52 protein-coding genes (1 of these 52 running past the window's edge) are annotated in these 57,671 nt (G+C 56.2%); 27 read left to right on the top strand and 25 right to left on the bottom strand.

What is annotated here, in order from left to right; all coding sequences use genetic code 11:
- On the bottom strand, positions 1-340 hold the 5' portion of the coding sequence (locus V2P20_RS12200) for an EAL domain-containing protein (protein WP_331818678.1). 2,210 nt of this gene lie to the left of the window's left edge; 340 of the gene's 2,550 nt are visible here — the first part of the coding sequence; the start codon lies at positions 338-340; the stop codon falls past the left edge of the window.
- A gap of 393 nt (positions 341-733) precedes the next feature.
- Between V2P20_RS12200 and V2P20_RS12195 the strand changes: the two genes are divergently transcribed.
- On the top strand, positions 734-2,536 hold the full coding sequence (locus V2P20_RS12195) for a glycosyl hydrolase family 17 protein (protein ID WP_331818676.1): 1,803 nt from the start codon (positions 734-736) through the stop codon (positions 2,534-2,536).
- A 454-nt stretch (positions 2,537-2,990) separates the two neighbouring features.
- Here the strand turns inward: V2P20_RS12195 and V2P20_RS12190 are convergent, their stop codons facing one another.
- The 7 genes from V2P20_RS12190 to V2P20_RS12160 all read right to left on the bottom strand — a co-directional run bounded on the left by V2P20_RS12190 (position 2,991) and on the right by V2P20_RS12160 (position 7,505).
- Entirely contained in the window at positions 2,991-3,632 is a 642-nt protein-coding gene (locus V2P20_RS12190) for a hypothetical protein (RefSeq protein ID WP_331818674.1), read from the bottom strand.
- A 208-nt stretch (positions 3,633-3,840) separates the two neighbouring features.
- Positions 3,841-4,308 carry an SRPBCC family protein gene (locus tag V2P20_RS12185; protein ID WP_331818672.1) on the bottom strand — a complete coding sequence of 156 codons (468 nt, stop codon included), beginning with the start codon at positions 4,306-4,308 and terminating at the stop codon, positions 3,841-3,843.
- 130 nt (positions 4,309-4,438) lie between these two features.
- Positions 4,439-4,825 carry a DUF4440 domain-containing protein gene (locus tag V2P20_RS12180; protein ID WP_331818670.1) on the bottom strand — a complete coding sequence of 129 codons (387 nt, stop codon included), beginning with the start codon at positions 4,823-4,825 and terminating at the stop codon, positions 4,439-4,441.
- A 47-nt stretch (positions 4,826-4,872) separates the two neighbouring features.
- Positions 4,873-5,433, bottom strand: coding sequence for a hypothetical protein (locus V2P20_RS12175; protein WP_331818668.1), 561 nt, complete (start codon positions 5,431-5,433; stop codon positions 4,873-4,875).
- A gap of 65 nt (positions 5,434-5,498) precedes the next feature.
- Positions 5,499-5,912, bottom strand: coding sequence for a hypothetical protein (locus V2P20_RS12170; RefSeq protein ID WP_331818667.1), 414 nt, complete (start codon positions 5,910-5,912; stop codon positions 5,499-5,501).
- A 40-nt stretch (positions 5,913-5,952) separates the two neighbouring features.
- Positions 5,953-6,462 carry a YkgJ family cysteine cluster protein gene (locus V2P20_RS12165; RefSeq protein ID WP_331818666.1) on the bottom strand — a complete coding sequence of 170 codons (510 nt, stop codon included), beginning with the start codon at positions 6,460-6,462 and terminating at the stop codon, positions 5,953-5,955.
- Complete coding sequence (locus V2P20_RS12160) at positions 6,459-7,505, bottom strand: methyltransferase domain-containing protein (protein WP_331818664.1); 1,047 nt, start codon at positions 7,503-7,505, stop codon at positions 6,459-6,461. The genes V2P20_RS12165 and V2P20_RS12160 overlap by 4 nt, the downstream gene beginning before the upstream one ends.
- A 209-nt stretch (positions 7,506-7,714) precedes the next feature.
- Here V2P20_RS12160 and V2P20_RS12155 point away from each other — a divergent pair, with 209 nt between their 5' ends.
- From V2P20_RS12155 to V2P20_RS12145, 3 genes are all read left to right on the top strand, one after another.
- Complete coding sequence (locus V2P20_RS12155) at positions 7,715-10,360, top strand: cation-translocating P-type ATPase (RefSeq protein ID WP_331818662.1); 2,646 nt, start codon at positions 7,715-7,717, stop codon at positions 10,358-10,360.
- 31 nt (positions 10,361-10,391) lie between these two features.
- Complete coding sequence (locus V2P20_RS12150) at positions 10,392-10,553, top strand: hypothetical protein (protein ID WP_331818660.1); 162 nt, start codon at positions 10,392-10,394, stop codon at positions 10,551-10,553.
- A 99-nt stretch (positions 10,554-10,652) separates the two neighbouring features.
- A complete protein-coding gene (locus V2P20_RS12145) occupies positions 10,653-13,217 on the top strand; it encodes an NAD-dependent epimerase/dehydratase family protein (RefSeq protein ID WP_331818658.1) in 2,565 nt (854 codons plus the stop codon).
- A gap of 149 nt (positions 13,218-13,366) precedes the next feature.
- Here the strand turns inward: V2P20_RS12145 and V2P20_RS12140 are convergent, their stop codons facing one another.
- From V2P20_RS12140 to V2P20_RS12125, 4 genes are all read right to left on the bottom strand, one after another.
- Positions 13,367-13,696 (bottom strand): exosortase system-associated protein, TIGR04073 family, encoded by a 330-nt coding sequence (locus V2P20_RS12140; protein WP_331818656.1) that lies wholly within the window; start codon positions 13,694-13,696, stop codon positions 13,367-13,369.
- A 71-nt stretch (positions 13,697-13,767) separates the two neighbouring features.
- Positions 13,768-15,177, bottom strand: a complete 1,410-nt coding sequence (locus V2P20_RS12135) for a sodium:solute symporter family protein (protein WP_331818654.1) — start codon at positions 15,175-15,177, stop codon at positions 13,768-13,770.
- A 293-nt stretch (positions 15,178-15,470) separates the two neighbouring features.
- On the bottom strand, positions 15,471-16,355 hold the full coding sequence (gene draG, locus V2P20_RS12130; RefSeq protein WP_331818652.1) for an ADP-ribosyl-[dinitrogen reductase] hydrolase: 885 nt from the start codon (positions 16,353-16,355) through the stop codon (positions 15,471-15,473).
- A 69-nt stretch (positions 16,356-16,424) separates the two neighbouring features.
- Positions 16,425-17,264, bottom strand: coding sequence for an NAD(+)--dinitrogen-reductase ADP-D-ribosyltransferase (locus V2P20_RS12125; protein WP_331818650.1), 840 nt, complete (start codon positions 17,262-17,264; stop codon positions 16,425-16,427).
- A gap of 164 nt (positions 17,265-17,428) precedes the next feature.
- On the opposite strand from V2P20_RS12125, the gene V2P20_RS12120 reads away from it, so the two are divergent.
- The 3 genes from V2P20_RS12120 (at position 17,429) to V2P20_RS12110 (ending at position 19,879) form a co-directional block, all read left to right on the top strand.
- Positions 17,429-18,190 carry a glutathione S-transferase family protein gene (locus tag V2P20_RS12120; RefSeq protein WP_331818648.1) on the top strand — a complete coding sequence of 254 codons (762 nt, stop codon included), beginning with the start codon at positions 17,429-17,431 and terminating at the stop codon, positions 18,188-18,190.
- Positions 18,191-18,280: 90 nt separating this feature from the next.
- Positions 18,281-19,033, top strand: coding sequence for an HAD family hydrolase (locus tag V2P20_RS12115; protein ID WP_331818646.1), 753 nt, complete (start codon positions 18,281-18,283; stop codon positions 19,031-19,033).
- Positions 19,034-19,273: 240 nt separating this feature from the next.
- A complete protein-coding gene (locus V2P20_RS12110; RefSeq protein ID WP_331818644.1) occupies positions 19,274-19,879 on the top strand; it encodes a calcium-binding protein in 606 nt (201 codons plus the stop codon).
- Between the two features lie 141 nt (positions 19,880-20,020).
- Here the strand turns inward: V2P20_RS12110 and V2P20_RS12105 are convergent, their stop codons facing one another.
- The 7 genes from V2P20_RS12105 to yfbR all read right to left on the bottom strand — a co-directional run bounded on the left by V2P20_RS12105 (position 20,021) and on the right by yfbR (position 30,110).
- Positions 20,021-20,443 carry a UPF0158 family protein gene (locus tag V2P20_RS12105; protein ID WP_331818642.1) on the bottom strand — a complete coding sequence of 141 codons (423 nt, stop codon included), beginning with the start codon at positions 20,441-20,443 and terminating at the stop codon, positions 20,021-20,023.
- 99 nt (positions 20,444-20,542) lie between these two features.
- Positions 20,543-21,454 carry a bestrophin family ion channel gene (locus V2P20_RS12100; RefSeq protein ID WP_331818640.1) on the bottom strand — a complete coding sequence of 304 codons (912 nt, stop codon included), beginning with the start codon at positions 21,452-21,454 and terminating at the stop codon, positions 20,543-20,545.
- A gap of 57 nt (positions 21,455-21,511) precedes the next feature.
- Positions 21,512-23,257, bottom strand: coding sequence for a cache domain-containing protein (locus V2P20_RS12095; RefSeq protein ID WP_331818638.1), 1,746 nt, complete (start codon positions 23,255-23,257; stop codon positions 21,512-21,514).
- Positions 23,258-23,841: 584 nt separating this feature from the next.
- A complete protein-coding gene (locus tag V2P20_RS12090) occupies positions 23,842-24,291 on the bottom strand; it encodes a hypothetical protein (RefSeq protein ID WP_331818636.1) in 450 nt (149 codons plus the stop codon).
- Between the two features lie 203 nt (positions 24,292-24,494).
- Positions 24,495-28,232, bottom strand: coding sequence for an AAA family ATPase (locus V2P20_RS12085; RefSeq protein ID WP_331818634.1), 3,738 nt, complete (start codon positions 28,230-28,232; stop codon positions 24,495-24,497).
- Positions 28,232-29,473 carry an exonuclease SbcCD subunit D C-terminal domain-containing protein gene (locus V2P20_RS12080; RefSeq protein WP_331818632.1) on the bottom strand — a complete coding sequence of 414 codons (1,242 nt, stop codon included), beginning with the start codon at positions 29,471-29,473 and terminating at the stop codon, positions 28,232-28,234. The genes V2P20_RS12085 and V2P20_RS12080 overlap by 1 nt, the downstream gene beginning before the upstream one ends.
- Positions 29,474-29,495: 22 nt before the next feature.
- Positions 29,496-30,110 carry a 5'-deoxynucleotidase gene (gene yfbR, locus V2P20_RS12075; protein WP_331818630.1) on the bottom strand — a complete coding sequence of 205 codons (615 nt, stop codon included), beginning with the start codon at positions 30,108-30,110 and terminating at the stop codon, positions 29,496-29,498.
- A 134-nt stretch (positions 30,111-30,244) separates the two neighbouring features.
- On the opposite strand from yfbR, the gene ylqF reads away from it, so the two are divergent.
- The 12 genes from ylqF (at position 30,245) to V2P20_RS12015 (ending at position 43,662) form a co-directional block, all read left to right on the top strand.
- A complete protein-coding gene (gene ylqF / locus V2P20_RS12070; protein ID WP_331818628.1) occupies positions 30,245-31,165 on the top strand; it encodes a ribosome biogenesis GTPase YlqF in 921 nt (306 codons plus the stop codon).
- A gap of 461 nt (positions 31,166-31,626) precedes the next feature.
- On the top strand, positions 31,627-32,892 hold the full coding sequence (locus V2P20_RS12065) for a ferredoxin reductase family protein (RefSeq protein WP_331818626.1): 1,266 nt from the start codon (positions 31,627-31,629) through the stop codon (positions 32,890-32,892).
- Positions 32,889-33,893 (top strand): cytochrome c oxidase subunit II, encoded by a 1,005-nt coding sequence (gene coxB, locus V2P20_RS12060; RefSeq protein WP_331818624.1) that lies wholly within the window; start codon positions 32,889-32,891, stop codon positions 33,891-33,893. The genes V2P20_RS12065 and coxB overlap by 4 nt, the downstream gene beginning before the upstream one ends.
- A complete protein-coding gene (ctaD, locus tag V2P20_RS12055; protein WP_331818622.1) occupies positions 33,894-36,437 on the top strand; it encodes a cytochrome c oxidase subunit I in 2,544 nt (847 codons plus the stop codon).
- On the top strand, positions 36,434-36,823 hold the full coding sequence (locus V2P20_RS12050) for a hypothetical protein (RefSeq protein ID WP_194968657.1): 390 nt from the start codon (positions 36,434-36,436) through the stop codon (positions 36,821-36,823). Before ctaD ends, V2P20_RS12050 begins: the two co-directional genes overlap by 4 nt.
- Positions 36,820-37,431, top strand: a complete 612-nt coding sequence (locus tag V2P20_RS12045; RefSeq protein ID WP_331818620.1) for a cytochrome c oxidase assembly protein — start codon at positions 36,820-36,822, stop codon at positions 37,429-37,431. The genes V2P20_RS12050 and V2P20_RS12045 overlap by 4 nt, the downstream gene beginning before the upstream one ends.
- Complete coding sequence (locus V2P20_RS12040) at positions 37,422-38,534, top strand: c-type cytochrome (protein ID WP_331818618.1); 1,113 nt, start codon at positions 37,422-37,424, stop codon at positions 38,532-38,534. Before V2P20_RS12045 ends, V2P20_RS12040 begins: the two co-directional genes overlap by 10 nt.
- A gap of 19 nt (positions 38,535-38,553) precedes the next feature.
- Complete coding sequence (ftsH, locus tag V2P20_RS12035) at positions 38,554-40,599, top strand: ATP-dependent zinc metalloprotease FtsH (RefSeq protein ID WP_331818616.1); 2,046 nt, start codon at positions 38,554-38,556, stop codon at positions 40,597-40,599.
- On the top strand, positions 40,596-41,000 hold the full coding sequence (locus V2P20_RS12030; RefSeq protein WP_331818614.1) for an aldehyde dehydrogenase family protein: 405 nt from the start codon (positions 40,596-40,598) through the stop codon (positions 40,998-41,000). The genes ftsH and V2P20_RS12030 overlap by 4 nt, the downstream gene beginning before the upstream one ends.
- 122 nt (positions 41,001-41,122) lie before the next feature.
- The gene (locus tag V2P20_RS12025; protein ID WP_331818612.1) at positions 41,123-41,494 is read left to right on the top strand and encodes a cytochrome c; all 372 of its coding nucleotides are present in this window, start codon (positions 41,123-41,125) and stop codon (positions 41,492-41,494) included.
- 10 nt (positions 41,495-41,504) lie between these two features.
- Positions 41,505-42,092 (top strand): hypothetical protein, encoded by a 588-nt coding sequence (locus tag V2P20_RS12020; RefSeq protein ID WP_331818610.1) that lies wholly within the window; start codon positions 41,505-41,507, stop codon positions 42,090-42,092.
- A 13-nt stretch (positions 42,093-42,105) separates the two neighbouring features.
- The gene (locus V2P20_RS12015) at positions 42,106-43,662 is read left to right on the top strand and encodes an FAD-binding oxidoreductase (protein WP_331818608.1); all 1,557 of its coding nucleotides are present in this window, start codon (positions 42,106-42,108) and stop codon (positions 43,660-43,662) included.
- Between the two features lie 345 nt (positions 43,663-44,007).
- On the opposite strand, the gene nadA is transcribed toward V2P20_RS12015, so the two are convergent.
- From nadA to V2P20_RS12000, 3 genes are all read right to left on the bottom strand, one after another.
- Positions 44,008-45,105 carry a quinolinate synthase NadA gene (gene nadA / locus V2P20_RS12010; protein ID WP_331818606.1) on the bottom strand — a complete coding sequence of 366 codons (1,098 nt, stop codon included), beginning with the start codon at positions 45,103-45,105 and terminating at the stop codon, positions 44,008-44,010.
- A 152-nt stretch (positions 45,106-45,257) separates the two neighbouring features.
- The gene (gene aspS, locus V2P20_RS12005) at positions 45,258-47,042 is read right to left on the bottom strand and encodes an aspartate--tRNA ligase (protein ID WP_331818604.1); all 1,785 of its coding nucleotides are present in this window, start codon (positions 47,040-47,042) and stop codon (positions 45,258-45,260) included.
- A 69-nt stretch (positions 47,043-47,111) separates the two neighbouring features.
- Positions 47,112-47,390, bottom strand: a complete 279-nt coding sequence (locus V2P20_RS12000; protein WP_331818602.1) for a zinc ribbon domain-containing protein — start codon at positions 47,388-47,390, stop codon at positions 47,112-47,114.
- Positions 47,391-47,498: 108 nt separating this feature from the next.
- Here V2P20_RS12000 and pyrC point away from each other — a divergent pair, with 108 nt between their 5' ends.
- Positions 47,499-48,533, top strand: coding sequence for a dihydroorotase (gene pyrC / locus V2P20_RS11995; protein WP_331818600.1), 1,035 nt, complete (start codon positions 47,499-47,501; stop codon positions 48,531-48,533).
- Positions 48,534-48,609: 76 nt separating this feature from the next.
- Here the strand turns inward: pyrC and V2P20_RS11990 are convergent, their stop codons facing one another.
- A complete protein-coding gene (locus V2P20_RS11990) occupies positions 48,610-49,344 on the bottom strand; it encodes a VacJ family lipoprotein (RefSeq protein WP_194968668.1) in 735 nt (244 codons plus the stop codon).
- 135 nt (positions 49,345-49,479) lie between these two features.
- On the opposite strand from V2P20_RS11990, the gene rnt reads away from it, so the two are divergent.
- Positions 49,480-50,103 carry a ribonuclease T gene (rnt, locus tag V2P20_RS11985; protein WP_194968669.1) on the top strand — a complete coding sequence of 208 codons (624 nt, stop codon included), beginning with the start codon at positions 49,480-49,482 and terminating at the stop codon, positions 50,101-50,103.
- 47 nt (positions 50,104-50,150) lie between these two features.
- On the opposite strand, the gene grxD is transcribed toward rnt, so the two are convergent.
- Complete coding sequence (gene grxD, locus V2P20_RS11980; RefSeq protein WP_194968670.1) at positions 50,151-50,474, bottom strand: Grx4 family monothiol glutaredoxin; 324 nt, start codon at positions 50,472-50,474, stop codon at positions 50,151-50,153.
- Positions 50,475-50,647: 173 nt separating this feature from the next.
- On the opposite strand from grxD, the gene V2P20_RS11975 reads away from it, so the two are divergent.
- The 5 genes from V2P20_RS11975 (at position 50,648) to cpdA (ending at position 55,878) form a co-directional block, all read left to right on the top strand.
- A complete protein-coding gene (locus V2P20_RS11975) occupies positions 50,648-51,829 on the top strand; it encodes an acetylornithine transaminase (protein ID WP_331818595.1) in 1,182 nt (393 codons plus the stop codon).
- Entirely contained in the window at positions 51,826-52,728 is a 903-nt protein-coding gene (gene argF, locus V2P20_RS11970) for an ornithine carbamoyltransferase (protein ID WP_331818706.1), read from the top strand. Before V2P20_RS11975 ends, argF begins: the two co-directional genes overlap by 4 nt.
- Positions 52,729-52,771: 43 nt before the next feature.
- Positions 52,772-53,443, top strand: a complete 672-nt coding sequence (locus V2P20_RS11965; protein ID WP_331818594.1) for a TIGR04211 family SH3 domain-containing protein — start codon at positions 52,772-52,774, stop codon at positions 53,441-53,443.
- 305 nt (positions 53,444-53,748) lie between these two features.
- The gene (gene argA, locus V2P20_RS11960) at positions 53,749-55,065 is read left to right on the top strand and encodes an amino-acid N-acetyltransferase (protein ID WP_331818592.1); all 1,317 of its coding nucleotides are present in this window, start codon (positions 53,749-53,751) and stop codon (positions 55,063-55,065) included.
- Between the two features lie 9 nt (positions 55,066-55,074).
- A complete protein-coding gene (cpdA, locus tag V2P20_RS11955) occupies positions 55,075-55,878 on the top strand; it encodes a 3',5'-cyclic-AMP phosphodiesterase (protein ID WP_331818590.1) in 804 nt (267 codons plus the stop codon).
- Here the strand turns inward: cpdA and V2P20_RS11950 are convergent.
- Positions 55,872-56,414: an RNA pyrophosphohydrolase gene (locus tag V2P20_RS11950; RefSeq protein WP_194968675.1), complete on the bottom strand. Its 543-nt coding sequence runs from the start codon at positions 56,412-56,414 to the stop codon at positions 55,872-55,874. The genes cpdA and V2P20_RS11950 overlap by 7 nt on opposite strands.
- 161 nt (positions 56,415-56,575) lie before the next feature.
- Here V2P20_RS11950 and V2P20_RS11945 point away from each other — a divergent pair, with 161 nt between their 5' ends.
- A complete protein-coding gene (locus V2P20_RS11945; protein WP_331818587.1) occupies positions 56,576-57,262 on the top strand; it encodes an HAD family hydrolase in 687 nt (228 codons plus the stop codon).
- Positions 57,263-57,671 lie beyond the last annotated feature (409 nt).

Genomic DNA, 57,671 nt, shown 5'->3' with positions numbered 1-57,671 from the left:
CGGTCAGCACGATCAGCGGCAGCCTATCCGCCGCCTGCCGGCCGGCATGTACCGTATCGAGGCCGCTGGAATCGGGCAACGACAGATCCAGCAGCAAGACATCGTGAGGCGGGCTGTCATGTAACTGTGCCCGTGCCTCGGCAAGCGTCGTGACCCAGGTGATATCGAAATTCACGGACCGGGCCATGCACAGGATGGAACGGATCAGATGGGCATCGCCCGGCTCATCCTCTACCAGCAAGATGCGGCAGGATTCAATTTCATCCCTGGCAGGTTCTTTTTTGCCAGATAGCGAAATGGCGTCTGCAGAGGCATAAACGGTAGAATCTTTTACAATCAATTTAACTTCCTTACAGCGTATAACAGCACGCTTTATCGTCGAATAACCATAACTATACGTTAATATAGTTAATCAGAAAACAAGGAAGAAGCTGGGCGTCAGGGCAGTCGGGCTATGTTGAAACTTCCGCCGGACGGGATGAATATCCCGTCCGGCGTTTGGACCGTAGTCGCATATAGTTAATCAGAAAATAAGGAAGAAGCTGAGCGTTATCCGCTTTAAGGCAGTCATTCTCAACTTCGGCCGTTTACAAAACAGAAAGCGGAATAGTGAATCCGGCATTTATCCCTTGATCGGCACAACCGACTTCTGACGTTGTATTGCCCCACTTTATTAAGGGATAATAGGTCAATTGTCATCTCGCCCTTACTTCTCATCTGCCCAATAAAAATCATGAAAAAATCTAGCCTTATTATGCTCGTCGCATTGGCGGTGGTACTGAACGGATTGTTCGGCTGGCTCAACAACAGGCCGGTCGACGTCGGTCCCGATGTACCGGACGGCAAACTGACCAGTCTGTCCTTTGCGCCGTACCGTTACGGTCAAAGCCCTATAGAAAAAATACTACCGACGCCCGAGCAAATCGAGGAAGACATCAGCCTGCTGGCCGATAAGACCCATTCGATACGCACCTATACGAGCCTGGAAGGCTTCGAGGTAGTGCCCGCTCTGGCGCGCAAGTACGGGCTGAGCATGATCCAGGGCGCCTGGCTGACTTATGAACAGCCTTTTGACCCCGCCCAGTTCAGCCCCGAAGAAGTGCAGAAAATGAACGAAGCCAAGGAACATAACCACCTGGAAATCCAGGAACTGATCCGCTCGGCAAACGCCAATCCGGACGTCGTCAAGCGGGTCATGGTCGGGAATGAAGTGTTGCTGCGCGGCGAGATGGCACCGGAAAAGCTGATCGAATACATCCGCGAAGTCAAAAAAGCCGTCAAACAGCCTGTTTCCTATGCCGATGTCTGGTCGTTTTATATGAAATACCCCGAAATCGGCAAGGAAGTCGATTTCATTACCATCCACATTCTGCCCTATTGGGAAGACGAGCCGCTGGAAGTCAATGACGCCATCGCGCATATCGAGAAAACTTACAAGCAGGTTTATGACCAAGTGCAGGCGCTGTACCCCGGCAAACCGATCCTGATCGGCGAATCCGGCTGGCCCAGCAATGGCCGCCAGCGCGGCTGGGCCATACCGAGCGTCGCGAACGAGGCGAAATTCATCCGCGGCCTGATCCAGGTATCCAAGAAAAACGGCTTCGACCTGAACATCGTCGAAGCCTTCAACCAGCCCTGGAAAAGCGCGCTGGAAGGCGTCGTGGGCGCGAACTGGGGACTGTTATCCGCCGATCGCACGCCGGTCTTCCCGTTGACCGGCAAAGTGGTTGAAGACCCGAACTGGGTAAACAAGCTGATGGTATCGACCGTCATCATGCTGCTGGCTGTCGCCTATTACTTCAAGCCCTTGTCGCAGCTGCCGCTGCCGCGTTTGGCCCTGTTTCTGGCTTTTGCGCAACTGCTGGCGTCGCTGCTGGTCATGCATGCTGATGAATTATGGGCCGCCAGCTTCAACCCGCTGCAAAGCGCCGGCACTGTCGCGATCGTTATCATCAACACGCTGTTGGCCGTTTGCCTGGTGCAGCGCGCCATGGCCGTGCTGAACAATAAATCGGCCAATGAGAAACTCGGCGCATGGCTGCAGGGCGTCTATCTGGTCCTGATCGCGCTGGCTGTCTATAAAACCTATACGCTGGCGCTGGATGGGCGCTATATCAGCTTCCCTTATGACATGACCTCTATCGCCGTGACCGGCATGCTGGGCCTGATCGCCATGCGTTATCTTGATGAGAGGACGTTGTCTGCAGGAATGCTGGACTTCGACAGACTGGTCGGCTACAGTCAGGCCAGCCCGAAACGCAACAGGATTATCGCCTATGTCCTCGTTGTCATGGGTCTGGCGCTGATTGCCGGCGAGACGCGTGCTTTCCTGATCAGCCGCGACTTTATCGAGGCCCATCCCGACCTGGCCGAGCGCTTCAAGCTGGCTTTCATTTATACAGTCACCAACAGCCAATTGCTGGTCTGGCTGGCCAGCCTGGGCGCGCTGGCGTTACCGCTTTGGGCCGGCGGCTATGAAAGCGCTGAAACCGCCTTGCTGACGCCACAGAGCGTCGAGGCCGCAGAGCAGGAATAACAGCTTGTGAATGTGGGGGCGACTTTAGTCGCCTTCATGCGTATCGTTTAAGGCGTAAACCACGAAGAACACGAAGTTCACGAAGAAAAATCCAGGTAAAAACTTCGCGCTCTTCGCGGTTTATTATCAGTCGGCTTAATCATTGATGTTACGCATGGGCTGTTTTTTATCCTGCTGGCCGCGCTGGCGGCAGGTTGCGGTTGCGGTTGCGAAACCGATCATCTCATCGTCTGAATAGTGATGCGCGTGTGCAGGTGCGAATTCACTTGTGCCCCTTGCGGGTATTCGCACTATTTTTAATGCCCATATCTCGGGGAAGCGTTTCGGGTCGAATGAATTCGACCCTACAGTTTACCTTCGCGCTGCGGTACTTTATTTAACCCGTTTCAATTCAACTGATGCGCAACATCAGTTAACCATATGTTAGGTGTCGCCTCACCGGCACAGAATATTCTTAACGCATCTCCAGCATGATTTTCTTGATTTTGCCGAGCACTTCCTGCTGCTGCGCTGAAGAAAGCTTTTTGAAATCCAACTCGAATTCGGCCCAGCTATAGGCCGCCCCATCATCGGTTTTATCCGATACGCCAATGCCGCAATCGGCGAGCACCTGCTGAATCGGCTGGCCCGCGCCTTCCAGCGTAATCGCCGCCGTCAGAACCTGCTTGATCATCGTATTGACGCGAATAAAAATGGATTGCCCGGACAGAATGTCATCGATAATTTCCCTGGCATGCTCTTCCGTGTAGCCGCGGCGCTTGGAATCCGCAAACGTTTTCATCGAAATCGTGACCGGCGGTTTTTTGTCGACTTGATACTCGACATCAAAAGACCGGCCTTGTGACGCAATCAGGCTATTGGAATCGACCACAAATTGCAGCTTGTTTTCCTTGCAGGCGACCTCAAGCCTGATCAGTTCATACTGGGCACTGCTCGGCAACGGCGATCTGGCATAGCTGTAAGACTGGTTGGTCAAGCGGTCCCGGTCCTGCTGGTAGCTCCAACCGCCGGCTGCCAATACATTGATGGGTAAAGCAATCAGAAGCGCCAGTATGATTCTGGAGGTGGATTTGCCGAAAAAAATGCGGTGCTTCATTTCGAGTCCTGAAATTTGGAAAGCTATTAACTTAATAAGATTGAAGTCGAAAGTCACGACTAAATTAAATAAATCTTAAAGCCGCTGGATTTCTGGTTCTGCCGCGCCAGCATAGGAAGACACGCTTACGGTAACTAAACAACCACCCGCTTGAGTAAGTGGTTGTTTAGTTTGAACAGTTTTTTTGCCGTAGATGCGGGTAAGCATATCATTGCGTTTGTATGCCCCACTTCGCTTGAAGATAGTCGTGGCGAGTATCGAAGATGCGTTTCAATTTATCGCCGATTAACAGGACATGCAGCAATTCACCCAGCCATCTGTAAGGCATGACGTAAAACACAATATCTTCCAATATGACACCATCAGAACATTCGCTTAATTTCACCTCATGGCTCCAGAATTTGAATGGGCCAATGCGCTGCTGGTAAATGAAACGCAACGGTTTCTGGCAATGACTGACTTCCGACAACCAAGCCATTCGTATACCCCCTACCGCTTTCATTCGATAGCTGATCATCAAGCCGGCATAAATTTCGTCGGGCACTGGCGAAGTAATGTCGACATGAAAAAAGTCGGGAGTGATGTCATTGAGATAATGCGGCGAAGAAAAGAAGCCCCAGGCCTGCTGACGGCTCATGCTTAGCCTTTGCTTCCGGTAGAGTTGATAAATTTTCATGATGTCGGGTTTGGTCTATTTGAGGATCGCTTTAACGCTTCGATCATCAGCGCTCATCAAGCAGATGGCTACCGCTTTGCCAGCCTGATTTCTTTTAGCCCTATCACAAAATTGGTCAAGGAGAGCAGCGTCAAAGGTCGGTCCCATACGAATTGTCAATCAGGCAGCGCCATTTACCGTCTAGGGACTTCTTGAATATGTAGGTAGGACGTCTGTGCATGGAGACCCTGGATTCCGTGAACCGCTCCGCCAAAAGCTCAAGCTTGCAGATGACCAGTGCGACGCCGCCGCCCTCGATGACTTGAAAATTGCTCTGACGTACCAGAAGGCTGTCGTTGAAATATGCAAATATGGCCCGGAATACTTCAGCGATTTGAGCCTTGCCATGCGCATATCTTCCAGGCTCGACAACCAGCGTGGCATCTTCTTCGTAGAAGTCCATCAATGCGTCAATGTCGCGCTGATCAATCGCTTTGTCCGCTTTCCGAATCGCTTCAATTACTTCGTGTTCTACCATTGCCTTTGCTCCTTATTGAGACCTGTTTGACGAACTTGTCAGCGCACTCACAGTTTGCGGGCTTCTTCCCATAACCGATCCCGTCCCACTTGCTTATACCAGTGTTCGAATTGAGAACGGTAGTGTTCAAAGGGCTCAGACAGCTTTGGACGGGGATCTTCGCTCAAAGCGTATGCCATGCCCTCGGAGAACCACTCAGGCGCACGCCACATCTTGATCATGCCCAATTTTTCATTTTGAAGGTGATGAATCATTTCATGGCGGACATAGTAAGGTTTCCATGCACGAGGGCTGATAACGATGCCCAAAGTCCCTATAGTAACGGCCGAACGTTTTCCTAACCCGAAGGATTGAAAACAATCCTCGGAACTGCAAAAAATGACTCTCGGTTTTTTTTCGATAGCGCCGACCGACGAGCCGACAAAATGCAAAGCCTCATTGTAGAGATGGGCCGCTTCCTGATTGCGGGACATGTCGTCTGTGCACAAGGTGCCATTGGCGCAGTACAATCCGGTCAGTTCAGGTGCCGCAACCCGAACGGGCTTAAAGAATGCCCAGGCAGCGATAGGGAGACAAAGCATGCAGATAAACAATAGACGTTTAAACATACGGATCTCTAAAGATGCATATCGTTTAAGCCGCGACGCGAAGTGGCATCGGCTTGAATGAATTATTATGCATTTTTCACCTCGATAAACCATTTTGGCTGCATGCCATCAAAATCCGTTCGAATGTTTGATGGCAGATAGCTGGCGGAGTCTAAAACAATAGGAAGACCCTCTGCTCTTTTAAACACTACCCAGTGCCAGAAATTTTTACCGTTTTCCTGATGATACTTGATGGACAGCAGCGCCAGATCAGGCAAAGTGTCCCATGATTCAAAAGGCAATTCATCAGCGGAGGTTTCAATACCTGCGGCGGAAAGCATGCGCCTTACGTATTGGGTATCAGACCAGAGAGATTTATCTGAGGCATAGATACCCATTGCGTTAGCTATTTCTTTCATCTCTGCGTAAGTCTTGCCCAAGATATTGGCTACCGATGCGATTCCGCAACCGGTTTTTTCTTCCTGTATCACTGGAATCACAGCTTGTGCCGCCCCATGCATAACAAGTAATTAGACGATTTCAGCCTATCTCCCCGCTCTTCTGCCAGCGCTCGAACCATTCGGTCAATTCGCGCGCATCGCCCAGGCTGCGGAGCTGGCGGTCGATAGCGTCCTGGTTGCCCCATACCGCCTCGGCCCAGGCACCGCCGGCTACGCGCGATTCGATGTCCTTGCAGTAGAGTCCTTTGTCGCGCTGGACGTAGAATCCGTATGTGCGGCAAGCCGCCGGGCGATGAGCATAAACCCGGCAGGCCCCCGCAGCCTGATCCAACAGCGGGCAGACAATGGGCCGCGATGGCTGTCCGGCCAGCGCGGCGATATCCTGGCCGATTTCCCTAAGCAGTTCCGGGGGCAACGCGGCAAGCCCTTCCCGCAACAGCTCCCATTCAGCCGCCGTGAGCCTCGGTATTTCGGCGAGCCGCCGGCAACAACTGTCGCAGCCCAGGCCGCATAGCCAATCGGGATTGGCGCTCCGGATGGCTTGTACGCGTGCTTCAATATCGGCATGGAGTTGGGCGAGTGCATTCATCTTGGTAATCTGACCTTGTTATTTCTAATGGCGCTTTGATAAGCCTTTACGGGAGTTGAATAATTGTGGAACACTGAATGTGCCCAGGCATTTGCCTTCAAATCAGCCTGACGACGGACTGGCCCGCCGGCTATGTGATTTTTTTCTGCTTCAACTTCAATCAACACCATGGCTACATGCGCTTTACCATCTGCTCCCAGCGGCACTTTATCCAGATAACTCGAAGCAACCGCTTCGATAAAGGCCTCCCGCTTTTCTTTGGGAATGCGTTCCGTGTAGGGTAACCATGTTGTTCGAATCCACCCTTCCAGCCCTGATTTTCCGTCATGCGTCATATCTTTAGGAATGAGTTCGACACGATTTATGGAAAATCCGGATTCTTTCAACAACACTTGAGTTTCATCGATGCCGGCAAAATTATAAGGAAATTCAAACTCAGTAAAGTACTGCGCCCATTGATTTGAAGCTTTAACGTCGTTAATAGCTGAAATTATACCTTCAGCATCGCCTTGTCCTCCCATGCGCAGGAGAATTTTGCCTCCAGCCCTGAGACTCTTATATAAGCCGTCAATAACAGGCTTATGATCCTTGACCCAATGCAGCACTGCATTTGAAAAAACCACGTCAAAACAGCCTTCAAATGATAAGTCGCCAGCGTCCATTGCCTGAAACGAAAGATTGAAATAGCTGTCTTGTGGATATTTTTCCTTTGCCAGATCTATCATCTGACTTGAGTTATCAATGCCGACAACCGATCCATCACCGACTGATCGAGCAATTTCCGCCGTTACTTTGCCGTCGCCGCAGCCCAAATCGAGAACGTCCTCCCTTCCCTTTAAGCTCAGATTTGCAATAAGCTCTCTTGCCCATTCTTGCTGAGCTTGTGAATTTCTTTCATAATCCTTGGCATTCCAATCGTATGTATTCATATTTTCCTTTTCACATAACGTTTGATTTGAGCAGTCTGCTTCAATATTGAGTCCCCAGACAGGGGGCAATGGCGTGAACATTCGCTTGATTCGAACGCTTGCAACAAAGCTCATAATAGCGCGCAAAGCCTGACAAGACAAAGGCGAAGCGAACATTGCCAAGGGATTCGATGCGGAAAATCGAGGTCTGGGGCACATAAACGGCCAGTTCGACGGACAGCCGTGTAAACCCTGTGCAGGGAGGCAAGAGTGGACATCAGCGAAAACATCGAAATACTATATCCCGAAAAAACGATATTCATATCTTCCCTGTGATTTAAACAATGCAAGCCACAAAAAAACAAGAAAAACCAGAAAAAAGCAAGCCCTTTGAGACACCGTGGCATCTTCTTGAGCCCTGGCAGGCGGCGGCGTGGCTAAAGGTCGACCCTGAAAAAGGCTTGGATCACGAAGAATCGCAGCGCCGGCTGGACGCTTTCGGGCCGAACATGATCATGGAGCAGCGCCGACGCGGGCCGGTGCGCATGTTTATCGGGCAGTTCACCGATTTCATGATTATCGTGCTGATCTTGGCCGGCATCGTGTCCGGCCTGATCGGAGAATCAAGCGATACGATCGCGATTGCCGTCATCGTGGTGTTGAATGGGGTTATCGGCTTCATACAGGAATTCCGCGCCGAACGGGCCGTGGCGGCGCTCAAGCGGCTCGCCAGCCCGACGGCGCAAGTGCTGCGCGGCGGCAATATTCAGACCGTGGCGGCACGGGATCTGGTTCCGGGCGATCTGGTGCTGCTGGAAGCGGGCAACGTCGTACCCGCTGACCTCAAGCTACTGGACGTTGCGCGGCTCAAGGTGGAAGAAGCGGCATTGACCGGCGAATCTCTGCCGGTAGAGAAAAGCCGCGCCGTATTGCGAGAGTTGGAGCCGCCGCTCGGTGACCGCCGCAATATGGCTTACAAGGGCACCATCGCGACCTATGGCCGTGGCCTGGGCATGATCGTCGCAACCGGAATGGAAACGGAACTGGGCAAAATCGCGAGGCTTCTGAGTCAGGATAAGGAAAGCAAAACACCGCTGCAACAACGCTTGGCCGTGTTCGGCAAGCGCCTGGCATTGTTGGTGCTGACCATCTGCGCGATCATTTTCGCCGTGGGCCTGTTGCGTGGCGAGCCGCCGGTGCTGATGTTTCTGACTGCCGTCAGTTTGGCCGTGGCCGCCATTCCAGAGGCCTTGCCTGCCGTGTCTACCGTATCTCTGGCCCTGGGCGCCCGAAGGATGGTACAGAAAAACGCGCTGATCCGGCGCCTGCCTGCGGTGGAAACGCTGGGTTCGGTGACCTTCATCTGCTCGGACAAGACCGGCACCCTGACCCAAAACCGCATGCAAGCCGAAGCCTTCTACGTGGAAGAAAGCATGCGGGAAGGCATCGCTCAGGATTTTCCGCCGCCCCTGCTCCACGCCCTGGCTCTGAACAACGATGCCCGCCGCGACGAGCAAGGCATCGTCGTAGGCGATCCTACCGAAACGGCCTTGTATGAAGCCGCAGTCCGCGCAGGCTATGACGGTGCTGGACTGGTCAAAACGATGCCGCGGCTGGACGAGATCCCCTTTGACTCCGAACGCAAACTGATGTCCACCCTGCACCAGGATGACAACGGCTTTGTCGTTTATACCAAAGGCGCCCCGGAAAATCTGCTGCCTCTCTGCGTCGAACAATGGCATGGCAGCGGCCCGCAGCCTTTGGCTGTGGAAAACGTCATGGCAACGGCGGATCAAATGGCCGCGCAGGGGCTCAGGGTCCTTGCGCTGGCGTGGAAGCGGCTGGCTGAAAGACCTTCCCCTCAGAGCGGCGATGCGCTGGAAAGCGGACTGTGCTTTCTGGGCCTGGTAGGCTTGATGGACCCGCCGCGTCCGGAAGCGAAGCAGGCGGTGGATTTATGCCGCAGCGCGGGCATCGTGCCGGTCATGATTACCGGCGACCATCCGGCCACTGCGAAAGCCATTGCCCTTCGGCTCGGTATTGCGGATGAAGACTCCGAGGTACTGACCGGGCAGGATCTGGCCAATATGAGCCTCGAAGAATTCGAGCAGCGGGTAAACTCTGTGCGCGTCTACGCGCGCGTGGCGCCGGAACAAAAGATCAAAATCGTGCAGGCGCTCCAGGATAAGGGCGAATTCGTCGCAATGACCGGCGACGGCGTCAACGACGCCCCGGCGCTCGGCATTGCCAATATCGGGGTATCAATGGGTAAGATCGGCACCGATGTGGCGCGGGAAGCTTCGCATATGGTGCTGCTGGACGACAATTTCGCCACCATCGTAACGGCGGTGCGCGAGGGACGGCGCATTTTCGACAATATCCGCAAATTCATCAAATACGCCTTAACCGGCAATTCGGCGGAAATCTGGACACTGTTCCTGGCGCCTTTTATCGGCCTGCCGATCCCTTTGCTGCCGATTCACATCCTCTGGATCAACCTGGTGACGGACGGATTGCCGGGATTGGCCCTGGCAGTAGAACCGGAGGAACGGGGCATTATGCAACGCCCGCCGCGCCCGCCCCAGCAAAGTATTTTCGCCGAAGGGATGTGGCAACACATTCTGTGGGTCGGTCTGTTGATGGCGGGCGTGTCCCTGTTTGCCCAAGGCTGGGCCTACGTAACCGATTCCCCGCGCTGGCAGAGCATGGTCTTCACGGTGCTGACGCTGTCGCAGATGGGCCATGTGCTGGCGATTCGCTCGGATCGGGCCTCGCTGTTTCGGCAAGGGCTGTTTTCCAACCTGCCTCTCTTTGGCGCAGTAATACTGACTTTCGGCTTGCAAATGGCAGTGTTGTATGTACCCGTCTTGCAGCCGATATTCAAAACCCAGGCCTTGAGCCTGAATGAATTACTGCTCTGCCTGGGGCTGTCGTCGGTAGTATTCGTGACCGTAGAAATCGAAAAATGGGTACGCCGCCGGCGGACCTAGCCTTGACAGCTCAGGCATACCGGGAAAGCCGATGCATACGGCATCGGCGAGCAAACCAGAGGCGATGCTCACGCCCCATTGCATCGGCCGGACAACGGAAGCCGCTGGGATATCGGTGCTCGCCATTACGCTGCACACTATTCCCGAAGGCGCCGCAGCGGCTATGTCCTTGCATCGCATGGGCTGGTCTTGACCAGTAAGAACCTTCGACTGACGCCCATCCCTCTCTCCGACCGAAAACCGGCCCGGTCGCCTGGCCACAGACACATGCGCTTGCATCAGCGCTGAATGCATGAACTTTATCTTCCCTTTCCTGTTCGAAAAATGGTCGGTAAATGCTTTGGGATTCTTCGATAAGCCGGAGATCGCTCAAACCTCTCGGGAGAAAACGATCATGGGTAACAAGACTGCGAACGCCGCGAAAGACATTGTTTTGATTACCGGCATCAGTGGCTTTCTCGGCCAGGCACTGAGCAAGGCGCTGGCGCAACATTACCGCATTGTCGGTCTGGATAGGGGCGCCGATCCATCGAAGTTTCCGGACTTGATCGATCTGGACCTGACCTCTGACAGCGCCGTTGAAAAAGCCCTGGATGACGTGCGCCAGCACTACGGCGCGCACATCGCATCGGTTGTGCATCTGGCCGGCTATTACGATTTCACCGGCGAGCCGCACCCGTTGTACGAGAGCGTCAACGTCAGAGGAACCCGGCGCCTGCTGCGGGCATTGCATGGCTTTGACGTCGAGCAGTTCGTTTATGCCAGCACGATGCTCGTGCATGCGCCCACCGAGCCCGGCATACCTATTACGGAAAACTCGCCGCTACAGCCCAAATGGGCTTATCCGCAGTCGAAACTGGAAACCGAGGAAGTTGTCATCAACGAGCACGGCGCTATCCCTTATGTGTTGGTCCGCATTGCCGGCGTCTATACCGATGACGTATTGCCGCCAACGCTCGCGAATCAGATACAGCGGATCTATGAGCGCCAGTTCACGAGCCGGTTTTTTGCAGGTGACATCTCGCACGGCCAGTCGTTCATTCACATTGAGGACCTGATCGAGGCTATCGTGCGCATGATCCGGCAACGCAGGCAACTGCCCGCCGAACTCGAACTGCTCGTAGGCGAGCCGCTGACAATGGGCTACGAGGCGCTGCAAAACGAAATCGGCTATCTGATCCATGGGGAAATATGGCCGACTGAAACGCTGCCGAAAATGCTGGCCAAGGTCGGCGCCGGGCTGCAGGCACAGATGGAAATCGCGATACCGGATTCGATCGACAAAGGCGAGAAACCTTTCATCAAGCCGTTCATGGTAGACCTGGCCGACGATCATTATGAACTGGATATCTCCAGGGCCAGAAACCTGTTAAATTGGGAGCCCCGGCATTCATTGCGCGATGCGCTGCCGGCGATTGTGGCTGCGCTCAAGGCCGATCCGTTGAGCTGGTACAAACGCAACAAACTGACTGCGCCGGAATGGGTCGAGACCATGACCGCCGAGCCCGAACCGGCCGAACACCTGTTACATGAATATAATCGGTCTTGGCGCAACACGCACCGCGAAAACCTTTGGGCGCATTTTCTGAACATGGCTTTGGGCACCTGGCTCATAAGCAGCCCGCCTATCCTGGGTTACCGGGACGATACCATGGCCGTCAACGACCTGGCCGCCGGCGCGCTGGTGCTGGTGTTCGGCGCGCTGTCGCTGTCGCGGCGCATGGCCTGGGCGCGCATCGCCAACGCGGCCGTGGGACTGTGGCTGCTGTTCGCGCCGCTGGTGTTCTGGACGCCGAGCGCTTCGGCTTATCTGAACGATACGCTGGTAGGCTCTCTCGTGATCGGCTTTTCAATGCTGGTTCGCCCCATGCCGGGCATCGGCCTCATTGCCAGCCTGAAAGGCCCCGACATTCCGCCCGGCTGGGATTACAACCCGTCGTCATGGATGCAGCGCGTGCCGATCATTCTCCTGGCCTTTATCGGGCTCTACATCTCGCGCTATCTGGCCGCCTACCAATTGGGCCATATACCGGACGCCTGGGACCCTTATTTCGGCGATGGCACCAAGCGCGTCATCACGTCCGATGTTTCCAAGGCCTGGCCCATACCCGACGCGGGGCTAGGCGCGGTAACTTACCTGCTGGAGATACTGACCGGCATCATCGGGGGGCGCGACCGCTGGCGCACGATGCCCTGGCTGGTCATTCTGTTCGGCGTCATGATCGTGCCGCTGGGCGCCGTCAGCATTTTCTTCATCATCATCCAGCCCATTCTGATCGGCACCTGGTGCACACTTTGCCTGATAGCGGCCGCGGCCATGCTGATCCAGATTCCCTATTCCGTCGACGAACTGATCGCCACGGGCCAGTTTCTGGCCGAGCGCCGCCGCAAGGGCAAATCGGTCATTCTGGCGTTCCTGCGCGGCGACACGATAGAAGGCGGCCGCAAAACCGAACCCGATAGTTTCGAAGGCTCGCCCTGGACGATCATCAAGGACATGGCCGGCGGCGGCGTCAATCTGCCCTGGTCACTGGTGCTGAGCGCGGCCATCGGCATCTGGCTGATGTGTACGCGGCTGATTTTCGGAACGCAAGGCGAACAAGCCAACAGCGACCATCTGATCGGCGCTCTCGTCGTAACAATTTCCATCACGGCATTGGCCGAATCGGCACGCCCGGTACGCTTTGTCAATGTGCTGCTGGCCTTCGCCCTGATGGCTACGCCGTTGATGCTGGAGGGCGGCAGCACCCTTGCCGACTGGTCAGGGGTTGCGGCAGCGCTGTTGCTGATTGCGGCGAGCATACCGCGCGGCAGGATCGAGAACAGGTATGGCAGTTGGAGCCGGTATTTGGTTTAGCGGTCGGATTTAAAAGGCGTAGGGTATGCACTGCATACCTTCTGGGCGCCGAAGTGAGCGGCAAGCGCGGTAGGCTGGGTTGCTAAACCCAGCCTTTCGAAGCCGCCTATGCCGGGTTTCCGCTCAAGCTGCAGCCCAGCCTGCGCGTGCTATTCAAAGTAATCCCAGGGATACTCGGGCTGTAAAATAGGCCGAAAACCTGCCGGCGCCGCGAAAGGCGCGGAAATAAACTCATAAACGCCGACCAGTTCGCGCGCCACAAACATGCCCAATCCCTTCGCCAGGCCGATGGGTACGCCGACGGCGCCTTGGGTCCGCGTTTCCTGCACAATATTGCCCGGTATCTCAAGAAAACCGCAGGTCATGCCCGCCAGACCCCGGCCGAATTTCTGCGAGGATGATTGTGCATGCGCTTCAGGCAATGACAACATAGTCAGCGCTGTAAATATCACCATCAGATAAACGCGTAACTTTTTCATATATCTACCTTCCTTCGTGTTTGTTGTGTTCTTGTTGTGTGGAAAGCATATCTTACTGTATAGATTAGACATTAAAAATTGAAGTCGTTCCGTTTAACCATCAATCCACGCCCGACCCACCAAGCCTCAAAGAATCCCATCAGCACATAGCTGGCCAGCGCCACAGCCAGAGACATCAAGTAAGGCGTGCCGATATTCATGAAGTGGTGGCCGATTATCCACGTCGACATGCCGGCCAGCAGCGTGACGGCAGCGCTCAAACTGCCGCCGAAGCGCGTGAACAGGCCGAAAACGACGACAATGAAAATGCCGGCGCTGCCGAACGCCGACGCCTCTTCCACCAGCGTATAAACACGCTCGGCATGCAGCGCCAGGACAAAGGCGATAATGCCGCACACCATGACCAGAATCCGTGCGGCTTTGACCTTGTCCTGATCGCTGATCGTCTTGACGGCCGGCACGATCAGATTATGGGACACCAGGGCCGAGGCTGCCAGCAAGGCGCTGTCGACCGTCGACAGAATGGCCGAGATCAGCGCGCCGGCGAAGACGATGTATAAAAACGTGTTGAGATGCTCGCGGGCCAGGTGCGGCAGTATCTGCTCAGGCTGCGCCAATCCCGGCACCAGTTGAAAGCCGAGCAGACCGATGAAAACCGGAACCAGCCCCACTGCCAGGTACAGCAGGCCGCCGTGGATGCAGGCTTTTTGCGCCACTTCGGGCGAGCGGCTGGCCAGCACGCGCGCCACGAGTTCCTGCGACAAAACCGATCCGCAGATCGGAATGGCCCATTGCTCGATTTTATCAGCCCATGCGTTCTCCCCTGCACCGAACAGGCTAAGCCGCTCCGGCTGAATATGCGCTATGGATGCCTCGAACCCGCCGCCGGCCTTCAGCACGAAAAACAGCAGCAGCAATAAACCGATAATCAACGCGATGCCCTGCACGGCGTCGGTCACGACATCGGCCAACAGCCCCCCGTACATGGTATAGATGACCACAACCAGCGCCGCGACGGCAATCGCCCATTCCACTTCAAATCCCGACGCGGACGACAACACCTGCCCAAACGCCCTGATCTGCGCGGCCGCCCACATGACCGAAGTCGGCGCGATCAGCAACACGGCCAGGCTCTGGATTTTAGCCGAATAGCGCTGCTCAAAAAGATCAGCCAGCGTGGTCAGGTTGCGCCGCCACAAATGCACAGCGAACACCATGCCCATCAGCACCAGGCAGACAGTATAGCCGAACGGATCGACCGTCGCGCCCGACAGACCGCTCTCGTAGACCGAGCCGGCCGCGCCTATGCAGGTTTCGGCGCCGAACCAGGTCGCAAATACGCTCAGGCTGGCCATGCCCGGGCCGAGGCTGCGTCCGGCCAACAGATAATCGCTTTCGCTGACGATGCGGCGCGAAAAATACACGCCGATCAACAATTGCAGCAGGATATAGGCAATAATCCCGTAGAGGACTGTAGGCATTTTCTTTAAATGGGCTCAAAAAAAGCGCCATTTTAACGCAACCTGCTGAAATGGGAGAGAAGGAGCTTGCAGGGCATCAATCCTCTGCAGTGTCCATGGTTAATTGATTCCCCAAGCGGGACAGGGTTTGTAACCCTGTCCCTAACGTTTCTGCAATAGCTGGGCTTAGAGATTCCGCTTAGCGATGCTGAAGGCAACATGCCCCGCCCAACCTACAGTTGGATTGATAAACCCAGCAATTCTGGGCCGCCCATGCAGGGTTTCCGCTAAAGCTCCAACCCAGCCTACACGTGTTATATTCCAGAGTGTCTCAGCTTCAATAAGGCCTCGGTCTGCCGCTCTATGGTCCTGCTGACAGCCGGCTCCAGCCGATCCAGCCAACGCCGGGGAATGGCATCGATCCCATAGTGCGCACCGGCCAGCATGCCGGCCAGTGCGCCCGTGGTATCGGCGTCTTCGCCTCGGTTGACCGTTTCGGTCAGGCACGCTTCGAAAGAATCGGTATGAAAAAAATGGTAAAGCACGGTTTGCACTGTCTCGACGATATATCCGCCGGCAAGGCCCGGATAAGGATCGAATTGAAATTCGGGGTGCGCTTTTATCAAGGCAATCGCCTGCTGCCGGCAGGGTTCGATGCCTTCGCCGGCGACCAACGCTTGCAGCATCCGCCCCAGGCACAATGCAGCCGCATCGGACAACGGATGATGATGCGTCAGATGGCATTGCTCCAGGGTTTGCCGCTCGAAGGCCGGTGCGTTCCCCAACGTTGCAATTGCGACCGGCAAATTGCGCATGCAGGCGCCGTTTCCGGCTTCGGCTTCGTTAACCGGACCCGCCAGCGCTCCGGTTTTAATGTAGCGCCGGATGCCGCGGCGACAGGTGTTGCCGATATCGACCGGCTGTGACCGTAGCCAGGCCGCGAATGAATCGGCCACACGCGTCAGATCCCAGCCGCCGCAGTCAATCATGGCCTGCGCCAGCGCGATCGACATTTCGGTGTCGTCGGTAATCTGGCCGGGCCTCAATTTTAGCCAGCCGCCGCCGGTAATGTCGCGGTGCAGGCCGTATTCGGCGCGAATTTGTTCGGGCGTCATAAATTCTACGGTAGCGCCCAGCGCGTCGCCGCAGGCAAAGCCCAGATAAGCGCCAAGAGCGCGGTCTTTAAGCGTCAAGTTCATTTTGTATATTCCCATTGTTAGGGGTCCCGCGCTCTGCGTGAGAACGATAGATTTCGTAAAATATTCAGGCTAATAAGATATTTGCACCTGATAACTGCCGCCTATCACGAGGTATTCGGACTCTCCTCGCAAGGTGTGCCGGGGCAGCAGCTCATTGAAAAACAACAACTTCACCTTCGGCACTTTCGCTTCGATAATATAGTCGCCGAATTCACTGGCCCGGCTGTACCGATCGGTAAACGAAACGATGTTGTTCAGGCGCAGTATCATCCGGTGGCCGTCGTTTTTTTCCTGCACGCAGTCTGTCAGTTTGTTGACGCCCCGGTACAGCGTCAAATGGCTGCCTGCCGGCGTGTTGAAGCGCATCGCGACCCATTGGCAAAATTCGTAAAGCAGGTCAAGCTGCAGGTAGATACAGTTGTTGTGATAACGGCTGTTCATTTTGTCCTGGATGTACTCCATCCAGGCCTTGGTCGTAAAACCGCTGATCGGCGCCTTGTGATAAGTCGGCAACAAACCGAAGCGGCTTTCCACCCAGCCTTTCAATACGGCGCTTTGCGCATTGTTGGAATCGAAGCTCCAATCCTGCAGCAGGCTCAGATAACTGCTGCGGAAGCGCCGCCGGCCTTGTGCATCGGCCTTAAGCCGCTGCTCGTCCTCAAAGCCGAAAACCAGGCTCATGTAATCCTGAAACAGAGCGCCTGCCTGCGCCACGGTCTGTGCCTCCGCCAGTTTATCGAACAGGCCGGCATTGGTTTCGCGGGTGCCGTGTATGTGCAATTCGCAAGGGTGTTCGTTAAAATCGGTGCTGGCCAGAAAAGCTGTCGAAATGCCCAACAGATTGGTGCTGTGGCCGGTCAATGCGATATTGCGGCCGCATTGCGGTATTGCATCATTCAAATCAACCACCCGCTCTCCTTTATTTCTTATTGGTCCAATGGTACAGGCAAAACACCCTGCGAAAAACAAAAACCGTTAATGATAAATTGACGAATTTGCTTTATATTGCGACGCAGCTTAGCCGTTAAAAGCAATGCTCAGGCCAAGGATGCCCATCAGATGCAGACTTGAATTTGAATGCAATACATTATTTTCAGGAAAAAATCACCATGCTGACCCTCTATCAATTCCCTATCTCCCATTACTGCGAAAAGGTGCGCTGGGCGCTCGATTACAAGAAACTGGACTACCGGACCGTCAATCTCCTGCCCGGCCTGCACAGGGCCAAGGCTACGAAGCTGAGCGGTTCATCGTCACTCCCTGTTCTGGTCCATGACGGCAGGATAATCAAAAATTCCAGCGATATTGTCGATTATCTGGATGCGCATTTTCCCGAATCGCCGCTGACGCCTGACAATCAGGCATTAAGGCAGGAAGCCATGGAATGGGAGAAATTTGCCGATGAACAGATAGGCATTATGGTCAGGGCGGTCTGTTATCATGTCTTGCTGGACCATCCGGACATGCTGATCCCGATATTTACCAACGGCGGCCCCTGGTATGGGCGCTTTGTCATGCCCTTCATATACCCGAAACTGAGCAGCGCCATGCGCAACAAGATGAAGCTCAATCAAAGCACTTCGCAGACAGCGCTTGAACAGCTCGATCGAGCGATCGACAAACTCGATGCGCACCTGCAGAACCGGAAATTCCTGGTCGGCGATTGCTTTACGCGTGCGGATCTGGCGGTCGCTTCATTGCTGGCGCCTTTGTGCAAAGCGGAAAAATACGGCGTCGATTGGCCGCAACGATTCCCCGAACCGCTTGAGAAGATCAGCGAGAGCTATTCCGGGAAAACGGCCTGGGTCAAGCGCTTATATGCAGACTATCGGTGATTGGCAAGCGTCATGCCTCAACGGTCAATTTGAGGTAGAATTGCATCTTTCCAAGGCTATCTTGTCCATCGCTGCATCAACAATAAACTTATGAACAACTCCATCATCTATGCGCTTGATTTTGACGGCGTGATTTGCGACAGCGCGGTCGAAACCGCGATAACAGGCTGGAAATGCGCCGGCCAGATCTGGGATGACATGCCCGGCCCTGTACCGCCGCAATCCTTGATCGACCAGTTTCGCCGGGTACGGCCGATCATCGAAACCGGCTATGAAGCAATACTGGCCATGCGCCTTTTGCATCTGGGCGAAACGACGGATGCAATCTACAGCGATTACGCCGGCAAAACTCAGGCGCTGATGCAAGATGCGCAAATGACTGTCAATGACCTGAAAAAACTGTTCGGCGAAACACGCGATGCCTGGATAGACTCGGCGCTGGCCGAGTGGGTCGACATGAATCCGCTATTCTCCGGCATCGGCGACAAACTGCGGCGGCTGGGCCAGCAAGGCATCTGGTATATCATCACGACCAAGCAGGAGCGCTTCGTCAAACAGATACTGAAAGCCAATCAAGTTGATCTGCCCGACGCGCATATTTTTGGCCTCGACCGCAATATGAGCAAACAGGAGGTTTTGAAAGGATTACTGGAAAAACATCCGCAGCAACCGATTCATTTTGTCGAGGACAGGCTGCCGACCCTGTTGAATGTGCAAAAAAACGATGAACTGGCCAGCGTCAAACTCATCTTCGCCTTGTGGGGCTACAACACCGATGAAGACAAGACGGTTGCCGCGCAAAATCCGTTTAACAGCCGATTGCTGGACGATTTTCTGATATAGCTATAAGACCATGCCGCAACCTGTTGGGTTCGGCATCGGTTATCATTCACTTAATTCAACCGCATTTTTTATAAAACTGTGTTATTTAAACTGCCCTGCCAGGGCAAATGCCGCAACAGTATATTATTAAAATATTAATTTATAATAATTTCAAATACTTAAAAAATGGCACAGATTCTGCAATATTGCCGGTATCCAAACGGCTGTTTGGCAGTATTGACTCCATTTATGAGGTATTGAATGAAAACCAGAATAATGACCGGCTGCGCACTGACTTTAATGCTGGCCCAGCCCGCGGCATGGGCCGCCGATATCAATTGCGCCGATCCTTCCGCCGCGCCTGCCGGAAACATCCCTATGTGCAACGGCATCCCGGCTACCTGCGTCGGCACCGGTGAGAGCGATCACATCGTCGGCACGAGCGCCGACGATGTGATCTATGCCGGCAACGGCAGCGATGAAGTCTACGCCGGCGATGGCAACGATATCGTCTGCGGCGGCAACGGCGACGACATGATCGACGGCGGCAACGGCAATAATATTTTATTGGGCGGCAACGGCGATGACTACCTGTCGGGCAGCAAACGGGCCGGCGACATGGATCAGCTGATCGGCGGCAACGGCGACGACACGTTGCACGCGCATCCGGGCGACGACACGCGGTCCGGCGACCGCGGCGATGATTTCCTCGGCGCGGGCCCTGGCAACGACACGGCATCGGGCGGTCAGGGCGATGACTTTCTCGGCGGCGGTCCCGGCTCCGACAGCCTGGACGGCGGCACCGGCACAGATTCCTGCATGGCTGGCCCGGCCAGGGATGCCGATACCGTAATCAACTGCGAATAATTCCGCATCATGGCCTTCGGCTTGCGCCGAAGGCCATCTCCGCCGCCGCGCCCTATACGCGTATTGTCGTCCCGCCGTTAATGCGATTTCGGCAGCGGCTAAACTCAAGCCTTCCCAATGCCTGCGCCCCTCTTGCAACCATTATTCAGAAAATTCGATGTCGTTTTCGCTGCACCATTCCCGAACGGCTGCCGTTTTCGATTCATCTTCATAACGATGCCACTCGTCCAGCAGCCCTTCTCGATCGGCCCAATCCTTAAACCTTGCATAGGCGCCACGCCGCCTGAATATGGCGTATACGTCATCACTTGCGGACGGGCGGTACTCATCAATGAAGGCATGGACCAACCTCACGCCAAGGCCCAGATCATGTTTGTGCGGGAGCGGGAGGTATTCGGCCGAATCATCAACATCGTCCGGACAATTCTCCAGTTCTTCCTCAAAATCAGGGGAACGGATAAATATTTCTCCACTGTTCAGCGACAAAAACGCCTCGCTTTCGAGAGCCGGATCAGCGCTGATGAATTCAATGGCATTGATGATATCGGAAAGTTTTGCAGCCACGGCTATTCCTCATTTGTATTGACGTAAAACTGGCCAATTATCCTAGCACGCCCGAATTTCGCCTGATAGCCATGAAGATCCTGCTTTCGGATGAAAAAATCACAGGATATAAAATTTGTCGGGCGCTACAGCCTGGGGAATGTCCTTTTCGAGCAGCAGTTGCCTTAGATTGATTTCCACCGTCCGTGCGATGGCGGTAACCGCTATGTCGGTCGGACGGTTGGAAAACGGGTCCTGCAAGTGCCTTGCCGACTTCTCAATAAGGAAAAAAGTGGATGCGATCACCACAAGCAAAGGTATTTCATAAATGCCGACGCTCTCTACCAGAGCGATAGAGAGCGAAATCAAAAAAATATAAATGAAAAAGTGCAAATACTTCCTGTAAGTGGCGGGAAACACCGTGTTCGCGATTCTTTCCGCCTTTCCCATTGAATCGCAAAGCCGGCTGATCGTACCTTGCACCTGTATTTGCTGAAAATCGTTGAGCACACCGAGCTTACGCAGTTCTCTCAAATCGGCCATGTGGCGCAAAAGCAGGTAAAGCGGCTTGTTGCTTTGTTCTTCGAGCGCTTTCAGTTCATGAGCGGCAACCAGGCCGTCCAGATTCGCCATGGGGTCCTGCTTTCTCAATGACAGGCCCAGACTATAGCACCAGCCGATCTGCCGGTATGCCATTTGTCTCACAAGTGAACCGACCTTCTGTTCCTCCAGCTTTTCAGTGGCTATGAAGCCGAGCAGTTGCAGCATCAGCGTACGTGAATCATTTACGATCGCCCCCCAGACTTTGCGCGCCTCCCACCAGCGGTCGTACGACTGGTTGAGCTTGAAGGCCAGCAGCAGGGCGATACTCGTGCCCAGGACCGTAACCAGGGACAACGGGATGACAGGCAAATGCCTGACGAAAACGATTTTTAGCGTGTGAAACACGCCGGATATGACCAGCACCACTAACAGATCATATTTAATCTTGTTGAATAAATAACTTAGCGGAATCCTGGTTTCTAGCAGCATATCATCGGTCCGGATGCATTGGGGTGGTCATATTTTTCCACAGACCGCCGGTGCAGCCTACTCTTCCAGGTAGAAGCCCGACCCGACGATATAGATATCCTCGCCTGACTGGACCTTCCGCACGAAGGTCTGCTTGCGCGCGGGCGTATTCTGTCCGGGCTTGTACCAGTAATAGTCTACCCAGGCGCTGCCTTCTTTCATGGCAGCGGCGATGGATTCCTGAGCAAACGCTTTCCCCTTCAGATCTTTCAAGTCAATGATGTTCCTCCCTTCCAGGCTGGGGAAGGCGGCATTCACCAGTTCGGTGCCATCCGGGGTTTCAACGAATACGTAGGTGTCCATAAAAACAAAGGGGCCTCTCTTATCGCGCAGCTGTCCGAAGGCTTCCTGCCCACGTTCCTCGATCAGGCTGGCGGCACGATTGACGACATCCTCGATGAAAGCCTTGTCCATCTGCATGTTGTAGATGCCGCAACCGATGATGTGCGGTGTCCCCGAAGGGAAAGTCACCCACTTTAGAAATGTGGACTTCCAGGTCGGGAAGATATTGCCGGGCTCGGGGTACATGTAATGGATCCATCCTTCGCCTGCCGGATTCTTGACCGCATCAAGGATCATCTGGCTGATGGGCCTGCCCAGGATATCCTTCATGCCGCGCACGTTCTTCCCTTCGCCTTCCGGTTCCGCGGCATGAAACACTCGGGTGCCGTCCATTGTCCAGACAAAGAAATAGGTATCATCACGAAACCATCTGGACCCTTTCTTGCGGAACTCGGGATAGGCCTGCTCGCCGTGCTTTTCAAAGACGGCCGCCCCGTTCCGGACCAGTACCATCAGTTCCGGCGCGCTCATGGTCCTGGCGACTGGGGCTGCTTTGGGTGCATCGGCCAGATAGACGCCGCTGCCCACCAGCACCCATCGATCGCCCATTTTCGCCCTGGTCACATAAGCCGACTTCTGGGTGGAGACGCTTTCTCCCGGCTTGGGCCACATATAATTGACCCAGCCGGAACCGCGGTTTTTTACCACTTCGAGCATCTCGCGAATCAACTGCTTGCCCTGGGTGTCCTTCAGCTCCAGAAGGTTGTGTCCCTCCAGGTTCGGGAAGGGAGGCAGAACAAGGTTGACCCCATTCATATCGAACACGAAAATATACTCGTCCTTGGCGAGGAAAGGACCGGTCGGATCATGGAAGCGCTTGAAAGCCATTGCGCCATGCTGCTCGATCTGTCCGGCGGCATTTTTCACCGCATCCACAACGAAGGACCGTTCCATGCGATCGTTGTACATGCCGCTGCCGACAATGTAATTCTTGCCGGACGGCGCCGTCACCAGCCGCACGAAAGTGCTTTTCCAGCGGGGCAGAATCCCGCCCGGCACCGGCCATTGATAGTGATACCAGCCTTCCGGTTTATTGGGAACCGTCACGGCAACATCGATGAGCCCCCGGATGATCGGTTTTCCGTTGATGTCCTTCAGGTCCAGCACGTTCTTGCCTTCCAGCGCAGGATCGGGATGAACCCGCATGTTTCCTTCAGGATCCAGCACAAAGATGTAATTCTCTCCCTGCCGCCAGCGGCTGCCGGGAACGCCGAAATCGCCGAACGCCGTGTCGCCTTTAGTACGAACCAGCTCTGCCGCGTCGTTCACCAACGCAACAAGTGCGCGAGTTTCCTCATACTGATAAGGCTGTTCAGCAGTGGCGGCGGTTTGTACCTTGCCGTTGAAGCAGCCTGACAGAAAGGCCAAAACCATAATCAGCGAGGCTAAATTTGGGATAGGAGCCGCTCTTTGTGCGAACATAAAATTCCTCTTGCCTTCACGCTTTCTATGACGGAATCAGCATTTTTTTTCATATACCGTCATCCCGATTGAGCTGACGCAGGCATCCGGTTACAGAGAGCGTTATTTATTGGTTCGATGATAAATTATTAACGGAGTTAATGGCGCAGAGAGGACCTCCCTTAAAGTGCCATCTGAATTTCTAGTAAAAGCGGTAAATGCTGTCTGGGTATTGCCAGTTTCAAAACAGGAAATTGTGACATCGTCCACTTTTAAAGCTCCCTCTGCCGAAACTTCACCCGTGCCCTGGCCAGTCCCTCTGTTGCCATCACACGTAATGTGTCATAAATGAGCAGTTTGACTGTGTCGTCTTCATTTTTCGTAATCGAAAGTACCAGGTGTGAGACCCGTCCAAAGGATCAACCGCCTCCCATAAGCCAACAAAGGTACTAACATCCCCTGCCTGTGCCCGACTGACCAAGGAGGCCGCAAGTATGAACAATATAACTGTCATAGTGAGCATATTTTTCATAGATTGTTCTTCGGGACTGTTACCCGTGCCATATCCATGCAGCACAGGCAGGTACATACAGATTGCAGCGCCATTAATTGCTGGTTTTATGCAAAATTACCGTCGGAGGAACCGGCGCGGGTTCTGCAGAGCGATCCCATTTTAAAGTGCCGTCCGGATTTCTGGTAAAAGTGGCGGGAAGCGTCACGGTCTTACTGGGTTCAAAACAGGTAACGATGAATTCATTCACTGTTAAAGCACCCTCTGTAGAAACGTTGCCCGTACCTTGGACAAAGCCTCTGTCGCTATCATCACATACAGTGAAGAACGTGGCGTAAAGGAGCACTTTGAGTGTGCCGCCATTATTGCTCGAAATCGAAATCATAATGTGGCTCCCGTCCTCGGGATCAACCCCTTCCCATAAGCCCACAAAGCCGGGGGTAGTCCCCGTATCTGTTCCATTGGTAGTTCCTTCCCCTGCTTGACTGGTTATAGAGGCCGCCAGCATGAATAAAGTCACTGCCATAAGAAGTATGTTTTTCATAACCTGTTCTCCTGATTGAGGCTGATGATTGAACGGCGCGTCCATAGCGCCGGATGATTTCAATGACAGACACAATCCTGCATGTCTTAAACAGATGAAAACAACCTTGTAATTAAAAATGTTTACATTTTTTAAAGGCAATTACTATTCGTACGACGGCTTAGCTGATCTGCCGCCCTCCACTCCGAGCTATGGCCTTCTGTTTAACAATTCCCCACTACAAAAACCCGGCTCTTCCCCCCGCCCTGTCTTTCAACCACAACCTTGGCGCCGATCCTTTCGACCAGTATCGGCACATGCGAGATGACGCCGACTTTCCGGCCCAGCGCTTGCAGCGTGTCCAGGCTGGCGATGGCGACGTCGAGGGTTTCGGGGTCCAGGCTGCCGAAGCCTTCGTCGATGAACAGCGATTCGACCTGGGTCTTGTTCGAGGACAGCGAAGCCAGGCCCAGCGCCAGCGCCAGCGAGACCAGAAAGCTTTCGCCGCCGGACAGGCTGTGCACGCTGCGCACGTCATCGGCCATGTCGCGGTCGATGATCTGCAGTTCCAGTTCGCTGCCCGGCACGCGCTGCAGCCGGTAGCGCCTGGCGAAGTCTTCGAGATGGCGGTTGCTGTGCGCCAGCAGGGCTTCCAGGGTCAGGCTCTGGGCGAAGCTGCGGAATTTGGCACCGGATTTCGAGCCGATCAATTCGTTCAGGCTTTCCCACTGCTGCCAGCGCGCCTGCTGCTTGTCCAGCTCCGCTTTCAGCTGGCTGCCGGCGCTGATTTTCTTGTCGTCCTCGCGCAGCAGTATCAGTTTTTCTTCCTTCTGCGAATGCAATAGTTGCCGCTGTTGCCGCAATTCCTGGGCGATCTGCCTGGCGAGTTCCTCGGTCTCCAGCGGCGCCTGGATCTCGTGCCGCTGTCTCTCGTCTGCTTTGTCTTTCAACAGCGCAGCCGATTCGTGCAGCGCCTTTTCCAGTGCCGCTCGGCTGGCTTTCCGCTCGTTAAGCCAGGACTCGTCCTTTTCTAGCAATTGTTTCAGGCCGTCCAGATCGATGCCCTGCCTTGCCAGCGCCTGGTTCAGCGCGGCCAGGGCCTTTTCCAGATTATCCGAGCGCCGGCCGGTTTCGGCTTGCCAGTGCTGCTGGTTTTGCCGCTGCGCTGCCAGATCGGTTTCGGCCTGAACGGCATCATGGCCGGCCTGCTCACAGGCGGTTCTGGCTGCCTGGACCTTACGGTTCAGCATCTGCTCGTAGCTGTCGACCGTCTCGCCATTGGCGTCCGGCAACAAGGCATTGCGCTCTTCCGATAGCTTCTGTTTTTCTTCCGCCTTCAGCGCGGCCTCGGCCTGCTTGGTCTGGCAGAGCTGCCGGCTCTGCTGCAGCGCCTGGGCAGCGAGTTCTTCTTCGCGATTGGCATCAGCCAGGGCCCGAGTGACTGTCTGTACATCCTGCTCCGCCTGTAGCCATTGGCTGACCTGGACGGCCAGACTTTGCCTGAACCGGTCGACATCGCGCATCAGCCCGGACTGCCAGCCGTCGATCCGGGCGAACGGCGTCTGCAACAGCCCGGTCAGTGCGCTCAGTTGCGCTTCCGTTTCCTGAAGCTGGCCTGAAAGATGGGTCAGATTGGCTTTGCCTTCGGCCAGCCGGCTGTCGAGCACTGCCTGCCGTCCCATCAAACTTTCCAGTTTCTGCTTGCTGGCATCGAACAGGGCCTGAGCCGTTTTGATCTGCTTTTGCAGTTCTATGGCTTGTTTTTCCTGTTGCTTGACCTGTTCCCATTCGGCCGTTAAATGTTCGGCCTGCTGTTCCAGCAGCGGTAAAAGCCCGGCATCGGCAAGGGCCAGTTTGGTTTTGTCAGGCAGGGCCAAAGCGCGCCACTGGTTATGGCAGTCCGCCAGTTTCTCCTGGGCCTGAGCCATTTGCTGTGCCAGCGCTAGCTTTTGTTCCTGTTTCTGGTCGATCATTTTTTGCAGCCCGGCGATCGATTTGATCAACGCCACTTTTTCGCTTTCCAGTTCCCTGACTCTGGCCTGCTGCGCGTTCTCCAGCGGCGTATCGATACGGTCATGATCGCGCCAGGGATGCTCGAGCGCTCCGCAGACTGGACAGGGTTGGCCGGGCTGGAGCAGATCGCGAAATTCCTGGGCGTTTTTATGCGTGATGGCCTGGATCAAGGCCAGGGATTTTCTGGCCTCTTCGAGCGCGATGACATTGGTTGACTGTTGCCGGGTTGCCGTTTGCAGTTGCTCGGCCGCATCGGTCAACGTTTGCTCGACGGCGGCCAGTTTATCGCTGTCCTGCGTCAGAGCCTGTTGCAGCGCCAGCGCTTCATGGGCCAGTTTCAGGGCGGCATTGACTTGCCCGCGCTTGATTTCGAGGTCGTCTTTGGTCCGGCTCAGGCTTTCGAGCGAATATTGGCCGGCCTGCTGTTTCAGCGGTTCCAGCGTTGCCTGTTGCTTGTCCTGTTCCTCTCGGCTTTCGATGATGGCTTTTTTGGTTTCGGCCATCAGGCGTTCGTCGCCATCGGCCGTGTCTTTGCAGGCCTTGAGTTTGACCTTGATCTCCGCCTTGCGCGCCGTCAGCATCTGGTAGCGTTCCAGCTCGCCCTGCCAGCGGTTCCATTCGGCCGCGACGGGATTCAGCGCCTGATTTTCCTCCAGCCAGTTGTTGAGCTGCTGCAGCTGGCCGTTTCTTTCGGCTTGTTGCGCCAGCAAGCTCTGATGGTGCGCTTGCGCGTTTGCCAGTTGCTCCTGCTGCCGGTCCTGTTCGGCACTCAAGGCATTGATATCGGCCTGCATGATCCCGATGCGCGTATCCAGTTCACGGGCTTTGAGCAATAACGGTTGGGCATCCTGCCGTTTTTTCTCGGCGGCCAGCAGGGCCTCGGAGGCAGCCGCTACCTGTCTTTTGGCCGCATTCAGCCTGAGTTCTGCGGCTTCCTGCAATTCGCCGCCGATTTTCAGTTTTTGCTGCGCGTCCAGGACTTCGGCCATCGCCGTTTCATAGTGCGCCAGCAGGGGTTTAAGCGGCTGCGCGGCTTCAACTTTTTCGATCAGCAGGCGTTCGGGTTCGGCAGCGTCCCAGGCTTGCCGGCAGTTTTCGAAAGCAATGCCGGCCGCCTGCTCGGCCGCTTTCTGGCTATTCAGCGCCGTATACCAGTCGAGGATTTGCTGATTGGCATTGATCGCTTTTTCCAGATCATCCAATAACGCGATGCATTGGTCGCGTTCCTGCTCCAGCGCTTGACGGTCGGGCTCGGCCAGCGGCATCTGGCCCTGCAGCTGTTCTTCGATGCGCCTTAGCGCTTCTTTTTCCTGCTTGGCGCGTTCGAAGGCCTCGATCGACAGCACGGAATAGATATCGGTGCCGGTGATGCGCTCGAGCAGATTGGAGCGGTCGTCCTTTCTGGCTTTCAGGAAGGCGGCGAAATCGCCCTGCGCCAGCAGGACCGAGCGCCGGAACTGGTCGAAATTGAGGTCGATCTTTTCGCTGATCGCTTCCAGCGTGCTCTTTTTGCCCTGCCCTATGCGCTGGCCGCTGGCGATATGGGTCAGCGTGATGTCCTGCGCCTGCAGCCGGCCGGTCGCCTTGCCGCGCGCCTTGCTGACTTCCCAGCGCGCCCGGTAGGCCTGCTTGTCCTTGCCGATGAAATCGACTTCGGCAAACCCCGAGGCCGTGCCGCGCCGCAGGATCGAGCGCACGTCATTGCTGGTCACGCGCAAATTTTCATCCTCGTCCCTGTGTCCGACCGCAAAGCCGTGCCCGTCCGGCAGGCGCGGTATCTTGTCGTACAGCGCCAGGCACAAGGCGTCCAGTATCGTGCTCTTGCCGGCGCCGGTCTGGCCGGTGATGGCGAACAGGCCGGCCTGCGCGAGCGGGCCGTCGTCCAGTAAAATCTCGAACGCGTCGGCCAGGCTGGCCAGGTTTTTGCCGCGGATCGCCAGAATACGCATCAGTCGCCTCCCTGCACGCTTTCGACCAGTTCGCTGAACAGCGCCGTCAAAACTTCCGGCGCGTCCTGATCGTAGCGGGTCTGATAGCAGCGCTGGAAAACGTCCAGCGGCTGCAGTTCTTCCAGCCGCTGTTCGATGTCGATATCGGCCAGACTTTGCTGACTGCCGCGGTAGGCCGTCGATATTTTCAGCAGGCGCAGCGGCAGTCCGGCGATGGCTTCCTCGATCTGCTGGCGCAGGCCCGGTTCCGGCTTGTCGAGCCGGATTCTCAGTTCCACGAACGGAGTTCGTTCGATCGGCAGGCTGCTATCGAGATCCAGGCTTTTCAGTTGCGCGATCACGTCGGACAGCACCGCAAAATCTTTGCCGTCGGGAATCCGGATCATCCCGACGCTGCGCGGAATTTGAACGGCAGCCGTTTCCACTTGACCGTCCCCGATATCGACCTGCAGCACCTGATGCCGATAGCCGGCCTCATCAAATGACAGCGGAATCGGCGAGCCGCTGTAGCGAATATGCTCGTGCGGGCCGATCTTTTGCGCCAGATGCAGATGGCCCAAGGCGACATAGGCGATATCGCCAGGGAAAATATCGGCCGGCAGCGCGTGCTGATTGCCGCCCAGAATCTTGCGCTCGCTCAGTTCAGACACGCAGCCGTTCACCATATAGCAATGGCCGGTCAGGATCAGGCGTTCGCCGTTATCGGCTTTTTGCTGAAGCGCTTCGAATAATTGCCCATACAGGTCTTTAACACCGGCAATCAACGGATCATCAGCCACGTCATTGCTAGGCAGGTCGGCATTGCGCAGGAACGGCATGGCGCCGCACCAGGCTTTGACAGCACCATGAGCATCGGTCAGCGGCACGATCAGGCGCTCCCAATCGATTTTGCCATCGGGCTTGCGCGCAAGGCCGCCGACGACATGCACGCCCAGCGCCTTCAGTATCGGGGATGGCGCATCGAGCCGGCTGGCCGAGTCGTGATTGCCGCCGATCAGCACGATATCCAGATGGGGCTGCTGCGTTCTGGCCTTGACCAGAAACTCATAAAGCTGCGCCTGGGCTGCGGCCGAGGGATTGGCCGTATCGAAGATGTCGCCGGCGATAATCAGCGCATCGGCCTGCCTGTCCTGCAGGGCCTGCAGCAGCCAGGTCAGGAACTGCTGGTGTTCGAAATGGCGCGAAACGCCATGCAAATGATGGCCGAGATGCCAGTCCGCCGTATGGAAAATTCTTAGCATGTCTGTCCTTGATGTTGCCGGCTCAATAGGTTTTCATGAGACCGTCCAGCGTCAGGCCGCAACTGGGCACGAACGCCTGCATGAAAAATATGACTTCGGGCTGATCGGATTCTGCGATGGTTTTGGCCAGCTGCGCTGCGGCCATCTCGAATTCGGCATTGCCGGCCTTCAGCTCGGCCTGGCATTTGAGATAGGCCGAGATTTTGTCGGCGGCCTTGATGATGCGCACATGCTCCTCCGGCATGCGGTCATGATGAATCAGCGCCTGAAAGTCGGCCTGCAATTCTGCAGGCAACAGGTTCAGCAGTTCCTTCTCGGCCTGTTTTTCAATCTGCTTGTAGGCCGCGCTGATTTCCTCGGAATGGTATTTGATCGGCGTCGGCAGATCGCCCGTGATCACTTCGGTGATATCGTGATACAAGGCCGCGGCCGCTACGGCGTTGGCATCGACATTGCCGCCGTAATAGCGGTTTTTGATCAAGGCCAGCGTATGCGCGATGACGGAGACTTCCCAGCTGTGCTCCATGACGTTCTCGTCATGCGCGTTGCGCTTGAGCCCCCAGCGCTTGATCCAGCGCAGCCTTGACAGGTAGGCGTAAAAACTGCTCGTTATCGTTGTTTCTTTCTTCGTTTTCATACGGATAGCCATAGCAATCGGTTTTTGCCGCAAATGATACTGAATATGAGCCTTTTTTGCTGCATTGTCATCGCGGCGGTGCGATTCGATAGTTGTTATAATGCCGCCCAGCCCTCAACTATTTGAAAAACATCATGCTTATTCAGTGGTATCCCGGCCATATGCACAAGGCCAGCAAAGAGATCAAGCACATCCTGCCGCAGGTTGACCTGATCATTGAAATTCTGGATGCGCGCATTCCGTTCAGCAGCGAGAACCCGATGCTGAAAACACTGCGAGGCGACAAGCCCTGCATCAAAGTGCTCAGCAAAAGCGACTTGGCCGACCCGGATATGACGCAGGCGTGGCAGGCCTATCTGGAGCAGGAAAAAGGCGTCAAGACTCTGGCGTTGACCATCGAACAGCCCGAGAAAATGCGCCAGATCGCCGACCTGTGTCACAAGATGCTGCCCGGCAAGGACAGCAGCGGCCGGCTGATACAGGCCCTGATCGTAGGCATACCGAATGTCGGCAAGTCCACGCTGATCAACATACTGGCCGGCCGAACCATCGCCAAGACCGGCAACGAACCGGCCATCACCAAAACCCAGCAACGCATCGACATCGGCAACGGCATCGTCCTGTGGGATACGCCCGGCGTGCTCTGGCCCAATGTCGAAAACCGGAACAGCGGCTACCGGCTGGCGACCACGGGCGCAATCAAGGATACGGCCATCAACCACGAGCATATCGCCTTCTTTGCGGCCGACTACCTGTTAAGGCATTATCCCGATTTGCTGAAGGCCCGTTTTCAGATCGAGCAACTGCCGGACGGCGAACAGGAACTTATGGAGACTATCGGCAGAAATCGCGGCTGCCTGCGTGCGGGCGGACGCGTAGACATGGATAAGGTCGCCAAGCTGCTATTGTCCGAACTGCGCGCCGGCACGATCGGCCGCATCAGCCTGGAAACGCCGGCCATGATGGAACAGGAACTGGCCGAACTGGCTGTCATCCGCGAACAGAAAGCGGCAAAGAAACTGGCCAGGAAGCAGAAGTGGAAGGATTCGAAGTAAGCTGTTCCTTGATGATTTATAAATGAACCGCGAAGGACACGAACGCCTCCAAGTGGTAGGAGCGTTCGTGTCCTTCGCGGTTTTATATCGTATCAGTTATCCGCGGAGCGTTGTTGTGAGCGGCGTTACGGCCGGCGTCAACCCCTGCCGTGTCGTCCGGGCGTTCTAGCCCGCGTGGGCATGGGTGACTTTAAAAGCGCCGGTGCCCGGTGCGACAAATGCATAACAGCCGTTAATAAAATTCCGACAAGCCGGACGCCAGGCGAATAACCCGCAGGGCCATGAACCGCATGGCCTTTCAGTCCGGATGTTAGACCGCCAATAAATCGATTTTTGATGACCATTTTATGGTTATTAAAGGTTTGGATATGGTAGATATACGGAAAACTTTATAATCTTGTTAGGCGTTGCAAGTGGTCGGCAGCACTCCTGGCGCGGGACGGACGATAAAGGAGCACCCTATGCACATCAAGACCTGGCACGCAGTCCTTTTTCTGGCCTTAATGAGCTGCGCCCTGGTGATCGTGGAACTTCCCCAGGCCACCTGGCTGACTTCGGCCGCGTTCAGCCTGGCCTTCGGGGGGGCGGCGGTGGCGTTGATGGGCGCCGCGGCCCTGTTGGGCGGCCGCTGGAAAAGCGTCGAATCGCTGTTCGGCGGACTCGACCGCGTTTATCTGACGCACAAATGGCTGGGCATCTGGGCGCTAGCTTTTGCGTCGTTTCATTTCGTGTTCAAGGCCAATCTGGAAGCCTGGCAAACCGCCTCGATCATTTCGCTGCCCCCCTACTACACCCGCCTGGTGCGGCAGCTGAGCTTCATCGCTCTGATGCTGATCGTCATGCTGGCATTGAACCGGAAGATTCCTTACAGCGTCTGGCGCTGGTGGCACAAGCTGTCCGGGCCGCTGTTCCTGATCGTCATCCTGCACTGGCTAAGCTTCAAATCACCCATCGCCATCGACAGTCCCGCCGGCATATGGCTGGCCGCACTATCGGCGCTGGGCGTTGCCGCCGCCGGCTACAAGCTGCTGCTCTATCCGTTTCTGGCTAACCACGCCGAGTACCGCATCATCGAGGCGAACGCCGGCGCCAACGCGCTGCACCTGGAGCTTGCGCCGGTGAAGCGGTCTCTTTCGTTCGAGCCGGGGCAGTTCGGCTTCATTCGGATGAAGGAAGACGGCCTGCGCGAGCCGCACCCCTTTACGATCGCAAGCCGCAGCGAGCCGGACGGTCATGTGCATTTCGTGATCCGCGCCCTCGGCGACTATACCCACAGGCTGGTAAAGGAAGCGCGCGCGGGCATGTTTGCGGACATCTACGCGCCGTACGGGCGTTTCAAGCGTCCGCCGGCCGCGAAACGGGAAGTCTGGATCGGGGGCGGCGTCGGCATCTCGCCGTTCATTGCCTGGCTGACGGATCAATCGGCGAAAAATTTAGACAAGGTCACCCTGTTCTATTTCTTCACGCCGGGGCGCGAGTTTCCCAGCGCCGAGGTGCTGGACGATCTGGCCCGGCAGTACGGCGCGGAATTCATACCCGTATCGACCGGTCCGTCGAGCCCGGAATTCGTCAAACGGTTTGGCGAAATCGCCCAGAATGCCGATCCCGCGGCGGTGGATATCAGCTTTTGCGGCCCCAAAGGCCTTTTGAAGCGCATCCAGGCGCTGATGCGCGAAAACAAAGTACCGGACGCGAACCTCCGGTATGAATACTTTGAATTCCGATGACAGACCGCAACCCAGACCAACCCGGCGTATTCAAGGCTATCAGCCGCAGCCTGGCGTATGGCGCTGCCGCGGCGCTGTCCGGCGGCTGCACGGGAGTCCAGTCCGCTTTTTCGGCTTTCGGCATCGAGGCGGAATCGACACGCGCCCTCACCTGGGGCATGACCGCCGCCGCTACCGTGATCACGATCGGCGTGTTGTGGCTCGCGTGGCATGCCGCGCGCGCACCGGCCGGCCGGCTCGACCATCAGGGCGGGATGCGCGTGATCCTCTGGCTGGGCGCTATCGGTCCGACTGTGCTCCTTACGGCGCTGCTGGTGTCTTCGCTGACGAAAATGCGGACTCTGCCCACGGGCGCCGATGATCTCAAAATCGCCGTCGACGGCGAACAGTTCTGGTGGCGCGTGCGCTATCTGCCGGCCGGCGGCCGGCCCGTGGAAACGGCCAACGAAATCCGCGTGCCCGTGGGACGCACCGTAGCTTTCGTCCTGACAAGTCCGGACGTCATCCACAGTTTCTGGATACCGGGCCTGGCCGGCAAGGTGGACATGATTCCGGGCCGCACCAACGATCTGGTCGTACGCGCCACCCAGGCAGGCGTCTATCGCGGCGCCTGCGCGGAATTTTGCGGGCTGAGCCATGCCCGCATGGCGTTCGACGTGGTGGCGATGGAGCCTGCCGATTTCGACCGCTGGCTGGCCGGCGCGGCGCGCCCGGCGGCCGGTATTGACAGTCCGGGCCGGCACTTGTTCGAGGAGTACGGCTGCAGCGGCTGCCATACCATCCGCGGCCATGCCGAAGACAGCACGATTGGGCCCGATCTCACTCACGTCGGATCACGCCGCTCGCTGGGCGCCGGCACGCTGCCGATGACCCGCGAGGCTCTCAGCCGCTTCATCCGCGACCCGGCCTCGGTGAAACCCGGCGCCCTGATGCCCAGCTTCAAGGACATGCCCGGCAAGGACGCGGACGCGATTTCCAGTTATCTTGCGGAGCTTCGTTAAATGCCTGTCGCAGCGAACACTCAACCCGACCAGAACGACCCGGCCGTCCGCGCCGCGCAGGAAGAGCGGCTGCGCGCCGTATGGAGCCCGCCCAAGGGTTTGTTCCTGCGCTGGACCGATACCAACAATAATGCAGTCGGCATCTGGTACACCCTCACCGCCTTCGGAATGATGCTGTTCGCGGGCGTGCTGGCGCTGATCATGCGCGCCCAGCTCGCCGTGCCCGAAAACGATCTGGTTTCCGCGTCGACGTTCAATCAGCTGTTCACGCTGCACGGCTCGATGATGATGTTCCTGTTCGCGGTGCCGATGTTCGAGGCGGTCTCGGTGCTGATCCTGCCGCAGTTGCTGGGCGCGCGCGACCTGCCCTTTCCGCGCCTGTCCGCTTTCGGCTACTGGAGCTTCCTGATCGGCGGCGTATTCGTGGCCGGTTCGATTTTCTTCGACGCCGCGCCGGACGGCGGCTGGTTCATGTACCCGCCGCTGTCTACCGAGCCTTCGACCGCGGGCATCGGCGCAGATATCTGGATGCTGGGCCTGTCCTTCATCGAGGTGTCGTCGATCGCCGCCGCGGTCGAGCTGATCGTGGGTGTGCTGAAATGCCGGCCGCCGGGCATGCGGCTGAACCTGATGCCGCTCTATGCCTGGTACATTCTCGTGGTAGCGGTGATGATCCTGTTCGCCTTCCCGCCGCTGATCGCCGGCGACATCCTGTTCGAAATGGAGCGCCTGCTCGACTGGCCTTTCTTCGATGCGAAGCGCGGCGGCGATCCGTTGCTCTGGCAGCATTTGTTCTGGATTTTCGGCCATCCGGAGGTCTATATCATCTTCCTGCCCTCGATCGCGATCTTCGCGATGGTGGTCCCGACCTTCGCGCAGCGCCATCTGCTCGGCTATCCCTGGATCGTGCTGGCGGCGGTCGGCACCGGTTTCCTGAGCTTCGGCCTGTGGGTGCACCACATGTTCGCCACCGGCATGCCGAGCATCAGCCTCGGCTTCTTCTCGGCCGCGTCGGAGGCCGTGGCGATTCCGACCGCCGTACAGATTTTCGTGTTCATCGCCACTATATGGGCGGGGCGCGTCGTCTGGTCGACGCCGATGCTCTACGGAGCGGGCTCGCTGGCGATCTTCGTGATCGGCGGGCTGACCGGCGTGATGGTGGCGGCGGCGCCCTTCGACTGGCAGGCGCACGACACCTATTTCATCGTCGCCCACCTCCACTACGTCCTGGTCGGCGGCTCAGTGCTGCCGCTGTTCGCCGGCCTGTATTATTACTGGCCGCTGGTAACCGCCAAAAAATTGTCCGACCGGCTCGGCCGTAGCGCCTTCTGGATGATGTTCGTCGGCTTCAATCTCGGCTTCTTTCCGATGCACATTTCCGGGCTGATGGGCATGCCGCGCCGGGTCTACACTTATTCAGAGGCACTCGGCGTCGGTACGCTCAACCTCCTGTCCACGCTCGGCGCCTTTCTGTTCGCGGCGGGCGTCGCCGTGGTGGTGATTGATCTTTGCCTCTCGCCCCGGCGGCCGCGCGTCCCGCGCAACCCCTGGAACGCCGGCACGCTCGAATGGCTGGAGTTTTCGCAGCAGGAAAACTGGGGCGTGCGCTCGGTGCCGCTGATCGAGAGCCGCTATCCGCTCTGGGACCAGCCCGATTTCCTCAGGCAGGTCGACGAGGGCCGCTACTTCCTGCCCGATGCCGAGGAAGGCTACCGCGAGCTGATGATCACCTCGGTCCTCGATGGGCGCCCGCTCCAGGTCGCGCGGATCGGCGGGCCCACGCCCATTCCCATGCTGGCCGCGATCGCGCTCGGCGGCGTCTTCATCCTGACCACTTACCACCTCTATTGGCCGGCGCTGGCGAGCGGACTGGCCGCCCTGGCCGTGATCCTGTGGTGGCATTGGACGGGGACCAGCCTCATCCCCGAAAAGCCCGAGAAGCACGCCGGCCTCGGCGTCGTGCTGCCGCTCTATGCGTCCGGCCCCGCTTCATCGGGCTGGTGGGCCATGTTCATTACCATGGTCGGCGATGCGACGGCCTTCGCCGGCCTGATTTTCGGCTATTTCTTCTTCTGGACGGTGCATGCCGATTTCCCGCCCGAACCGCTGCCCGGCCAGGCCGGGCCCGGGACGTATTGGCCGATGGTTGCGCTTGCCCTGATTCTGGCCGGGTGGCTGCTGACCATCGCCGCGCGCGAAACCAATGCGCGCGGCCGGATCGGGCTTGCCCGCGCCGCACTGGCCGTAGCGGCCGCGGCGACCGGCGCCGGCGGACTGGCGGGGCTGGCCGGGCCATGGCGCGCCGGACTCGATCCCGCGCTGCATGTCTATCCGGCGATCGTCTGGGTGCTGGTCATCTGGATCGCAGTCCATGCGGCGCTTGGCGTCGTCATGCAACTTTTCACGCTGGCCCGCAGTCTCGTGGGGCGTATGACCCCGGTTTATGACGGCGATGTGCGCAATATCACCGTCTACGGGCATTTCCTGGCGTTGAGCGCGCTCATCACGTTTCTGGTGATCGGTTTTTTCCCGAGGTTGGCATGATTCGCAAACTCCACAAACTCGCGCAACGATTGAAATCGTCTTTATGGATGCTGGTCGTACCGCCCACGGTCTGGGCGCTGCATTTTCTGTTCTCCTACGTTTACGCCGCCGTTCGCTGCGCCAAAAGCGGGTCGGCCGAGGTCATCGTCGACATCCGCACCGGCATCGCCGCCGCGACCGTTGTGGCGTTGCTGCTGGTCGTGGCTTTTGGCTATATCGCCTGGGCCCAGTCGCGAATTCAGGGCGATCTGCCGCCGTATCAGGACAGCACCGACGAGGACCGGTTGCGTTTCCTCGCCGTATCGACGCTGCTGCTGGCGGGCTTAAGCTTTGTCGCCATCCTGTTCACGGCCCTGTCGGCTTTCGTCTTTGAGGATTGCAGATGAGGCGCCCGGCTTTCGCCGCCGGCGTTGCCGTGCTTGCGGCGGCCTGGGCCACCGCCGCGTCGGGCCATGGCATGACCGCGCACATGGCGGCGCACATGGCGGCCGTGGCGGTCGCGGCCCCGCTCATGGCTTTAGGGCTCGCCGGTACGCGGGCCGATCCGGCTTCGCGCTGGCCGCGGGTTGTCGCGCCTTTGCCGATGTCGCTGATCGAACTGCTTGTTGTCTGGGGCTGGCATTGGCCGGCCGCGCGCGCCTTTTCCGCGGGCAGCGCGACCGGCCTGGCGCTGGAACAGACGATGTTTCTGGCCGCCGGTCTGCTGCTGTGGAGCGCCTGCCTGGAAACGCGCGCCGCCGGCATTGTCGCGCTGTTGCTGACCACGATGCACATGACGCTGCTGGGGACGCTCATAACCCTGGCCCCCCGCACGCTGTTCGGCACGGCCGGCTTTACCGGCTTCGGCATCACGCTGTCCCCGGCCGCCGATCAGCAGCTAGGCGGCGTCATCATGCTGCTGGTAGGCGCCGGCAGCTATCTGTTCGGCGGGCTGGCGCTGCTTTTCGGCCTGCTGCGGAGCAATCGGCCGGCGGGGGCGCGGCAATGGTCCTGAAGATCACCTGGAAGCGGGCGCTTGCCGCGGCGGCGGCGCTGTTCATGCTCGCCCTGGCGATCGCCTGGTCGGGCATCCTCAACATCGGCGCCTCGACCGGCCATTGGGCGATCACCGACTGGTTTCTCCACTGGTCGATGCGCAACACGGTCCGCACCTATGCCGCGCTGACAGTGGACGAGCCCGCGGCCGATGCCGGCGGCCTGACCTCCGCCGCCGGCCACTACGCCGCCAATTGCGCCTTCTGTCACGGTGCGCCCGGCGAACAGCCGGCCCGGGTCATGAAAGGCGCGACACCGGCAGCGCCCGATTTGGCCGCGACCACTCATTCCTGGACCGACCGGCAGCTTTTCTGGATCGTGAAGCATGGCGTGAAATTTACCGCCATGCCCGCCTGGCCCGCGCTGGATCGGGATGACGAGATCCGCCGCATGACCGCCTTTCTGTGGCGGCTGCCGGGCATGACGCCGGCCGAATATCGCGCGCTCGCCTATGGACCCGACGGGCGTGTCGCCGGCGGCAAGCCGATACGGTTGGAAGATGCGTTGCCCGACTGCGACCGCTGCCATGCCGACGACGGACGCGGCCAGCCCGACATTCCGATATTAGCCGGACAACAACCGGCCTACCTGTCGGCGGCGCTCCGCGCCTACGCGGCGGGCAGGCGATCCAGCGGCGTGATGGGGGCGGCCGCCGCCCGACTGGACCCCGATCTCATGCAGGCGCTGGCGAAGCATTACGCCGGGCTTCCTGGAGGGCTGGCCAAAGCCAAGACTGCCGCTGCCGCCGACCTGACGGAGGATGACCGGCTGGCCGAACGCATCTTCGCAAACGGTTTGAGGGAGGCCAATCTGCCGCCCTGCTCCAGATGCCACGCACCGGGCAAACGCCCGGACTATCCGACGCTGACCGGCCAGAAGCCGGAGTATCTCGCCGCCCGGCTCCGCCGATGGCGCGGAGACGGGACCATCGTCGATGCGCGCAAGCCGAATTTGCTCATGCCGGTGATCGCGCGCCGCATTCCCGAACGCATGATCGAACCCCTGGCTCGTTTTTTCGCGCGGCAGAGCGCCGTGCCCAATTCCGCAGCAACAGAACGATGAACACGTCATGGGAGTTATTATGAATTGGCAGACACAACCACCACGCAACAGCGACGCGGCACCCGACGACCAAAACCGGCCTGAAGACGGCCAGCCGAAGAAACCGAAGGGCATCGGACAAATGAACATTCCGCCGCGCAAGACCTGGATGACATTCCTGATCATCCTGCTCATCAACTACCTGCTGATGAGGATTATCTTTCCGGAAGCCGGCGAATCCGTCACCATCCCTTATACTACCTTCAAGGAAGAGGTCGCGAGGGGCAACGTCAAGGCGATTTACAGCCACGGGACGAGCATCGAAGGCCGCTTTGTCGCGCCGATTACCTGGCCGCCGGAAGGCGAAGACGAGACGGCCTCCGGCTCACGGCGCCCGCGACAACCCGAGCCCGGAACGGCGGACACCTTCACGACCGAACTGCCCGCGTTCGTGGACCCCGGCCTGGAGGCGTTCCTGATCGACCGCAAGGTCGAGATCAGCGCGGTGCCGATCCGGGAGGGCGGCTTCTGGGCCACGCTCCTGTTCGGCTTCGGCCCGGCGCTGCTGATCATCCTGTTTTATGTATGGCTCTACCGTCGAGCCTCGCAGCAGGGTGGCATGGGCGGCATGGGCGGGCTCATGGGCATCGGCAAGAGCAAGGCCCGCCTTTACGACCAGACGGCGGGCACCAAAGTCACCTTTGACGATGTGGCCGGCATCGACGAAGCCGAGAACGAGCTGGTCGAGATCGTGGATTTCCTGAAGTCCCCGGATAAATACACGCGTCTGGGCGGGAGTGCACCGAAAGGCGTACTGCTGGTCGGCGCGCCGGGAACCGGCAAGACCCTGCTGGCGAAGGCCGTCGCCGGGGAAGCCGGCGTGCCGTTCTTCTCGATGAGCGCCGCCGAGTTCGTGGAGATGATCGTCGGCGTGGGCGCGGCGCGCGTACGGGATCTGTTCAAACAGGCGCACGAACATGCGCCGGCGATCATCTTCATCGACGAGATCGACGCCATAGGCCGCGCGCGGGGACAGGTGGCGATCGGCGGCGCCAGCGAACACGAGCAGACGCTGCAGCAGATCCTGACCGAGATGGACGGTTTCTCCGGCCGCGAAGGCATCATCGTGCTGGCCGCGACCAACCAGCCCGAGGTGCTGGACCGGGCGCTGCTCCGGCCCGGGCGCTTCGACCGGCGCGTGGTGGTGAACCTGCCGGACAAGGCCGGCCGCGAGGCGATTCTCAAGGTCCACACCCGCCAGGTGCCGCTCGCCGGCGACGTCAGCCTGGGCGAACTTGCCGCGACGACGCCCGGCCTGTCGGGCGCCGACCTGAAAAACCTGGTCAACGAGGCGGCGCTGCTGGCGGCGCGCCGCGAGCGGAACGAGGTTTTTCAGCAGGACTTCCTGGACGCGCTGGAAAAGATCGTGCTCGGCCCCGAGCGCCCGCTGCTCCTGAGCCGCGCGGACAAGGAGCGCATCGCCTATCACGAGAGCGGGCACGCCATCCTCGGCCTGCTCGTGCCCGACGCCGATCCGGTGCACCGGGTCTCGATCGTGCCGCGCGGGCAGGCGCTCGGAGTGACCTATCAGCGGCCCCAGGCGGACCGTTACAACTATCCCGAAGCCTATCTGCGCGCGAAAATTGTCGGCATGCTGGGCGGGCGCGCGGCCGAGGAAATCGTGTACGGCACCCGGACCACCGGCGCCGAAAACGACATCGAGCAGGCCACCCAGCTGGCCCGCAACATGGTCACGCGCTGGGGCATGAGCGACGAGCTCGGGATGGTGCAGCTCGCGCCCCGTGAAAATCCCTACCTGAGCCCCATCGGCGGATACGGCGGCGCCAGGCCCTTCAGCGATGAAACCGCCCGCATCATCGACGCCGAAGTGCAAAAAATCATCGCCGAGAGCCACGCGCAAGCAACAAGTCTCTTGAAGGCGCATCGCCGGGAACTCGACGCGCTGGTCGAGGCGCTGCTCGCGCGTGAGACACTCAATGAGCAGGAAATCCTGGAAGTCACCGGACTGCCTCCCGCGCCCTCCATAGAAAACCGGCCCTTGCCGGTTGCCGATGAAGACAAATGAGCGAGCGCCATCACGCTCGAGGCGGCAACAGTCCGTTCGTGGTGCTGGGCGATGCCGATGTCGACCTGGCGGTTCGCGCCGCTGTGTTCGGACGCTTTCTGCATCAGGGGCAGATGTGCATGAGTATCAACGGCATCATTGTCGACGACAGTCTGCACGATGCCTTTGCCGAGCGCTTCGTGGAACACGTCCGTGGTCTGAAGGCGAGCGACCCGAACGATATCAAAACGGCCATGGGCTCGATCGTGTGCGCCAGGAATGAAGACGACGCGCTGCGGCTCGCGAATGCGACCGATTACGGACCCTCAAGCGCTGCTTATTGCGGCGAACTGGAGCGCGGCGTGCGCTTTGCGCAAGCGGTCGAGGCCGGCATGACCCGTCAACGACACGTCGTTGGGTGACAAGGCTTATGCGGCATTTGGCGGCGAGTGGATTATCGATGCATTCACTTCCACGCACTGGATTTCGGTGCAGCATACGCCGCGTGCCTATCCGTTATGAATGCTGGCGAAGGAGATAACCTATGTCTTTCCTTCAATCTTCCACTATCCATAAGGAGCACGACATGCCCTCATCGATGACCTGTCAAGGCGTGCAGCGGACTTTCAAAGCCTGCGCAGCGCTTTCTCTCGCTTTGCTCTCGGCTTCTGCCTTCTCCAAAGACGGCGGCGCCTGGGAAAGCGGGGAAGATGTCTACGCCAAGGTCTGCGGTTATTGTCATGACGTCGGGGTCGGCCCGGTGATCAAGGGCAGGCACTTGACGCCCGGGTATATCAGCGCCTGGATCCGCCACGGCTGGGGGGCGATGCCGTCCTTTTCGGTCGCTTTTATTGATGATAAAGCTTTGCAGGACGTCGCCAATTATCTGTCCAAGTCCGCAGCGCCGCAGAAATGAGGAGTCTGCCATGAATGTCTCGCGCCGCTTCATTCTCAAAGGTATCGCCCTGGGTGGTCTCGCCGGCATGACCCTGGGGCGCTGGGGCCTGTCCCTGGCCAATAACGCGGCCAGTGCCCAGGCCCAATCGACACGCCCCCTCCTGGTGCTGGTCAGCGGCGAAGCCGAGCAGTCGGCTTTCCTTCGGGGCATCGCCGCGGCATTGCCGGACAAACGCCCGTGGGTGCAACGCACGGATCTCGGCATGGGCTTCGTGCAGGATTTCACCCGTCTGCTGCGCTCCGGTCGGCCGATCCGGATCATCGGCCTGGTCGATGACGCCAGCGCCGCGCTGATCATCGAGCTGGCGCGCGCCTCGGACGCCCGTTTGCCGTGGCTGGGGTATCATTCGGCCAGTCCTGGACAATCCCGTCATCGCCTGCTCGGCGACCAGGCATCTTCAGAACTGGCGGCCCGGCTCGACTCGCGGCAGTGGACCGCGATCCTCGGTCTCGCCCTTGCCTCGCGGGGTTCCGCGCCAACGGGTCTGGCACCGCCGGCCGATGCCGCACAATCACCTTTGCCCGGGCATTTCGTTTCTTTCGCGATCGAGACTTGAAGGAGTCCACTCCATGACCGAACTAAACCAGGCCATACTCCCGCGTGGAGTTGTGCAGCAAGAGTTTCAAAAAGCCATCGAGAAGTTCCGCAAACTGCTCGGTGCCGGGAACGTCCTGGACAAGGACGAGCAGCTCGTGCCCTACATGAAGATCATGATGCCGGTGGATGAATCCAAGCATGCGCCTTCCGCCGCGCTGATCGCCACTAACGTGGAACAGGTGCAGGGCGTCGTGACGATCTGCAACGAGCACAAGATCCCGGTGTGGACCGTGTCCACCGGCCACAACCTGGGTTACGGCTCGTCCGCGCCCCACCACCGGGGGCAAGTGATACTGGACCTGAAGAAGATGAACAAGATCATCGATGTCGATCCGGACCTGTGCACCGCTCTGGTCGAACCGGGCGTGACCTATCAGCAACTGGTCGATTACATCAAGGAAAAAGGCTACAGGCTGTGGGTCGATCCGCCGGCGCCGTCGGCCATCGTCGGCCCGGTCGGCAATACCCTGGACCGCGGCGTGGGCTACACGCCCTACGCCGAGCACTTCCTGTTCCAGTGCGGCATGGAAGTGGTGCTGGCCAATGGCAAAGTGCTGCGCACGGCCATGGGCGGCGTCAAGGGCTCCAATACCTGGCAGGTGTTCAAATGGGGCTACGGCCCGTATCTGGACGGCGTCTTCACGCAGTCCAATTTCGGCATCGTGACCAAGATGGGCCTCTGGCTGATGCCGCAGCCGGATGTCTTCAAGCCGTTCGCGGTCAAGTACCGGAAGGACGAGGACATAGCGGACCTGGTGGAGCTGTTCCGCCCGTTGAGCATCAACGGCATCATCCCCAACGGCGTGGTTTTCGTCGGCACGCTCTACGAGGCCAGCGCTACTGTGCGCCGCTCCGACTACACCACGGACAAGGGCGCGACCTCGAAGGAAATCATCCAGCGCATCCGCGACGAGCGCAAGATCGGGGCCTGGACCGTCTATGGCGCGCTGTACGGCACGCAGGCGCATGTCGACATCAACTGGAAGATCGTCACCGAACTGGTTCAGAAATCCGGCAAGGGCGAGATCGTCACCGAGGAGCAGGCCGGCAGCGACCCTGCGTTCAAGTACCGGGCCGACCTCATGCGCGGCGACATGACCCTGACCGAATTCGGTCTGTACAACTGGCGTGGCGGCGGCGGTTCCATGTGGTTTGCGCCGGTGAGCCAGGCCAGGGGTTCGGAGACGCTCAAGCAGGTTGAACTGGCGACCCAAATCCTCAATAAACACGGCCTGGATTATGTCGGAGAATTCATCGTCACTCAGCGTGCCATGCACCATATCATCGATGTGCTGTTCAACCGCAACGACGAGGAGGAGATGAAGCGCGCCCATGACTGCTTCGCCGAATTGCTGGACGAGTTCGAAAAAAATGGCTACGGCGTCTATCGGGTAAACACCGCGTTCATGAACCGCGTCGCCGACAGCTATGGTCCTGTGCAGCGCGAGATCAACAAGACCCTCAAGCGGGCGCTCGATCCGAACAATATCCTGGCGCCGGGCAAATCGGGTATCGACCTGGATACATAAGCGCGAACCATGATGATGATTCTGTCGTATTAACCGAAAAAATGTGGATTTCTGGTTTTTTGGCGGTTGCCAGTTGCAGCATTAAATCGGCTGCGATGATGAATCGAACCTTGACGCCACGCCTAACAGCTTATAGGCAAGACTAATCGCCAAGTTGTTCTAAAAATTCAGCCAAGGTAGCCTATTGAGCGGCGGCATGATCAGCAATGGCTATCGATTACGGCGGAATTTATTCATCGAAGTCATCCGCTGCCTTCATCGGCGCCTTTACGCCTTCAATGGCGCATTTGAATCCACAATTTCAATCGGGCGTCGATGAGTAACTCCAGCTGATTAAACTAACAATTATTTTATAGCCAGCATATCGTCCAGCGCTTTTTTAGCCAGCTTGGCGATATTGGCCGGCACGGAGATCTGGTTGACGACATGGCCAGCCACCAGATTTTCCAGCACCCAGACCAGATGCTGCGGATCGGTTCTGAACATGGTCGAGCACATGCACAGCATGGGCGACATGAAATGCACGTTTTTGCCCTGCGCTTTGCATTCCTCGCTCAAGCGATTGACCAGGTTCAATTCCGTCCCGACCAGCCAGCGGGTGTTCGGCTCGGCTTCACGCACAGTCTTGAGAATGTACTCGGTGGAACCGATGTAATCCGATTTCTGGCACACTTCGAAACAGGCTTCCGGATGCGAAATCACCTTCGTTTCCGGGTAACGCTGCAGGAAGTTATCGACATGTTCCGGCTGAAATGCCTGGTGCACGGAGCAATAGCCGTTCCACAGGATCATCTTGGCATTGCGGATCTGCTCGACTGTTAGCCCGCCCATCGGTTTGGTGAAATCCCAGACGACCATTTCCTCCAGCGGAATGCCCATCCGGTAGCCGGTGTTGCGGCCTAAATGCTGGTCCGGGAAAAACAGGATTTTCTCCCGGCGCGCAAAGCTCCATTGCAGAATTTTCTGCGCGTTCGAAGAGGTGCAGACAATGCCGCCATGCTCGCCGCAGAAGGCTTTCAGATCGGCTGCCGAGTTGATATAGGTGACAGGCGTGACTTGAGATTCCACATCCAGCACTTCCGCCAGCTCGTTCCAGCATTTCTGCACCTTGATCAGGTTGGCCATATCGGCCATGGAACAGCCCGCCGCCATGTCCGGCAGAATGGCGATCTGTTCGGGCCTGGACAGGATGTCGGCCACTTCGGCCATGAAATGCACGCCGCAGAACACGATGTATTCGGCATCAGACTGGGCCGCTTCCCTGGACAGCTTTAATGAATCGCCGGTCAGATCGGCATGTTTGAAGACTTCATCGCGCTGATAATGGTGGCCCAGAATAACACAGCGTTTGCCTAACTTTTCTTTGGCCGCGACAATGCGCGCATCGCATTCCTCGTCGCTGAGCAATGCGTAATCTTGAATCGGTAATGCGGTATCGGTCATTTTAAAGAACAAACCTCAACAGAGAATAACTTGGTAATTCACCACGGACACGAGGGAACGAAGTGTTTGGCTATATAAGACACTTCGTTCCCGGTATAAGTTTTGCCTCCGCCGCATTATTTTTAGGCGAAGGCAAATAGTGGACAAGGCCGTTACGATGCCTTGGCAGCAGCTGGTTTCAGCAACCGGATGCCCAGTTCGCGCAGCTGCGTATCATCGACGGGAGCCGGTGCGTTGACTAATGGACAGGCCGCTGACTGCGTTTTAGGGAAGGCAATCACGTCGCGGATCGAATGCGAGCCGGTCATCAGCATGACCAGGCGATCCAGCCCGAACGCCAGTCCGCCATGCGGCGGCGCGCCGTATTTCAAAGCATCGAGCAGGAAGCCAAATTTTTCTCTGGCTTCGTTATCGTCGATGCCCAAGATTTTAAATACGGTCTGCTGCATGGCCGGGCGGTTGATACGGATCGAGCCGCCGCCGACTTCGGTGCCGTTCAGCACCAGGTCATAAGCGCGCGACAGCGCTGTGCCGGGATTGGCCAACAATTCTTCAGCCGAGCAGCTTGGCGCCGTGAACGGATGGTGAATCGCGGCCCAGCGCTGGTTCTTGTCGTCCCATTCGAACATCGGGAAATCGACCACCCAGACCGGTTTCCACTCGCCTTCCAGCATGTTCAGGTCGTGGCCCAGCTTGACGCGCAATGCACCCATCGCTTCGTTGACGACGCTGGCCTTGTCGGCGCCGAAGAAAATCAGGTCGCCGGTTTGCGCGCCGGTTTTGGTCAGCACTTTTTCCCAGACTTCGGCCGGCGCGAATTTGACGATCGGCGACTGCAGGCCGTCAATGCCGCCATTGCGGTCGTTAACTTTAATATAAGCCAGACCTTTGGCGCCGTAGATGCCGACGAATTTGGTCAGGTCTTCGATGTCCTTGCGGCTCAAGTCGCCGCCGTTAGGCAGGCGCATGGCCACAACGCGGCCTTTCGGATCGTTGGCCGGGCCCGAGAAGACTTTGAAATCGACAGCTTTCATTTCTTCAGCGATGTCGACCAGTTCCAGCGGGATCCGCAGGTCCGGACGGTCGACGCCGAACCGGGACATGGCTTCCTGATAGGTCATGCGCGGGAAAGTCGCATCGAGCTGCACGCCGCTAACCTTGGCGAACAGCTGACGGATCATCTCTTCCATGATTTCCATGATCTCGTTTTCGTCCATGAAAGAGGTCTCGATATCGAGCTGGGTAAATTCAGGCTGCCTGTCGGCGCGCAGGTCTTCGTCGCGGAAGCAGCGCACGACCTGATAATAGCGGTCCATGCCGGAAACCATCAGTATCTGCTTGTAAAGCTGCGGCGACTGAGGCAAGGCAAAAAAGGCGTTTTCATGCGTACGGCTGGGCACGATGTAATCGCGCGCGCCTTCGGGCGTGGCTTTGGTCAGGTAAGGCGTTTCGATCTCGAAGAACTCGTGGTCATCGAGGAAATTGCGCAGCGTGCGCGTGACATCGCGGCGCACGCGCATTTTTTCCTGCATGGACGTGCGGCGCAGATCGATATAGCGGTAGCGCAGGCGCATTTCCTCGTTGACTTCGATGTCGCTTTCAACCGGGAAAGGCGGCGTTTCGGATTCGTTCAGCACTTCCACGCCGGTGGCCAGCACCTCTATTTCACCGGTGCCCATATTCGGATTAACCGTGCCTTCGGGACGGTCGCGCACGATCCCGTTGACTTTTAAAACATATTCGCTGCGTACACTTTCGGCGACCGCGAAAGTTTCGGGAGAATCAGGATCAAATACGACTTGCACCAGACCGGCGCGGTCTCTCAGATCAATAAAAATAACCCCGCCATGGTCCCGGCGGCGGTGAACCCAGCCGCATAATTCAACCGTTTCGGCTAAATGTTTTTTGTTTAATTCTCCACATTTGTGGGTACGCATAAGTTTTCTCTGTTAATCCAAAAAATTTGTCGATATTACGTGCTTAGACTGGCAGATGCAAGCCGGTTTCTAATGGCTGCTCTTGCAGCCTCCGCCGCAGCAACTGGCGGCACTGGGCGCGCTGGCGCTGGAACTGCCGCTCTCGCCGGCTACGTTTTTCTTGTTGCCGCTTTTAAAATCGGTTTCATACCAGCCGCCGCCTTTCAGTCTGAATCCGGCCGCTGAAATCTTTTTCATGAGCTCCGGTTGGCTGCAGGCCGGACAGTTGATTAATGGCGCGTCGCTGAGTTTTTGCAAAGCTTCATGTTCATGACCGCACGCTTGACATTGATATTCGTAAATTGGCATTAGCCCCTCCGATAACAAAAAATAATACCCAAAATAGGGGACTGTATTAGTTTTTCAAGGTCCTTCCTATAAAATAATTGCCTATTTTACAGAAAGATGACATCCAGAATGAAAAAATTAACCATCACACGACCCGACGATTGGCATTTGCACGTCAGAACCGGCGCGATTTTAAAAACTGTCATGCCGCATACCGCACGGCGATTCGCCCGCGCCATCATCATGCCCAATCTGAAACCGCCCGTGACGACCGTGGCGCAGGCCCTGGCCTATCGGGAGGAAATCCTGCAGGCTGTACCGGCGGATCTGGATTTTACGCCGCTGATGACGCTATACCTGACTGGCGCGACGACTGCGGATGAAATCAGGAAAGCCGCCGAATGCGACCATGTCCAGGCGTTCAAGCTGTATCCGGCCGGCGCCACGACGCACTCCGATGCCGGCATCAGCAATATCAAGGCCGCCTACCCGCTGCTGGAAGCCCTGGAAAAACACGATGTGCCTTTGCTGATCCATGGCGAAGTCACCGATGAGGCTTGCGATATTTTCGACCGGGAGCGTGTATTTGTTGATAACAGCCTGACCGAGATTGTCAAAAATTTCCCGGAACTGCGCATTGTCGTCGAGCATGTGACAACAACGGAAGCTGTGCAGTTTGTGCAATCGGCCGGCGCGCGCATTGGCGCCACTATTACGCCGCAACACCTGATGTTCAACCGCAACGCCCTTCTGGCCGGCGGCATACGGCCGCATCATTACTGCCTGCCCATCATCAAGCGCGAACATCACCGTCAGGCTTTGGTCGCCGCCGCCGCCAGCGGCAATCCGAAATTCTTCCTGGGCACGGACAGCGCCCCGCATCTGACTTCGTTGAAGGAAGCCGCTTGCGGCTGCGCGGGCTGTTACAGCGCCCATGCCGCGCTGGAACTGTACGCGGAAGTCTTCGAGCGGGCCGATGCGCTGGGCAAGCTGGAAGGTTTTGCGAGTTTCCATGGCGCCGATTTCTACCGTTTGCCGAGAAATTCAGGCACGATCACCCTGGAAAAAGCCACCTGGAAAGTGCCGGCCGCTTACGGCGATGATTCGGTATCGATCACGCCGCTGAAAGCCGATGAAGAACTGAGTTGGCAGATAGCACAGTAAACTCATTCAGACCGCAAACAGGCGGAATCTGTCGTCTGTTTGCGCTCTGAGCGCAGGTTAATGAAAGATCAATCGGCTATGGATTATTTTCGTCCAGTTCCAGTTCATCCTTCTCCTCCTCCGGCACATTGCCGTCGTGAACCAGATAATTGCGCCGCTGCAAATAGGCGTTTTTGAAAAACTCATACCTGTCCAAAGCCGCTTCATCCGCTGCTTTTTCAGTCCCCAAATTGTCTGCGCGAAAATCAGTCCAATTCGCTGCGAACAATGAACCGCTGATAATGCCGCTATCAAGATAGCTGATGGGATTCATGGCCGTATCGCCGATCAGGCCGCCTATGCCGCGCGGAGAACTGGGCCCTAAGAGAGGCAAGACCAGATAAGGCCCTGTCGGCAAGCCCCAAACACCCAGCGTCTGGTCAAAATCCTCTTCGTGTTTGGGCAGATCAATCATCTCCGCAACATCGATGAATCCGCCGATACCGGCCACCGTATTGACAATAAAGCGTGATCCGTCCATGCCGGCCTGCGATAACTTGAACTGTAAAAGATCATTTATTGTGACGCCGATATCATTAATATTACTGAAAAAATTAGTCACGCCGCGATCGGCGAATGACGGCATAATCCACTGATAGCCATTGGCAATAGGCTTTCCTACATACTCGTCAAGGTTATCATTGAACAACTGCACATCCCTGTTCCAGTTTTCCAGCGGATCTCTGGTATCTCGTGTACTGGTTGCGCATCCCGCCATCATGCCCAATAATATAAAGTTTGCCAATCGTGTTATTGATCTGTTCTTGTGCATGGCTTTGCCTTTAATTTCGCTATTATTTTTATTCTGACTTAAATTTCGCGTAACATAGCATAAACGGCTTCAGCTATCGATATTCGCCATTATGTTACTTAATTCTTCCCATACCCCTGATTCCGCTCAAATTTAATGGATATACCCAAAATTCCTTTAGACAAACGCTTTAGAGGCTATCTGCCTGTCATTGTCGACATAGAGACAGCCGGTTTTAACCCTAAAAAGCATGCATTGCTGGAAATCGCCGCCGTGATTGTCGAACTTAACAGCCAGCACGATCTGGAAATCACTGAGCGCTACTCGACGCATGTAATTCCGTTCAAAAATGCCGAATTCGATGAATCTGCCCTCAAATTCAATGGCATAGACCCGCACCACCCTTTCCGTATGGCTATTGATGAGAAAGAGGCGCTTGACATGCTGTTCAAGCCCATCAAGGAGGCGGTAAAGCGCAACAATTGCACACGGGCGATCCTGGTAGGCCATAATCCGGCTTTCGACATCAATTTCCTGAATGCGGCCATCCATCGCACGCAAATAAAAAGAAGCCCGTTTCATCCGTTCAGTACATTTGACACGGCTACGCTGGGAGGATTGGCGTATCAGCAAACCGTGCTGGCAAAAATTGCCAAATCAGCCGGCCTGGAATGGGATAATGAAAAAGCGCATTCTGCGCTATACGATGCGGAGAAGACAGCCGAGTTATTCTGCAAGATAGTCAACCGTTGGAAACGGCTCGAATCACTCGCCCTCTAAGACAATGACTATCATACCCGGGATCCGGGTATGATAGTCTCTGCAAATCATTCTGCAATGGCGCCGACTGCTGCCAGCATTTTGCTCAACTCGCCCTTGTTGTACAGATCAATCATGATGTCGCAGCCGCCTACGAGTTCGCCGCCGATGTAAAGCTGCGGATAGGTCGGCCAGTTTGAATATTCCTTCAGCGCCTCGCGAATCTCAAGATCTTCGAAGATATTGACGTACATGTATTTCGCATGACAGGCATCCAGCACCTGAACAGCCTGGCCGGAAAAGCCGCATTGTGGAAAATCAGGCGTGCCTTTCATGTATAAAACAACCGGATTGTTTTCGATCTGGTCTTTGATTCTTTCAATTACGTTCATAGTAGCGGTTACTCACTCGAGAAATAAAACTGACTAATTTTATCAACAATTATGGCGTTAAAAAAGTAAATCTTGCAAGCCTGCGCTTGCCTGAGAGCTGTTTGAAAACTATAATCGAACATTTTTCCAACGGGCAACCGACTTTCCGCTATTTTTGTTTATAGGCAGAATCAATGACTAGCCATATTATGCCAACTTATGGGCGCTTACCCGTGACTTTTGAGCGCGGCGCCGGCGCATGGTTGTGGGACACTAACAATAAACGTTATCTGGATGCCTTATCCGGCATAGCCGTATGCAATCTGGGCCATGCGCACCCGGCAGTGCACAGGGCCATCTGCAAACAAAGCGAAACCTTGCTGCATACGTCAAACGTGTATGTTATCGCTGCCCAGGAACGCCTGGCCGATAAATTGATTGCAAAAAGCGGCATGGATAATGTTTTTTTCTGCAATTCCGGCGCCGAGGCCAATGAAGCCGCCATCAAACTGGCTCGTCTATATGGACATCAACAGAATATAGAAAATCCAGCTATCATCGTCATGGAAAAAAGCTTTCACGGCCGCACGCTCGCCACATTGAGCGCTACCGGCAACACGAAAGTGCAGCAAGGCTTTGCGCCGTTGGTCGAGGGGTTTGTACGCGTGCCTTATAATGATGTCGACGCCATCGAACAAGCGATCAAACAAAATGCCAATATCGTTGCCGTATTGGTTGAGCCCGTTCAAGGCGAAGGCGGCGTCAACGTTCCCGCTGCCGATTACCTTAACCAAATTCGCAATCTGTGCGACCAACACGGACTGCTGATGATGCTGGATGAAATCCAGACCGGCATAGGCCGCACCGGAAAATTTCTTGCCTATCAACATAATGCAATCCTGCCTGACGTTTGCACGCTAGCCAAAGCATTGGGCAATGGCGTGCCGATCGGTGCCTGCCTTGCTCATGGCAAAGCGGCTCAATTGTTTACCACAGGCGCCCACGGCTCGACATTCGGCGGCAATCCTCTGGCATGCAGCGCAGCATTAGCCGTGTTGGAAACACTGGAGAATGAAGACCTGATCGGACAAGCCGAACAAAAAGGCGCCGCTATCAGCGCCGGATTCAGCAAGCAATTGGCTGATAACCCGCATGTTGTCGACGTTCGCCATAAAGGTCTCATGATCGGCATCGAACTCGACGCGCCTTGCGCAGACCTTGTGAAATCAGCCCTGGAGCAAGGTTTACTGATCAATGTCACCAGCGAGAAAACTATCCGTCTGCTGCCGCCATTGATCATTGATGACCAGCAAATCAATCAACTTGTAGAAACCTTATCCGCTCTTATTCAAGCGCACACAAAACCATGCCTATGAAACCCAGACACTTCATCAGTCTGTTTGACTTATCGAGCGACGAATTTCGCGGCTTGATCAACAGAGCCACAGAACTGAAAAATCACCGAGATCCTGATTATCAGCCTTTAAAAGGCCAAGTTCTGGCGATGGTCTTTGAAAAATCATCGACGCGTACCCGTATTTCATTTGAAGCGGGCATGATCCATTTTGGCGGCAGCGCATTGTTTCTGTCACCCAGAGACACCCAACTAGGACGCGGAGAGCCGCTGCAGGACAGCGCCAAAGTCATTTCCAGCATGGTTGATTGCATCATGCTCAGAACCAACAAGCATGAAACGGTAACTACATTTGCCGAGCATTCGCGGGTACCTGTGATCAACGGATTAACCGATTTGCAGCATCCATGCCAGTTATTGGCAGATATGCAGACTTATTTTGAGCATCGCGGCGATATTCAGGGCAAAACAGTCGCCTGGATCGGCGACGGCAACAATATGTGCCATTCCTATATTGATGCCGCAACCCTATTGGATTTTAAATTGAACATTGCCTGCCCGGCCGGTTATGAACCCGCAAAATCCATTGTCGAGGCGGCGGGCGAACGCGTCCGTTTTTTCTCCACGCCACTGGCAGCAGCCAAAGGCGCGGATTTGCTCGTCACTGACGTCTGGGCCAGCATGGGGCAGGAGGAAGAACAAAAACAACGTGAAATAGCCTTTCAAGGTTATCAGATCAACTCAGACATCATGAAAGCTGCAAATCATGATGCCCTGTTCATGCATTGTCTGCCGGCACACCGCGGTGAAGAAGTCTCTGCCGATGTTATCGACGGTCCGCAGAGCGTTATCTTCGATGAAGCCGAAAACCGTCTGCACGCACAGAAAGCGCTGCTGGAATTTCTAATGCATCGTAAATAACGCTAAAATTCATTTTTTCGGACGATCAAAAGCAGAGATTCAAGTGAAAAAAATATTAAGTTCGTTTTTTATTTTAATGCTGGCTTTCGGTTCAGCGCAGGCCGATACTGTCTATGTAACCGACAATCTGGATCTGGCATTTAGAAGCGAAGAAAACACGCGTGGTAAAGTTGTAAAAATGCTCCATCCGGGCACGCCTCTGACAGTGCTCAGTCAAAACAAGGAAACCGGCTTCATCTACGCACGCCTTGATGACGGCACAGAAGGCTATATTCTGGCCCGCCATACCAAAAAAGAACCGCCCAGCCGTTCTCAACTGGATGCCGCCAATAAAAAACTGGCGTCACTGGAAAAAGAAAACACGACACTTAAAACTGAACTTGAGTCGCTGAAAAGTTCATTGACACCGGGAACAACTCTCGAACAGTCTCTCGCAACGGAACGCGACCATTTGGCCAGAGAACTGAGCGAGCTGAAGCAAACCGCTTCCAACGCCGTGGAATTGAAAAATCAACGCGATGAACTTCAAGAGCGCGTGGTCAATGTTGAAAGGGAACTGGAACAGCTTAAACTGGAAAACAAGGCACTGGCGGACAGCAGCAAACAGGACTGGTTTTTATATGGCGGCATTCTATCCCTGGTCGGCGTCATCTTGGGATTCATCCTGCCCAAATTGGGCTGGCGCCGCAGAAGCAGCAGTTGGGATACTTACTGAGATCAGGCAGGCTTTTGCCTTCTCGTATCCCACATTTTAAACCCATAACTTTCGGGAATTGCTTACATGGCTAATTCAGGCGACAAAAAAGTCCGCACCTACTCTTCTCAAGGTGTTGACGGCATGGAGCGTGCGTATCAACAGACTGCGAAGATGCCGCTCGCGGCGTACTGGCGAAATATGCCAAATTAGTCAACTCAGTTTCCCTGAGCGCCGTTACCGATAATCTGGATTAACTCCATCCCAATGCTGGGTGTTTCGGCACCCAGGCTTTCCGCTCTTTCAAAAATTCTGTAAGTGCTATTATGGAATCACATCACTCATTCGTCAGCTGGTTCAGAAACTCATCACCCTATATACATGCGCATCGCAACAAAACGTTTGTGATTTCGTTCGGCGGCGAGGCAGTTCTTGACGATGACTTCGCCAATCATGTTCACGATTTTGCGTTAATGAACAGCCTGGGGATACGTCTGGTACTGGTCCACGGCATACGCCCGCAGGTAGATCAACGCCTTAACAACACTACCCCGCCGCCCCGTTTTCATAATCATTTGCGCATTACCGATGATCTGGCTCTTCAGTGCGTAAAAGAAGCGGCCGGACTGGTGCGCGTGGAGATTGAGGCCCTCCTGTCGATGGGCCTTGCCAACTCGCCGATGGCGGGCGCTAAAATCAAGGTAGCTTCCGGCAATTTCGTTACCGCCAAACCGATAGGCGTCATCGACGGCATCGATTACTGCCATACAGGCGAAGTCCGGCGCATCGACAGCGCGGCAATTCATCAGCAGTTGGACCAGAACAATGTCGTGCTGATTTCGCCTATCGGCTATTCGCCCAGCGGAGAAATTTTCAATTTGTCCGCCGAGCAAGTCGCGACGGCCGTCTCGATTGCGTTAAAAGCCGAAAAGCTCATTCTATTGACCGAACAAAGCTGCTGCCATCCTGATAGCGATGCGCAAATTCAGCAAATGACTACCGCTGAAGCCAGTGCTTTTCTGGAACAGCACTCTGACCTTGCCGACACGGTCAGCCTGCCTCTGAAAGCCGCTATCCAGAGCTGCCAGTCAGGCATCGACCGAGTGCATCTGATCAACCGCAACCATAACGGCGCCCTGCTGCTTGAACTTTTTACCCGGGACGGCATCGGTACTTTAATCAGTTCCATGCCGTTCGAAGAATTGCGCCCCGCCACTCTGAACGACATAGGCGGCATACTGGAACTGATTAAGCCGCTGGAACAACAAGGTAAATTGACCAAACGTTCCAGGGAAAAAATTGAGATGGAAATCGCCGATTATATCGTGATTGAAAGAGACGGCTTGATCATAGGCTGCACCGCATTGCACCCGAATGAGCAGGAAAAGTCCGGCGTCATTGCCTGCATGGCCGTTCATGCAGATTATCAAGGCTCAGCCAGAGGCAATCGCATGCTGGAATATGCCTACCGCAGAGCAAGCGGACTGGGTTTGAAAAAATTATTCGTGCTGTCGACACAAACCATGCACTGGTTTATCGAACGGGGGTTCTTGCCCTCAGATATCAACAGCCTTCCTGACCCGCTCAAGGCGTTATACCATCCGCAGAGAAATTCCAAGATTCTCTGTAAAAATATTGAATAGGATTTTGCCATGACTCATATCCCTGATCGCCTGTCGATACTGCAAATATCTGATTCGCACATTCTGCCCAATCCCGGCGAGACACTATTGGGGATCGATACGGACCATTATTTCCGGGCCGTTCTTGAGCAGGCTTTTGCCTCGGAGCACCGGTTTGATTTGATTCTGTTCACGGGCGACCTGGCCCAGCACCCCGGCCGGTCAAACTATCAACACATCCTGAACACGCTTGAAGCATATAAAACGCCTTGCGTCTGCCTGCCCGGCAATCACGATGATTATGAGTTGATGCAGGAAATACTGAACACGGAGCTAGTCAATTGCCGCAAGCAGGTCTTTTTAGGCGACTGGCAAATCGTCAGCTTGAACAGCCAGGTGCCTGGAACTCCCGACGGCTACTTATCAAACCAAGAACTGACATTTCTTGAACAATGCCTTGACGCCCATCCGGATCGCTATGCATTGATTGCCATGCATCATCATTGCCTGTCCGTCAACAGTCCCTGGATGGATACCATGATGATAGAGAATGCGCAGGCGCTGTTTGCGATAATCGGCAAGCATCCGAATGTCAAAGCCGTCACGTTCGGCCATATCCATCAAGCTATAGAGCTTGATGCGGGCTCGGTTCGCGCATGGGGGTCGCCCTCTACCTGCTTCCAGTTTCAGCCTGCAAGCACACAGCTCGTGGTCGCCGATACGCCGCCGGGTTACCGGTTGATCCAACTGTCTGCCGATGGCCGGCTCGAATCAGAGGTTCATCATTTACCCGAGCCGTTAACCGGGCTGAAAACAGATGCGCAGGGCTATTGATGGTTGGCCCCGTTGTATCTTTTTTCTTTCGATAAATACCCTTCCGCGTTAACCGGCACGGAATCGACAGTCAGCAGCGCACCCAGTTCGGTCATCGCCTTCTGATACACTTTGCGTTTGAAATAGACGACATCCTTCAGCGGTTCCCAATAATCCACCCAGCGCCAGCCATCAAATTCCGGCTTGGCGCAGCGGTCGAAGCGCACATTGGATTCCTGCGTTATCAGCCGCAAGATAAACCAGATCTGCTTTTGCCCGATACAGACTGGCAGTGAATTCTTGCGTATATAACGCTCAGGCAATTGATACCTCAGCCAGTAACGGGTACGCCCGAGTACCTGTACATGTTGTTCCTGTAGCCCCGTTTCTTCCCACAATTCTCGATACATCGCTGTTTCAGGATCTTCATTCTGATGAATTCCGCCTTGCGGGAACTGCCATGAGTTCACGCCCATCCGTTTTGCCCAAAACACGCGACCCTCGTCATTGCAAAGGATGATGCCGACATTGGGCCGATATCCTTTAGAGTCGATCATGTTTAAAAACCTATGTCTTGTCCTTTCCTATGTTTAATCTTGCGTGTGGTAGAATTGCAAACTATAGGTCAGGTAATAAATTAATTGCCTCCATTGTTCCATAAAAAATGTACAGACGCCATAGGGCAATATTTTTTTAATTATTTCAGACAGGTTTACCCGTGAGTTTAGCGATTTTCGATTTAGATAATACTTTGATTGCCGATGACAGTGATTATTTGTGGGGGCAGTTTCTTGTCGAACAGGGCATTGTCGATAAAGATCAATACGCAAGCGCTAACGCTAAATTCTATGATGATTACAAACAAGGCACGCTGGATATAAGGGCATTCCTGCGCTTTTCTCTGCGGCCTTTGGCCGACAACCATCCCGAACAGCTTTACCGGTGGCGGGCGCAGTTTATCGAAGAAATCATCAGGCCCTTGTTGTTGAAATCCGCACAAGAGCTGATCGCCAAACACAGGGACCGGGGCGATACCTTGCTGGTCATTACCGCCACCAATCGCTTCGTTACCGAACCGATAGTCAAACTGTATGGCATTGATAACTTGCTGGCGACTACACCGTCATTCACAGAGGGCCGATATACTGGAGATTTTGATGGCATCCCCTGTTTCCAGGAAGGCAAAGTGAAGCTGCTGGAAGCGTGGTTAAAAGACTCGACGGAAACCATGCAGGACAGCTGGTTCTATAGCGATTCACACAACGATCTGCCATTGCTTAAGCTGGTCGATAATCCCGTCGCGGTCGATCCGGATGAAAAGCTGCGCCAGTTCGCGGCAGCGGCCAAATGGCCGATCATTAGCCTAAGAAACGATCAATGCCCGACGCATCACTTCCATAAATAATCTGACCGGATGGGCCAAGGTGCCAGCTGATAACACTGATAAAAAAGTTCTCATGCAGTACGCCTTGGTTCTTCCGACCTAAAGCTCATACAATTTGACCAAGCTGAAAGCGGGCTGAGTCCAAAGCATTTAACCGCAGATTTCCTAATCAAGCGCACCCAGGCGGCAAATCACTATCTGGACTTACGCATTTCGTTCTTCTGCTACCGGCTATTTTTAAAGTATGGTGGCGATTAAAATCGCCCCACAGGCTTGCGTAAGTCCTGACTGTATTAATCAGAAACCACGGATAGCAATACTTCGGACAGTTTTAATGGAGAAGAACCATGAGCAAACTCTGGGATAATACGGTTTCTGACATCGAACAACCCCAGAAATCAGCTCATGGAAGGAATAGTAAACTCAGTTT

The organism is Methylobacter sp. Wu1 (assembly GCF_036553575.1).
Lineage (GTDB): Bacteria > Pseudomonadota > Gammaproteobacteria > Methylococcales > Methylomonadaceae > Methylobacter.
The sequence above is the reverse complement of the archived record's forward strand: the minus strand, read 5'-3'. Positions and strand labels throughout refer to the sequence as shown.

Bases quoted from the DNA above. Each gene is read 5' to 3' on its own strand.
- V2P20_RS12140 (WP_331818656.1), bottom strand. From the start codon at position 13,696: ATGAAAAAGTTACGCGTTTATCTGATGGTGATATTTACAGCGCTGACT.
- V2P20_RS12065 (WP_331818626.1), top strand. From the start codon at position 31,627: ATGCACATCAAGACCTGGCACGCAGTCCTTTTTCTGGCCTTAATGAGC.
- V2P20_RS12195 (WP_331818676.1), top strand. From the start codon at position 734: ATGAAAAAATCTAGCCTTATTATGCTCGTCGCATTGGCGGTGGTACTG.
- coxB (WP_331818624.1), top strand. From the start codon at position 32,889: ATGACAGACCGCAACCCAGACCAACCCGGCGTATTCAAGGCTATCAGC.
- V2P20_RS12050 (WP_194968657.1), top strand. From the start codon at position 36,434: ATGATTCGCAAACTCCACAAACTCGCGCAACGATTGAAATCGTCTTTA.
- V2P20_RS11975 (WP_331818595.1), top strand. From the start codon at position 50,648: ATGACTAGCCATATTATGCCAACTTATGGGCGCTTACCCGTGACTTTT.
- V2P20_RS12025 (WP_331818612.1), top strand. From the start codon at position 41,123: ATGTCTTTCCTTCAATCTTCCACTATCCATAAGGAGCACGACATGCCC.
- V2P20_RS12165 (WP_331818666.1), bottom strand. From the start codon at position 6,462: ATGAATGCACTCGCCCAACTCCATGCCGATATTGAAGCACGCGTACAA.
- argF (WP_331818706.1), top strand. From the start codon at position 51,826: ATGAAACCCAGACACTTCATCAGTCTGTTTGACTTATCGAGCGACGAA.
- V2P20_RS11950 (WP_194968675.1), bottom strand. From the start codon at position 56,414: ATGATCGACTCTAAAGGATATCGGCCCAATGTCGGCATCATCCTTTGC.
- V2P20_RS12080 (WP_331818632.1), bottom strand. From the start codon at position 29,473: ATGCTAAGAATTTTCCATACGGCGGACTGGCATCTCGGCCATCATTTG.
- V2P20_RS12160 (WP_331818664.1), bottom strand. From the start codon at position 7,505: ATGAGCTTTGTTGCAAGCGTTCGAATCAAGCGAATGTTCACGCCATTG.
- argA (WP_331818592.1), top strand. From the start codon at position 53,749: ATGGAATCACATCACTCATTCGTCAGCTGGTTCAGAAACTCATCACCC.
- V2P20_RS12145 (WP_331818658.1), top strand. From the start codon at position 10,653: ATGAACTTTATCTTCCCTTTCCTGTTCGAAAAATGGTCGGTAAATGCT.
- draG (WP_331818652.1), bottom strand. From the start codon at position 16,355: ATGAACTTGACGCTTAAAGACCGCGCTCTTGGCGCTTATCTGGGCTTT.
- V2P20_RS12150 (WP_331818660.1), top strand. From the start codon at position 10,392: ATGCATACGGCATCGGCGAGCAAACCAGAGGCGATGCTCACGCCCCAT.
- V2P20_RS12045 (WP_331818620.1), top strand. From the start codon at position 36,820: ATGAGGCGCCCGGCTTTCGCCGCCGGCGTTGCCGTGCTTGCGGCGGCC.
- rnt (WP_194968669.1), top strand. From the start codon at position 49,480: ATGGATATACCCAAAATTCCTTTAGACAAACGCTTTAGAGGCTATCTG.
- ylqF (WP_331818628.1), top strand. From the start codon at position 30,245: ATGCTTATTCAGTGGTATCCCGGCCATATGCACAAGGCCAGCAAAGAG.
- V2P20_RS12115 (WP_331818646.1), top strand. From the start codon at position 18,281: ATGAACAACTCCATCATCTATGCGCTTGATTTTGACGGCGTGATTTGC.
- V2P20_RS12040 (WP_331818618.1), top strand. From the start codon at position 37,422: ATGGTCCTGAAGATCACCTGGAAGCGGGCGCTTGCCGCGGCGGCGGCG.
- nadA (WP_331818606.1), bottom strand. From the start codon at position 45,105: ATGACCGATACCGCATTACCGATTCAAGATTACGCATTGCTCAGCGAC.
- cpdA (WP_331818590.1), top strand. From the start codon at position 55,075: ATGACTCATATCCCTGATCGCCTGTCGATACTGCAAATATCTGATTCG.
- grxD (WP_194968670.1), bottom strand. From the start codon at position 50,474: ATGAACGTAATTGAAAGAATCAAAGACCAGATCGAAAACAATCCGGTT.
- ctaD (WP_331818622.1), top strand. From the start codon at position 33,894: ATGCCTGTCGCAGCGAACACTCAACCCGACCAGAACGACCCGGCCGTC.
- V2P20_RS12015 (WP_331818608.1), top strand. From the start codon at position 42,106: ATGACCGAACTAAACCAGGCCATACTCCCGCGTGGAGTTGTGCAGCAA.
- V2P20_RS12100 (WP_331818640.1), bottom strand. From the start codon at position 21,454: ATGCTGCTAGAAACCAGGATTCCGCTAAGTTATTTATTCAACAAGATT.
- V2P20_RS12180 (WP_331818670.1), bottom strand. From the start codon at position 4,825: ATGGTAGAACACGAAGTAATTGAAGCGATTCGGAAAGCGGACAAAGCG.
- V2P20_RS11990 (WP_194968668.1), bottom strand. From the start codon at position 49,344: ATGCACAAGAACAGATCAATAACACGATTGGCAAACTTTATATTATTG.
- pyrC (WP_331818600.1), top strand. From the start codon at position 47,499: ATGAAAAAATTAACCATCACACGACCCGACGATTGGCATTTGCACGTC.
- V2P20_RS12090 (WP_331818636.1), bottom strand. From the start codon at position 24,291: ATGAAAAACATACTTCTTATGGCAGTGACTTTATTCATGCTGGCGGCC.
- V2P20_RS12000 (WP_331818602.1), bottom strand. From the start codon at position 47,390: ATGCCAATTTACGAATATCAATGTCAAGCGTGCGGTCATGAACATGAA.
- V2P20_RS12175 (WP_331818668.1), bottom strand. From the start codon at position 5,433: ATGTTTAAACGTCTATTGTTTATCTGCATGCTTTGTCTCCCTATCGCT.
- V2P20_RS12155 (WP_331818662.1), top strand. From the start codon at position 7,715: ATGCAAGCCACAAAAAAACAAGAAAAACCAGAAAAAAGCAAGCCCTTT.
- aspS (WP_331818604.1), bottom strand. From the start codon at position 47,042: ATGCGTACCCACAAATGTGGAGAATTAAACAAAAAACATTTAGCCGAA.
- V2P20_RS12095 (WP_331818638.1), bottom strand. From the start codon at position 23,257: ATGTTCGCACAAAGAGCGGCTCCTATCCCAAATTTAGCCTCGCTGATT.
- V2P20_RS12185 (WP_331818672.1), bottom strand. From the start codon at position 4,308: ATGAAAATTTATCAACTCTACCGGAAGCAAAGGCTAAGCATGAGCCGT.
- V2P20_RS12190 (WP_331818674.1), bottom strand. From the start codon at position 3,632: ATGAAGCACCGCATTTTTTTCGGCAAATCCACCTCCAGAATCATACTG.
- V2P20_RS12030 (WP_331818614.1), top strand. From the start codon at position 40,596: ATGAGCGAGCGCCATCACGCTCGAGGCGGCAACAGTCCGTTCGTGGTG.
- yfbR (WP_331818630.1), bottom strand. From the start codon at position 30,110: ATGAAAACGAAGAAAGAAACAACGATAACGAGCAGTTTTTACGCCTAC.
- ftsH (WP_331818616.1), top strand. From the start codon at position 38,554: ATGAATTGGCAGACACAACCACCACGCAACAGCGACGCGGCACCCGAC.
- V2P20_RS12085 (WP_331818634.1), bottom strand. From the start codon at position 28,232: ATGCGTATTCTGGCGATCCGCGGCAAAAACCTGGCCAGCCTGGCCGAC.
- V2P20_RS12135 (WP_331818654.1), bottom strand. From the start codon at position 15,177: ATGCCTACAGTCCTCTACGGGATTATTGCCTATATCCTGCTGCAATTG.
- V2P20_RS12110 (WP_331818644.1), top strand. From the start codon at position 19,274: ATGAAAACCAGAATAATGACCGGCTGCGCACTGACTTTAATGCTGGCC.
- V2P20_RS12020 (WP_331818610.1), top strand. From the start codon at position 41,505: ATGAATGTCTCGCGCCGCTTCATTCTCAAAGGTATCGCCCTGGGTGGT.